Source organism: Bacillus sp. OTU2372, assembly GCF_038440275.1.
Classification (GTDB): domain Bacteria; phylum Bacillota; class Bacilli; order Bacillales; family Cytobacillaceae; genus Neobacillus; species Neobacillus bataviensis_B.
In genome coordinates, this window is sequence record NZ_JASATK010000002.1 from 519,043 (window position 1) to 576,713 (window position 57,671).

The following is a 57,671-nucleotide window of genomic DNA, read 5'->3' on the forward strand; positions in this document are numbered from 1 at the left end:
ACTGCTTTTTCTAAATTAGTCATTATTCCATCCCCCATTTTTAAATTTAAAGTCTATTCTTTTAAAAAATACCGCTAAACCGCATTCCATTCTTTCACTTTGTAAACGGATTCATTTTCATGATTCATTGGGTCATTTTTCACAACCATTCTTGCTTCCTCTAAAGATTTCGCTTGCAACACATATGCTCCTCCGGTTTGGTCTTCAAATCCACCCGCAGTAATTAGTGTTTGAACTTCCCTCAAATTCTGTAAAAATTCACGATGGTCTTGAATGAAATTGCCTGTGAAAGAAGGTTTTCTTTCAATCAATACCAAATATTTCTTCATTCCATCACCTCAGATAAACATTTTCTTTTGATTTATCGAAATAGATAACTCTTTTCTCTATTTATATAATAGATTAAATTTTATAATGTTGTCAATATTATCAAAAAAAAATGTATTCAGAAATCTAGATATTAACTTTGGTAGTGGGATATGGGTAAACTGCTATGCTAAGATAAGAATAAGAGAGGGTTTCTTATAGGAGGTTCACGATGGAAGGCTTAAAAAAAGGAACAACCATTCAATCATTACAAGTAGGAATGGGGATTGTAGATTTAATTGCCAAACAAGGAAAGCCGTTAAAATTTACAGATATTCACGATTTAACAAAGGTTACAAAAAGTAATTTGTATAAATATTTAAATACCTTTACTCAATTAGGGATCCTTTATCGTTACAAAGATTCCGGAGAATATGTTCTGGGAAGCAGGTTGATTGAATACGGAATGTCTGCAGTAGATCAAGAAAATGTTATTGACCGAATTACACCATATCTGCAAGAAATTAATGTGAAATGTTCGAGTACCGTTCTTTTTTCCAGCTGGACTCATAATGGTCCTATGGTCGTTAAAGAAATTAACACAAACCGAGGGTTTAATATTGGAGCTCAGAAAGGAACACTTCTTCCCATTCATTCTTCAACAGGGAAATTGTTTAGGGCCTTTATGGATGAGCAGCTGATTCGTGAATGGAAGGAGAAAGAATTCATCCAGCTTCCTCAAGAAAGGGTCATAGAACTTGAAGAAGAACGCAGATTCATTCTGGAGAGAAAAATTGCCTTTGCAAGGGAACCCCTAGTTTCATCTGTATCCTCCATTTCTTTCCCTGTATTTAACTTCAAAGAGAAACTCCTAGGAGCAGTAACGATTGTAGGCTTTTCCGAGTCAATACCTCAAAATGAAGAAGATGAACTAAGTCATTATTTGATTGAAATTAGCAAAGAGATATCAACTGGATTTGGCTATCGGGCTACTGTAGATTAGAACGATTTTTAGAGACTGCAAACAAAAAAGCGGGGAAAACCTCGCTTTTTTAATTTAATAATTAAATTAATAGAACCAAAACTCCATTCACTTGCTTGCGCTAATTTGCAGAAAACTATTAATATTTAATTTTTTTATATTGAAATTTAGTGATTCTCTGTTTATAATCTCTAAATAGATAACAATATTCACTATTTCTATAGTGTAGGTGATGTTTAATAAGCAAAGTGACAAAAGTAAATGCATTTTCGTAAGCGTTATCATTGATTTTCAGGTAAAAATGAGGGGGAGATTATTTGGCAGCCATTAATACAGCAGAGGTTATTGCTAAAAGTAAATTTAACCGTTTTCATCTAGGCTTACTTTTATGGAGTTTCTTTATTATTTCATTTGATGGATATGATTTGGTGGTATATGGGACCGTAGTACCAACCCTAATTGAAAAATGGCACCTCTCTCCTGTCGAAGCAGGTGCTATTGGAACATATGGATTATTTGGGATGATGTTCGGTGCTATACTCTTCGGAACACTAGCAGATCGTATTGGAAGGAAAAGCGTTATTAGTATTACGTTAATTCTGTTTAGTTTATTTACATTCTTATGCGGCTTTGCAAATACACCTACTGTTTTCTCAACCTTACGCTTTTTTGCAGGATTAGGACTGGGAGGAATTATGCCGAATGTCATCGCATTGTTGACCGATTATGCACCAAAAACAATGAGAAGTATGGTCGTCTCCATTGTGCTGTGCGGCTATTCGGTCGGAGGAATCCTTGCTCCATTATTAGGAATTCTTTTAATGCCTAATTTCGGCTGGCAATCCATCTTTTGGTTTGCAGGTCTGCCTCTATTACTTTTGCCGTTTATCCATAAGCAATTACCGGAAACGGCTAGCTATTTGATCCGAAAAGGGAAAAAGGAAGAATTACTTTCCACTCTCGTAAGGCTAAATCCAGAATTAAGTTATAATCAAAATGACGAATTTGTAGAAATCAAATCAAAAGAGTCTGACTTTCCAGTTATTGGTCTATTTAAAAATAAGAGGGTATTAAGTACCCTTATGTTTTGGACTGCCTTTTTCAGCTGCTTGTTGATGGTTTACGGTTTAAATACTTGGCTTCCAAAGTTAATGATTGAAGCAGGATATGGACTAAATTCAAGTTTAGCCTTCTTAATTGCCCTTCAAGGCGGTGCCATTATAGGAACGCTGATAATCGGACGGCTTTGTGATAAATACGGTTCCAAAAGGATGCTTGTCCCAATGTATGCTTCAGGTGCAGTTGCGTTGACCATCCTGGGATTTGGAGGAAGTTCCTTTTTGATTTACCTCTTAGTAGCGATCGCAGGTGCTGCGACAATTGGTGCACAAAATATTGTACAGGCCTATGTATCCCAGTACTATCCCCCATCCGTCAGATCCACTGCCTTAGGGATGGCATCTGGCATCGGCAGAATTGGCGGTATGCTTGGACCACTATTAGGAGGATTCCTCTTATCGATTTCTTTACCTATACACATGAATTTCATTGCATTTGCCATTCCAGGATTAATAGCGGCATTAGCCCTTGCATTAGTGCCAGCGAAGAATGCCCACATCCATGAAAGCAATACCACTTCAGAATCTGTTATGAAAGTCACCAATCTATAATGAATAAAGCACAGGGACGGTTCTAATGCTTCATTGAGCAGGAGAACCGTCCCTGTGCTTCTTTTATTTTGAATGATTAGATAACACGTGCTGTAACGATTCCTTCGATTTGGCTTATTTTCTCTACCAATCCAGGAATGATTTCGCCGTTTACTTCATCTTCAATGTCAATCATCGTATAGGCAAATCCGTTGCGGCTTCTATTTACCATGTCAGCGATGTTCAGATTATAGCTAGAAATAGCTGAAGTGATCTGCCCAACCATATTTGGAATGTTTTTGTGGAAAGCTGCGACACGACGTTTTCCTGTGTAAGGAAGCTCAGCGTTTGGAAAGTTGACTGAGTTTTTAATGTTTCCTGTTTCTAAAAATTCCTTCACCTGACGAGCTGCCATAATTGCACAGTTTTCCTCTGATTCCGCTGTTGAAGCGCCAAGATGAGGAATGGAAATCGTATTTTTCATTTTTAATACAGTTTCATTCGGGAAGTCTGTAATATACCTGCCAACGGTCCCTTCTTCAAGTGCTACCGCCATATCCACTTCATTTACTAATTCACCACGGGAGAAGTTCAAAATATGAACACCAGGCTTCATAATGCTAAATGTATTTTGATTAAACATCCCTTTTGTATCATTGGTTAAAGGCACGTGAACAGTAATATAATCTGACTCAGCGAACAACTGTTCAATTGTCATAGCCCGCTGTACATTACGAGACAAGTTCCATGCTGTATCAACAGAAATGAACGGGTCAAACCCGATTACATCCATATCTAAATCAAGGGCATCATTTGCTACAAGCGCACCGATTGCACCTAAACCGATAATCCCGAGCGTCTTTCCTTTAATTTCTTTCCCTACGAATTGTTTTTTACCTGCTTCGACAAGCTTTGGTACCTGATCTCCTTCGCCTACTAAGGTCTTTGTCCAAGCCACACCTGCAAAAAGGTTTCGAGAAGAAGAAATCAATGAGGTTAATACCATCTCTTTTACGGCATTCGCATTCGCACCAGGTGTATTAAAAACAACAATTCCTTGGTCCGTACATTTGTCGACGGGAATATTATTGACACCAGCTCCAGCACGTGCAATTGCTTTTAAGTTATCGCTAAAATCAAGTGAATGCATATTAAAACTACGAACAACAATAGCATCAGGATTTTCACTGTCATTATCAATTGAAAAATTCCCCTTATTGAATACCTTTAACCCGCTTTCTGCGATATTATTTAATGTTTTAATTGTTTTCACGTTGTCTATAACTAGTGTGCTCATCTTGTATACCTCGCTTTAGATATGATAGTTTTTAATTTCCTCAATAATCCTACATCAAGCAAAACTACTATAGTTACTTTCTACAAAATTATGGAAGATCGCCTCCTAATATATAGAAAGAGGTAAGGGATCCTTCTTCTTCCCTTACCTCTGCCCAGGCGAACGGCTTCGACACTATGTGCTCCCTCACGGTTATCCGTGTTTCGCCAGTTACACATAGCCTTTTAAATTTATTTGTATTTTAACAAATATTCGAATACTTTTCAATTGAAAAATAATGTCTATTTTGTTTACCAATATGCACCATTTAATATATTGGGCTTGAGTTATTCTATTTATTTTTTAACATATCAAAAACTTGCTCACATCTTTATCTCCAGGGTCCTGATAAATTCACAATCAGCACATCATCTGCTGTTGGAGTTTCCACTGGTTCTACTCCCATAAAGTGGATATCTTTCACTTAACAGTTATTTTTAATTATGCTCCGTTTCTTGATATAATAAATCAGTTAATAATTTTGATGATTATTATTACTGTTTTTCAGATTACTCTTGAGGTGAAGATGAAATAGATATATTACTAAATAAACAAAAATTGGATGTTAACCAAGGACTAACGACTTATATATACACGTACGCCTTTTCTGAAGATGAGCGCTCATTGTGTGCTCTGGAAATGCGATCTTTTTTCGGTGATGTATCTCAATCAAACGTTTTGGAATCCTTCGTAAAAATTGATCCGACGCGAAGTCCGTTTATGAAAGAACGAATTAGTGTGATATATGAAGCGCAAAGCCTTGAGGATCTGTACAAGCAGGTAGAAACTTTACAAATGAACGGGGTAACTTTTAAAGTTATATATGTAAAAAATAGGGATCTGCTAAAAAATAAACAAGACGAATTCGAGAAACGGCGTGAAATTGAACGGAAAATCGGGTTACACATTAAGGGTAAAGCAGATCTTCGTCATCCAGATCGATTATTTGGAGTCATGCATGTAAACGAAAAATGGGTATTCGGTGAGTATGTAAAAAGTGAGTCGGTTTGGTTTAGACACCAACAGAAGCCAAATGGTTATTCCACCGCACTCAACACACGTGTTGCTAGAGCGGTAGTCAATATCGCCATCCCAAATCCAAACGGAATTAAGGCAATCGATCCATGCTGTGGAATTGGCACCGTCCTCGTCGAAGCCCGATCAATGGGAATTGATATGGTGGGAAGCGACCGAAATCAGCTGATTATCCCAGGAGCACGAGAAAATATGATACACTTTGGTCTAACTGGAGAAATAAACCTAGCAGATATGCGTGAAATCACCAACCATTATGATGTAGCCATTATTGATTTGCCTTATAATTTGTGTTCGGTGATAACCCCTGAAGAACAGCTGGAAATGCTTCAGAGTGCACGAAGTTTTGCAAATAAAGTAGTCGTGGTCACCGTTGAACCCGTCGATGGACTCCTAATAAAAGCAGGTTTTTCGATTATTGATCGAGCTGTTGCTAAAAAAGGGGTATTTATTCGAGAAGTGGTTATTTGTAATTGATTGAGCTCTATTTAAAGCTATTCAATTCATTATAAAGCAATTTTTATGTTAAAAGGATGTTTAATGAAAAGAGGGGTACGTAATGAATAAAGAATCCATATATGGATTAACTATAGATCAATTGACAGCATGGCTGATCGAGAACGGCCATAAAAAGTCGAGGGCACAACAAATTTGGGAATATCTTTATCAAAGGCGCGTTACATCTTTCTCTGAAATGACAGATGTTAATCAGGCGTGTGTTCAACTCCTGTCAGACAACTTTGTGATCCAAACCTTACAGGAGCATATTAAGCAAGAATCAGCCGATGGAACGATTAAGTTCTTGTTCAAATTGCAGGATGGCAACTTAATTGAAACGGTTTTAATGCGCCAAAAATATGGCCTTTCGGTTTGTGTAACCACGCAAGTAGGATGTAATATAGGATGCAGTTTTTGCGCGAGCGGTTTATTAGCGAAAAGCCGGGATTTATCCAGCGGAGAAATTGTCGAGCAGATTATGAACGTCCAACTGCATCTGGACAAAAAAGGCCAAGGAGAAAAGGTAAGTCATGTGGTCGTAATGGGAATTGGTGAACCATTTGATAATTTTGAAAATTTATTAGACTTTATCAAGGTGATTAAGGACGATAGAGGGCTTGCAATTGCTTCTAGACGTATCACCGTATCAACCAGCGGTCTTGCGGACAAGATTGTTGAATTTACAGACAAACAATTGCAGGTAAACTTGGCTGTCTCCTTACATGCGCCAAATAATGAGCTTCGCTCTCGTATTATGAAAATAAACCGTGCCATTCCCATTGAAAAACTCATGAAGGCGATGGAGTATTATATAGAAAAAACAAATCGTCGAATTACGATTGAATATATTCTGTTAAGGGATGTAAATGATCATAAGCAAGAAGCCGAGCAGCTTGCCTCACTTCTTCGTCCTCTAGGACAACAGGTCTATGTGAACTTAATACCTTATAATCCAGTGGATGAACATAGTCAATATCAAAGAAGTGAACAGGAGTCGGTTCTCTCGTTTTATGATACGTTGAAAAAAGGCGGGGTTAATTGCAAAATCCGCCAAGAACATGGAACAGACATTGATGCCGCGTGCGGACAGTTACGAAGCAAACAAATTAGAAAAGTATAAGCTCAGTAATCTTAAAAGAAGGTATCTAAAAGATTTTTAGATACCTTCTTTTTTTACCTTTTCCTTCAGAGGACCCATCTATTGTTATTCAGTAAATTTTTTAAAAATCAATGTGGCATTATGTCCGCCAAAACCTAATGAATTTGATAGGACCACTTGTACATCCTTCTTCTTCGCCTTATTTGGTACATAATCTAAGTCAAGTCCCTCATCTGGTGTTTCATAATTAATGGTTGGAGGAATGATGCCTTCCTTGATGGCAAAGAGAGATAGAATAGCCTCAATTGCTCCGGTCGCGCCCAATAGGTGGCCTGTCATTGATTTGGTCGAACTTACCGAAAGCTTATAAGCATGTTCTTTAAACACTTCTTTAATCGCTAGGGTTTCGTATAAATCATTATAATAAGTGGATGTCCCGTGTGCATTGATGTAATCCACTTGCTCCGGTGAAATCCCGGCATCTGCTAATGCGAATTTCATTGCACGCTGGGCGCCCTCTCCATTTGGCGCAGGGGTTGTAATATGATGAGCATCACCTGTAGCCCCATAGCCAATCAGTTCTCCATATATGTGGGCACCACGGGCCAAAGCATGCTCTAATTCTTCTAATACGATAATTCCAGCGCCTTCGCCAATCACAAATCCATCGCGGTTCTTATCAAAAGGCCGGCTTGCTGTGTTGGGATCTGGATTCTTTGAAAGAGCAGTCATATTAGAGAAACCAGCAACAGTCATCTCCGTAATCGTTGCTTCTGTACCGCCTGCTACCATCATATCCACATCACCCTTTTGAATCACACGGAATGCATCACCGATGGAATTGGCCCCAGACGCACATGCGGTCACCGAACAATTGTTCATTCCTTTTGCTCCAAGTTCTATGGAAACTTGACCTGCCGCCATGTCCGGAATAAACATGGGAATAGTAAACGGATTTACCCTTCTTTGGCCTTTTTCAATAAATTTCCGATGCTGTTCCTCGAATTCCCCTAAGCCGCCAATTCCAGACCCAATCCAAACACCGATGCGTTCAGGCTGAATGTCCACACCGATCTCAATGCCTGCATCCTGAACGGCCATTTTACTAGCAGCAACAGCGAACTGACTATAACGTCCCATTCTTCTTGCTTCTTTTTTATCCATAAATGCTTCTGGCTTAAAGTCTTTTACTTCAGCAGCAATTTTGACATCTACTTTATCTACATCAAATATAGTTGCAGGACCAATACCTGAAACCCCTTTTTTAATGTTATCCCATGTTGTAAGAGCATCATTCCCTACAGGAGTAACGGCTCCAATACCTGTAATCACTACTCTATTCATTTTAATGCTCTCCCCCGCCAATTTAATTAAATCGCAAACGAATCATCTGCATTTCCTTATATTTTAACTAATTCAGGGGGTTTAGGGAAGCACGGGGACGTTTCTCATACTTCCGGAGCATGAGGAACGTCCCCGTTCTCCCACATCTTCCCAAAAGAAAAGCCGTTCCTTCTATATAAATGAAGGAACGGTTTTTCAAATTAGGCCAATTTTGGTTTAAATTCACCTGTGATGGTTTGATGGCCTTTATTTTGTTCGTATGCTTGTGTTTGTTCGAGGTCAAATTGTTCCATAATTGGCAGGTCACTGACTGAGAACAGGTACGAATCTTCATCGGCAACATGCTCATGCCATGCCCAGTTTGGAACTACAAAATAATCTCCTACTGACCAATCAAAACGAACACCATTAATGACACTGTAACCAGAACCCTTAAATACATTATAAATCGTCGCATGGGTGTGGCGATGCGCTTTGGAATGATATCCTTTCGGAAGCTTCTGCATCCAGGATGCAATATTTTTATTCGCCGTTTCACCTGTTGATGGGTTAATGTACTCTACAGCATAACCATCATATTGGTCAGGCTCATATCTGCTTAAACCTTTAATGGCATCTTCTGTTTTGTTCCATTTATATGAACCAAGCGGAGCAGACATTGGATAACGGTCAGCGATTGGTCGAACCATTCCTCCCTCATAGCGATGTGAAGAGAAGTTATCAGGGACTTTCGGTTCTTCAAGTTTCTCTGGATAAGGCTCAAAGAAGGTACCACCCATGGAATAAATTACTGGAATATCAAGAACATCCATCCAAATCATTGGTTTATCACCGATATGACCATGACCGTGCCAAAGATTCTTTGGTGTAATTAGGAAATCTCCTTCTTCCATAAAAATCCGCTCACCTTGCACAATTGTATAAGCACCTTCACCATGCGTAATAAAACGAAGTGCCGCTTGTGAATGACGATGTGATGGGGCTTTCTCTCCTGGCAAGATCAATTGTGCTGCTGCATAAAGGGTTTGTGTAGTCGAAGCCCAGCCCCACGGCTGCCGATACGTTAATCCTGGGTTTTGGAAATAAATCGCTCTTCTTTCTCCACCGCGATCAGGAGTAAAGATGGTGGAAGCCTCCATTAATTTTTTATAAATCACTTCGCCTTTCCACAGATAAGCCTGTGCCTGAGGTTCTGGCTGTTTATGCATTAATGCCGGGATTGCCTCCCAAAGCGGTCCTAGATTATATTGTTCAAGATCTTTATTAAAGTCCAACACCAGTTTACTACCCATAAATTCTGTTTTCTCAGCCATTAAAAACCCTCCCCTTATTAATCTAGTTTCGATAGATTTCGTTGGATTTGTCCAAAATGCTTACTCGCATGCTCCACAATTAAGTGGTTCACTATAAACGAGATTGGTTTTGTTCCAAAATTAGGATTACGGCTCGGTGCTTCAGCTGCTAAAGTATCGCTATCTAAGCTGCCGAGTTCTTCTCCCACTTGATCTTTTAATCTAGTAAGTTCGTTAACGATTTCCTCCACACTCCGCTGATCCGCAGCTGCAACTGCATCAAGACGTGCTTGCTGAAGGTGATTCCTTCCCCATTCTGCTCCCGGATTCGCTTTTAAATAGTTGATTTCACCAATCCAATAAGGAACAGCTTCTAATACATGACATAAGATTTCCATGATGGACCATTCTTCTTCACTTGGTTTCCAGCGAATGGTTTCCTCAGAAAGGGCGTTGGTTGTTTTAATCATTTGATCTAACGATTGTTGAACCGATTCGATAGCTAGCTGAATCGTAGTCGATGTCATTATAATTTCACCTCAACAGCCACTTTTTTGACCGTATTTTCTAGTGAACCAATTTGATCAATTTCGATTTTGACGACATCGCCATCTTTAAGGAAGGTCTGCGGGTTCATCGCAAACCCTACTCCGCCTGGGGTACCTGTTAAAATGACATCTCCTGGTTCAAGAGTCATCAAGTTAGATAAAAATTCAACTAAGTATTGAACAGAGAATACAAGATTAGCAGTATTCGTATGTTGTCTTTCTTCACCGTTCACTGTTAAAACAACCTCTAAACCAGATGGGTTTTCTAGTTCATCGGTTGTAATAAGCCATGGACCCATTGGGGCACTTCCCTCAACTGTTTTTCCTTGAAGCCATTGAAGAGTCCGGCGCTGGATGTCACGGTAAGTAACATCATTTACAATCGTGTAACCGGCCACATAGTCTAAGGCATCTTCTTGTGATACATTTCTTGCTCTTTTGCCAATGACAAAGGCAAATTCTGCCTCATAATCAAGCTGCTCTGAAATTGGGAAGAACGGGATATCATCTTCGGGACCAATAACAGTGTTAGCAAACTTTGCAAATACAACCGGATGTTGTGGAATTTCACGTTTCATTTCCAAAATATGTTCCCGATAATTATGACCTACGCAGATCATTTTCCCTGGATTTGGAACAGGCGCTTCTACTTTTACCTCATCTGTGGACAAGACAAGTTTGCGGCCTTTGTCTTCTTTATTCTTTAGGGCAAATTGAATCGCTTCCTCAGCTTTCGCTAAACTTTCCTTGCCTCCTTGTAGAAGACCATTCATGTCTGAAGGAACATATGCTTCAGCAATTTGGCGGTAGCGAAGTTGCCCCTCAGATTCTAGCAATGACTGGTAAGCTAAATTTAAATCAATTACATTATTTCCTTCTACTGCTCCTACACGTGAAACTCCTTCTCTTGAAAACGTTATCAATTTCATCTTCGATTCTCCCCTTTTGTTTTTATGTGTCATTTCATGTTCTTTCATTGCGTAGTAATTTTATATTCATTGTATCCACTAATAGGATACAATGGTCACTATTATGATAAAACAGTATTCTGACTATTGTCAATATTAACATTTAAAAAATAAATTTTGGAGTTAATCTTAAGTCTCTCTCTTTAAAAGTAAGATGGAGTTTGTTATTTTAAAACATATAAACTATCGGTAGATGTATTGGAGGGCAATATGGAAAATGTTAAAAAAGGGGCTACCATTCAATCCTTAGAAATTGGCATGGGGATTATTGATTTAATTGCTAAACATGGAAAGCCAATAAAATTTTCTGAAATTCAAGAGCTTTCACAGACAACAAAGAGTAATCTCTATAAATATCTTAATACCTTTACTCAACTGGGAATTCTCTATCGGGATAAGGGGTCTGGTGCTTACTTACTTGGCAGCAAATTAGTGGAATACGGCATGGCGGCGGTTGACCAGGAAAATGTCCTTGATCGGATTACACCTTACTTAGAACTGCTTAATAGCAAAACTTCCAGTACGGTGTTATTTTCTATTTGGACCAATAATGGCCCGATGGTTATTAAGATGTTTAATGTAAGCCAAGGCTTTAATATTGGGGCAACCATTGGAACGCTGCTGCCGCTGTTTTCTGCTGCCGGTAAAATTTTTACAGCTTTCTCGAATGAGGATATTATTCAGAGCTGGAAAGAAAGTGAAAGTAAAAGGATCCCCCAAGAACAGCTGCAGCAACTGGAAAAAGAGATATTGAACATTAAGGAAAAGGAAATTGCATTTGCAAGAGAACCGCTTGTACCTTCCGTCTCCTCTGTTTCTTTTCCCGTTTTAAATTACAAAAGGGATCTTTTAGGTGCGGTGGCGATTGTTGGTTTCTCCGAGCAAATACCGAAAAGCGAAACCGATCCTCACAGTGAATTTATTTTGGAAGTAAGCCGGCAGATATCAGAGAGCTTTGGCTACCAATCAGTATATTAAAAATCACGAAAATCACGGGGACGGTTCTCTTGCTTCCCCTTTGCTTCCCTCTCAAAAAAAATAAATAAACTTCATTAAACCTACTTGATTAATCGGAATAATTAGATTAAACTTACAGGTAATAGAAGATTTCTAATACTGTAATAGAAATATCCGATTGGTCGACCAAAGGATACGGAAATGATTTTTTCATTCATTTCTGTATCCTTTTTTATTTCTACAATACAGGAGGAGTCTTGTAATAAATTAACTAGTTAAATAGCAAACTTATCCGATTGGTCAACCAAAGGATATAGAAATGATCGTTTCCTATTCATTTCTATATCCTTTTTATTTATTAAACTAAAAAACAAGGAGTGTTAATATGGGTCATCCATCTATTTATCCAACAGGAGCAACCGTTTATAATCCTCAAAAAGCCTGGAGCGGCTATACCATTTTTCAAGCAGCTGATCATGGTGCCTTATTAATTGATATGAATGGAAAGGAAGTTCACTTGTGGAAAGGTCTGCGGGGATTTCCGAATAAGATGCTGCCGGGCGGTTATGTTTTGGGGCATACGAAACAAAGAGATCCTAAATATAGTTTCCAAGATGAAGCAGATTTGGTTCAAGTCGATTGGGACGGAAACATTGTCTGGAAATTTGACCGGATCGAATACATAGAAGACCCAGGTCATGAACCACAATGGATGGCGAGAGCTCATCATGATTACCAGCGTGAAGGCAATCCGGTTGGCTACTATGTTCCAGGATTGGAATCGAAAGTAGACAGTGGAAAGACGCTTATCTTGGCTCATAGAAACGTCCATAAACCTGAAATCTCTGACAAACCACTACTAGATGACATTATTGTCGAGGTCGATTGGGAAGGAAATATCCTTTGGGAATGGGCGGTTAGTGATCATTTCGATGAGCTTGGATTTGATGAAAGTGCCAAGAATGTACTCTTCCGTGATCCGAATTTAAGAGGCTTTGGAAATGATACAGACGGAGATTGGATGCATATTAACTCCATGTCTACGATAGGGCCTAATAAATTTTACGATCAAGGAGATGAGCGCTTCCATCCAGATAATATTATTTGGGATGCTAGAGAATCAAATATTATTGCGATTATTGATAAGAAGACGGGAAAAATCGTTTGGAAACTTGGACCGGATTATTCAACACCAGATGTGAAACATATCGGATGGATTATTGGTCAGCACCATGCCCATATTATTCCGCAAGGCCTGCCGGGTGAAGGCAATCTCCTTGTATTTGATAATGGTGGCTGGGGTGGTTATGGTCTTCCGAACCCTGCATCTCCCTATGGTTCGAAAAATGCTGTTCGTGATCATTCAAGAATCTTAGAAATCAATCCTGTCACGCTTGAAATTGAATGGCAATATACACCTACGGAAGCTGGATTCCAAGCTCCATTAGATTCATACCGGTTTTACAGCCCTTATATCAGTTCCGCCCAAAGGCTGCCAAACGGAAACACGCTGATAACTGAAGGAGCAGACGGCAGAATATTTGAAGTCACACGTGAACATGAACTTGTTTGGGAATATATCTCCCCTTATAAAAACGGTCGAAACTCGAATATGGTCTATCGTGCTTACCGCCTCCCATATGAATGGGTGCCACAGCTTGAAAGGCCAGAAGAAAAAGAGATTGTGCCTCTCGATGTGGCATCATTTAGAGTACCTAATGCGGCAGGTATCGGCACCGATTCAATCGTTGCGGTTGCAGGTACTGAAGAATCCTACGAAGAAGGAGCACTTTGCGTCGCAAGAATAGATGAAACCATTAAACTCCAATCAAATAAGAGCTAAAGGGGATGATGATAATGAAAAAGAAAAAATTAAAATCTTCTATTATCCTATTTTCGTTATTTAGTAGTTTACTAATAGCTGGATGCTCTAACTCCTCGAAAGAAACTTCGGGGCGTACAAAAGCAGCCGGAAGTGAGACAAACCCCATTCGAATGGCCATTGATACCGCGGCAGGCGGATCACTTCAATTTAGGCAGGCAGAAAAACAAGGATTTTTTAAAGATTCAAACGTAGATGCTAAGCTCTCTAATTTTGCAATGGGTGTAGATACGATCAATGCCGTTTTAACAGAACAAGCAGATACGGGGATTGCGGCTGATTATGTTGCCATTAATTCATTAGCAAAAGGAGATTTGGTCATAGTAGCTACCCTTACGAGAGGAAATGATAAGACTTCAAAGGCCAATCAACTGCTTGCGAATGGCAATATTAAAAGCGCAGCTGATTTAAAAGGGAAGAAAATAGGAGTCAATAAAGGGACCGTTAATGAATTCGTTTGGGCACAGTATCTGAAAGCCCATGATTTAAGCGAAAAAGATATCACCTATGTGCCTTACAGCACACCTGATGAAGCCATTGTAGGGGTGAAAAAAAGAGATATTGACGCGGTATGGGTGAGCGGTGCCCTTTTAGAAAAATTTAAAAGTATTGAAGGTGTCCATCAAATTGATGACTTAACTGGAGCAGGCATAACAATTGATAGTTACCTTCTTGCAAAAAAGGCATTGGTTAAAGAAAACCCTAAAGCGGTTGAAAATGCATTAAAAGCTCTAAATGAAGGAGTCCAATATGTCCAAAATCATAAAGAGGAAACAGCAAAGCTGGCCTTTGAACAATTGAAACTGCCAGAAGATGGTGTATTAAAGGATCTTGATAGAAATAATTATGTACTTGGCTTTACCAAGGAAGATGCTAACCATCTAGAGGAAATGAAAAGTTGGATGGAAGAGAAAGGAATATTAAGTAAGTCATTTAGTTTGGATGATAAATTAAGTTTAGAGCCGCTTAAAAAGGCATTACCTGAGTCTGTTAACTATTAAGAAAAGCGCAAGCGCCTTGGTCAACCCCGATATAGGGCGACTTGTCGACTGGCCGGCGAAAGCAGGGTCAAAGACTAGTCGCCCTTAATGCGTACAGAAAGCGATAGCTTTCTGTAGCCAAGCATAAGACGAGCCGGCCGAAAGGTTGCTTTTTAACCTTTTGGACGGATTGTTCTAAATGTGGAGGCGACTGTCCTGGGACTCTAGCCTAAGACGTACCCTGCAAGAAGGCGCTTTTTGCCTTCTTCAGGGGGTGGCTTAGGCTTCGAGTCCCAAGGAGCCGCAACTGGATAAGCTGTAGACCATCGAGGGGCTAGGCGCTGGAGCTAGACAAAGAAAAGGAGGAGGACCTTATGAACACGGCCCTTAAAGAAATTGAAAAATCCTCAGTGATCTCCATTTCTGGGTTATCTCAATCGTTTAATGGTAATTCTACCTATATTTTAGAGAATGTTCATCTAACGATTGAACGCGGTGAATTTTATATCCTGCTAGGTCCCAGCGGCTGCGGGAAGTCAACACTACTTAGCATTATTGCCGGATTTATCAAAAATACAGCTGGAGAGGTATTAGTTGATAATGAAAAAGTCCATAAACCTGGAAGAAACCGAGGCGTTGTCTTCCAGCAAGCTGATTCTGCCCTATTTCCTTGGTTAACCGTTAAAGAAAATGTGGAGTTTGGACTAAAGATGGAGAAGGTTCCAAAAACAATTCGTGAGCAAACGTCCTCTTCCTTCATCGAACTTGTTGGCTTAAAGGGGCATGAAGGGAAATTTCCAAAGGAACTCTCAGGAGGAATGAAACAGCGGGTCCAATTAGCGCGGGTCTTAGCAAATGACCCGGATATATTACTAATGGATGAACCTTTTGGCGCCCTGGATGCAATGACCCGTCGAACGATGCAGCAAGAATTGGTGAGAATTTGGAAAGAGACGAATAAAACGATTATCTTTGTCACCCATGACATTCAAGAAGCCCTTTTACTTGGTCAAAGAGTTGGCGTCATGTCTGTTGGTCCATCATCTAATATTTCTACTATCTATGAAATTCCTTTAGCTTATCCAAGAGATTTTACAGACAAAGAATTTCATCATCTTTATCAACAGATCCAATCACACTTTGATTAAAAGGAGGGAAAAGAAGTGTACGCACAAAGAAATGAAATAAAAGGAAATCAAGCTTCCCTGCCGAAAATTCGATTACAGTTTTCCCTTATGAGAATGGTCTTAAAGAGCGGCGTGCTGGGGTGGTTATTGGTTATTTTAATATGGAGCATTGCCGCGGCGCTTTCCGATCCTCAGTTTTTGCCCAGCCCATTAGTTGTTTGGCAAGGAGCGGTGGATCTTAGTAAGGATGGCTCATTATTCACTTTCATGGGGGCCAGCTTTTTGAGAGTAATTATTGGCTGGGCTCTTGGGAATTTGATTGCCATCCCGACTGGTTTATTAATTGGCCGCTTCTCGGCACTTAGAGTGCTGCTGGATCCAATTATTAACTTTGTCCGCTTTATTCCTCCCCTTGCCTTTATTACCTTATTCATGCTTTGGTTCGGAATTGGCGAGCAATCCAAAATCTTTCTAATCATGTATGCCACCTTTTTTATCGTCATCATCAATACGATTACGGGTGTACTTTTTGTGGAAGAAGATAAAATTCGTTCCGCTAGAAGCATGGGGGCGTCCGAAGTACAAATCATGTTCCATGTCATCATTCCAGCTTCCCTTCCATATATCTTCACTGGAGCTAAGCTCGCAATGGGCTCCTCTTTCATGGCCATCGTCGGAGCTGAAATGGTTGCGGCGAATGAAGGAATTGGCTACATGATTTGGAATGCCAGGTTGTACTTTAAAACTGATTGGATTTTCGTTGGTCTCGTAATACTGGGATTAATGGGGTTTATTATGGATAGGGTCCTTACTCTATTTGGAAAATTTGCTTTAAAACGATATAACGTGGTCAAAAAATAAATGAGCACGAGTTTGCACGGGGACGGTTCTTATGCTTCCGGAAGCATGAGAACCGTCCCCGTGCCTTTCATTTTGCATCACTCTTTATATTTAGATTTAAGAATTCACTTACTCTTTTAACATAGTCATCATTTGGATATGTCCTGTACAAATTACTAGATAATCGAATAGGGTCACCAAAAAAGTATCTTTCATAATGGGTTTGCCTTGTACCAAATGAGCTCATGGTAAGATCCCATGCCAAGCGGAATAATTTGACTCGGTCCTCTGCATTCATACATTGTGCTTGTAGATATTGGTCTAGATCTGCCCTAATTTCAGAATCAAAGGATTTCTCAGTTGGGATTGAAACCATTCCACTGGCCCCCACTAATTGGATGATTTCGCAAAAACGGGGATAAATTTTAGGAAAAGTGTTACAGGCGATTTGTAACGGAACCATACTAGGACGCATAAACCCCCACTCATCTATTTCTGCATCGTTTTCTGCCTTCTCTACTAATGCTTTCATTGTTTCAAGACCAATTATGATTTCAGAAAGTTTTTCTTGTATATGTTGATATTCACTAACATTTATAGCCTTAACAAGAAGTTGAGCTACACCGAGAATAAATTCTGTTTTTATTATTTGTCTTGTCACTACTTGATGGTAAGCAAAGGTGTGAAAGGAGGTTCGACTCATGAAATCAGTAGCTGCTTCCACATTATCGTAATAAAATACTCGATCCCAAGGAACTAAAACATTATCAAAAACAACGATTGAATCCATTTCCTCATACCTTGAGCTAAGCGGATAATCAAAAGAGGATTCTCCACCTACAAAGGATTCTCTGCAAATGAATTTTAATCCCTTCGTATTAGATGGGATAGAAAAAGCGAAGGCTTCATCAGGGTCAAGAAATAGTCTTGGCGCAGTAATAACCAAAACTTCATCCGTTAAACCGCCTTGAGTAGCGAGTAGACGTGCACCTTTTATCACAATCCCTTTTTCATTTCTATCAATAACCTTAGCAGAGATTGGCTGCTCGGAAAGTTCCAAATAGCCCTGGGATCGATTTACCTGGGGAGTTATAAATGTATGGGTAAACGAGAGGTCTTGATCCATTGCTCGTTCATATAGGGATTTAATATTTTCAGGAAAGCAATTTTTTCTATCATTTAAAAGGGAGGCAGAAGAGGCAAAGCTCATTACAGCTGTGTTCATATAGTCAGGACTTCTTCCCATCATTCCATGAGTGATTCGCGCCCAGTGTTCGATCATCTTTCTTCTTTTCTTTAAATCCTCTTTTGTTTTTGGCTGCAAATAGGAGATTCCAATCGGTTCTTCTTTATCTGGTAAAAAGAATGTCATCTCTTCTTTTAACTCGGGTTCATTTTGCAAATCATACAAAGAAGCCTTTGTCTTAAGAATCCCTTTAAAGGCAGGATGTTCAGATATTTTCCCCTTAATTTTTTCACCATCAAACCAAATTTCATTTTCCAACTTATTTAAACGTTCAATAAAATCTTTTCCGTTTATCGCTCCCATTTTCCCCCTGCTCCTTCTGTTGAATACTCCGAACAAATTGTACTAGCTCAGCTAGTTTTATTTTATTGAAGGTATTGGATGCTTGTTCCTATTGGAAAAGCCTTGTTTTAAATTAGAGAAAATACCCAATTGCTTGGAGAACACGATTATGTACTTGAACCAATGTCAAAACCCCTGCTTTTTCCATGGTAAGCAGGGGTTTGGGTATTATTTTTGACAGGTATTCGATATTAGGGTAAACAACGAAAGAGACCAAAACAGGCTCTCAAGGGAGCCAACCCATAATCTGTAAGACCGTTATTACGATTTCAATCACAATAAGAATTACGACAATCCATTCTACGAACAGTCCTCGAATTGAATGGCTAATGGTGGAGAAACCATCAATGATGTTATATAAAATTTCCGTTTTGCTTTTTAAAATTACATGGCGGTCGTTCAATTCAAAAAAATCCATCATTTTGTCGTAAAATTCGTTGGCATTACTGCTCGTCCAAGTGATATCTGGCTTATCCAAAATCATGATATAGGCTAAGGTGTTATAGTCATGACGTAGAATTTTTGCGGTCGTCCTTGCCAATTCTTTGTTGCCTATTCGCAGCTTCCCTTTTTCCAGCCGGTCAATCATGGTTTCGAGCCTGTCGTGAATGCCCTCTAATTGTTCCTCCGTTTTTTCAAGAGCAACCGATTTTGCAAGAACAGTAGAAATTAATTCAGGGTAAAAAGGCTCGTATTCAGGTACAACTACATATTCGTCGGTCAATTCAAGGGCTGCTTTTTCATTGATATGAAGACTATAATCGTCCGAATACCTGCCTATGTTTTTCAGATCCATTTCCGGCTCGAAAGTTTGGAGGTAGTTTAAAAAAACCTTGATCTCATCGTCCGTCGAGTGATTAATAAATACAACACATCCAAACGAAAAAACCAGAACACTTTTCGATTCGTCCACTTCTTTCCCTAGAATGGTTTGGAGGATGCGTCCTCTCAGGATTAAAGGTTCTTCCCAGGTGAACTTCTTTGGAATGCCGCATTGTAAAGCAATTTTGTTTAGATCAATTTCGTTTGTAATTGAAATTGCTTTAAAGGAAATATCCATCATTTTTTCACTCTTTCACAGATTAGTCACTCTTTCATTTAAGTCTATTTTTCTCAACAAATCAAATACGCATGATTCAAAACAACAAAAAAATGCCTTACCCAATAGGGTAAGACACTTTGCGAGCGCGGGGACGGTTCTCTTGCTTCCAGAGCAGGAGAACCGTCCCCATGCTTCCATTCGGCAATTACAAATCTTCACCGTTAGTTTCAATTACATTCTTATACCAATGGAATGATTTTTTCTTCTTTCTTTCTAATGTACCATTACCATAATCATCTTGGTCGACATAGATGAATCCATAACGTTTAGACATTTCTGAGGTGCTTGCGCTGATTAAATCAATACAGCCCCAGCTGGTGTAACCCATCACTTCTACTCCGTCATTGATGGCCTCTCCCATTTGTTCAATATGGGCACGTAGATAATCAATCCGATAATCATCATTGATTGAGCCATCTTCTTCTACCTTATCATAGGCTCCTAATCCATTTTCCACGATGAATAAAGGTACTTGATAGCGGTCGTACATTTTCTTCAAGGTAATCCTTAAGCCCTTAGGGTCGATTTGCCAGCCCCAATCAGATGCTTCTAAATAAGGGTTTTTAATTCCGCTGAAGAAGTTTCCTCTTTCTTTTAATCGATCAGGATTCCCACTTGTCACCATCGTCATATAGTAGCTAAATGATAAGAAGTCTACTGGGTGCTGCAACAAGATTTCCTCATCACCTGGTAACATCTCAATTTGGATATTATTTTTTTCAAAATAACTTAGCATATAGCTTGGATAATAGCCGCGTACTTGAACATCTGTGAAGAATAGATTCTTTTGATCTTCTTCTAATGCCGCTAAAACATCATCTGGACTGCATGTTTCTGGATATACTTCCATACGTGCCAGCATACAGCCGATCATCGCATCTGGGATAATTTCATGACAGGCTTTTACCGCCCGTGCACTTGCCACAAATTGATGGTGCAGAGCTTGATAAACGGCTTGTTCTTTATGCTCGACACGGTCGATAAGAATCCCGCTGCCAATATACGGAGAAATGGTTGATACATTAATTTCATTAAACGTTAACCAGTATTTTACCTTGCCTTTATAGCGATTAAATACAGTTTCTGCATAATGGACAAAGTAATCGACTAAGCGGCGGTCGGTCCAGCCATTATATTTTTGCACCAAGTGAAGCGGCATTTCATAGTGAGATAAAGTCACCAAAGGCTCAATGCCATATTTTAATAGTTCATCAAACACTTTGTCGTAGAATGCCAGGCCTTCTTCATTTGGCTCCAACTCATCCCCATTTGGAAAAATACGCGGCCAAGAAATCGACATCCGAAAAGTTTTAAAGCCCATTTCAGCAAACAAGGCGATATCTTCCTTATAGCGGTGGTAAAAATCAATTCCACGGCGTTTAGGGAAGTTGTCACCCTCATTTCCTGCTAATAGCCCTTCTAATTCTTCTTCACTTCTGACATCCATTTCGATGTCGTTTTTACGCTCTTCTTTCGGGATAAAGGTAACCATATCAAAAATCGATAACCCCTTACCGCCTTCATTATAAGCACCTTCTAATTGGTTAGCGGCGGTTGCGCCACCCCATAAAAAACCTTCAGGAAAACGTCTCTTTTCCATTAGAATACCTCCTATTGTTAAATAATTAGTCTTGTCTTTTTATAAAAAAGTGATTTCATTACTATAAAGGGTTTGCTAATAAGCTAATCATACTATCAACCAACAAAAAAAACTGGTCTATTTAAGACCAGTTGAAGCCAAGTTAGATTTCCAAAAAACGCTGGTAGCGACTGAATAAGACATCGAACAATCGCAATAGGGTATAGCTGCTAACACTACCATTCTCAATTTTGCCACATTGCAAGATTTCATCGAACATTTCCAAGTTACGAAGCTCACTAGAAAAAGTAATCAGCAGTTTCTTACCTTTAGCGTTTTTGATTTTTTCACTAATTGGTAAATGATTAGAAAGGATATTTCCTTGAATGGAAATCGTTATAATCATGTCTTCATCCGATAAATCAGATAGTGCATCAATTTGTTTAAATAGATTTGTATCACATTCGCATAGCTTTCCAAGAAGGAATAGCTTTTTTTGCAATTCCATTGCTTGAACTTGATGTTTTTCAAAACCTAAGATCACAATTCTTCTCGATTTCTTAATTTGATTTGCTATCTGATCAATCTGAGACGTTGGGATATTATCTATCATCTCAATATTTTCATTTAATTGTTTAAAAAACAGCTGTGTATTTAATTCCGAATCCCCGTTTTCGTGAAAAGAGGCTCCCATTGGAACAGCAACACTATTTCTTAGATTTGAAAAATTTTTAAAACCAATCCTTTTGCAAAAACGATTAATTGTCGAAGGAGCCACATTACATGCCTCTGCAACACTTTCTAATGAAAAACTCTCTATCTTATGGATATGTTCCAAAAGACTTTTCGCTATGTAATAATTGATATCCTTATTAAGAGAATTATTTATATAAGCCAAAAGTGTATAAATCAGCTGCTCCACTTTCCCCACCTCACCTAAAAATTCTAACACACTTCACTGAACAACAAAAAATGCCTTCACCCCAAATGGGTAAGGCACTTTTGTGAAGCATGGGGACGTTTCTCGTGCTTCCGGATTCCGAAGCAGCAGAACCGTCCCCACGCTTCCTTTTTAAATTAACCACAAATCGTTAATAATGTTTCCTTCTGTTCGATTGCTTTTTTTGCTGTTGGATTAATTTCTGCGTAATCTCCAGTGTTGGTGATGATAATAGGTGTTGTTACTTCACAACCCGCTGCTTTAATTTTAGCGATGTCAAATTCTACTAATAAATCACCTGCTTTGACGGTATCTCCTTGATTGATGTGAGCGGTAAAGTGTTCACCTTCTAACTTAACAGTATCCATGCCAACATGAATGAGGATTTCCACGCCATTATCGGATGTAATGCCAACTGCATGTTTGGTTTTGAATAGTGTGGTTACCACACCGTTAACTGGAGAAACTACTTTTCCTTCTGATGGTTCAATCGCAACGCCTTTTCCCATAACTTCACTTGAAAATGCTGCGTCTTCTACTTGATTTAATGGAATGACTTTTCCTTTTAACGGACTTGCAACCTCTTGCGTACGGTTTTTATCGATCACTTTTACTGTCTTTGGTTCATTAGTTGCTTTTTCTTTATTTGCTGGATCTTTGAAACCGAATAGATAAGTTAAAACAAACGCTACTACAAAGCCTGCAACTAATGCAATGATTGCTCCGTAGAACGACATATCTAGTGATGAACCTGGTTTGATAAAGGCTGGGAAAACGAAAATACCCATTCCACCAAACATCCATAATTTACCTGCAGTAGCACCAATAATACCACCGCCGACTGCTCCACCAATACAGCTCATAATAAATGGTTTTTTAAGTGGTAACGTTATACCGTAGATAGCTGGTTCAGTAACACCGAAAATACCTGAAATGAAAGCTGGAACACTTAGTGATTTCAATCCCTTGTTTTTTGTCTTTAACATAACCGCTAATACTGCACCAATTTGTGCGAAACATACCATAACGGTTGTTGCTAGCACTGGGTCATAATGTAAAGTTGTTAAGTTGTTAATGGCGATTGGAACGAGTCCCCAGTGAAGTCCAAAGATAACGAATATTTGCCAGAATCCTCCGAGTATTAAACCGGCTACAACAGGGCTTAACTTATAAATCCATAGTGTCGCTGCACCTAGAAGAGTACCTGCCCATGTAGCAACTGGACCAATCACTAAGAAAGTTAATGGAACCATAATGATAATAGTTAAAAATGGAACTACGAAAGTTTTTACAACATCTGGAACAATTTTTTTGAAACCTTTTTCTACTTTTGCTGCAAAAAATGCTGAAAGTAAAATTGGAATAACGGATGAAGCATAACTCATCATGATAACTGGAATACCTAAGAATGTAATGCGAATATCAGACTGGAATAATGAACCTTTAAATAGTGTATAAAGCGGATTTCCTGCTGTTAACGTTGACAATGTCGGATGCACCAAGGCCGCGGCAATTGCCATTCCGATAAAAGGTGTCCCACCGAATTTTTTCATTGCTGTGTATCCTAAGAAAATTGGTAAGAAATTGAATAAACCGTCTCCTGCGATATTTAGTAAGTTATAAGTTCCTGATGTAGCTGTCACCCAGCCTAAAGCAAGGATTAGTGCAGCGAAACCTTTAATCATACCTGTTGCGGCTAAAACGCCTAGTATCGGAGTAAATACTCCAGAAATCATATCTATAAATCTAGCAAGTAATCCTGCTTTGTTTTCTTCTCCCGCATCATTATCAACTGCTCCACTCATATTCGCTACTTGTAAGAACGTTGCATAGACATCAGGTACGTGGTTACCAATAACAACCTGATATTGCCCGCCGCTTTGCATTACGGTCACAACGCCCTCTAAATTTTTGATTTCGTCTGTTTTGGAGATTTTCTCGTCCTTTAATTTAAAACGAAGTCTTGTCACACAATGAAACACACTGTTAATATTTTCTTTCCCGCCGACTAACTCTAAAATGTCCTTTGTTAATCCTGTGTAATCCTTTTTAGCCATAAAAAACACCTCCATAATTTATAAAGCCATTTTTGTATTCGCTTTCAGTCCAAGAAAAACAAAAAACCTAAACTACTCAGAATATAAGAACATAGCATTCTCATACTTTGAGTAATTTAGGTTTTGCCTGCCGGACAGTAACAATCCTAAAAGGGAATGTTTTATTTTGTTTTTGGTTTTGTTTATGCTTTGATTCTATCATGTTTAAATTAATTGTCAACGCTTTCATTTACTTTTTTTCAATAAAATTATACCGGTAATAAATACCTAGATTTACTAACTAAAGAATAGAATTACCGGTTAAACTGTATATAACAAAAAACAGATCATTATGAGGGCTAACCTCTCAATGATCTATCTTTTTAAAATATCTGTAAATCCTTTCTAGCTTCTTCATTTGATTTCCCTTAGGACTTTCCATATTTCCAAATTCAAAGAACTTCACCTTCTTGATGCCAACGAAATTGAATAAGGCTTTTTTCATTAGAATTTTATGAGCATTATGTAACCAAAGTAATGGATAGTGGGCAGGTCCTTTCATGGTTGATACACATACAACAGACTTACCTTTCAAAAGCCCTTCTGGGAAAGGCCCTTTCTTGTCTTTATATGCAAAATTGGCAGCAAATAATTGATCTATATATCCCATAAGCATTGCCGGAGGTCTCCCCCACCAAATTGGATAGATAAAAACAATCTTGTCAGCCCAAATAATTTGTTTTCTATATTTTTCAGTACTAGGCTCCTTATACATATCACGTCTGCGTTTTTGTTCGTTAAAGACCAGGAGTGGATTAAATTTCTCTTCATATAAATCTAAGACCTGCATTTCCTTAATATTAGGATTTTCATTACTACCTTTAATCACCTTTTGTAAAAATGCATAATTTAAACTTTGGTGATTTGGATATGTGTAAATGACCAGCAGCTTCATCTCGCACCCCTTACTTATCATTTGATAACTAAATTGTAGCACCCCTACATTTATTTATCAAATGATAATTGTATTTTGATAACAATTTTGTTATTTTGTTCTTAAGAGGTGAGAAAAATGGACAAAAATGCTCTTTTTTATAAACTTGTGTCGTTCACAGCTTCTGTTCATCGTGTAACAACTGAATTAACTAAAGATGTAAAGTCAGATTTAATCTCGCAAGTTCAATATAATATTCTTGAATATATTGCCGTTAGTCAACCCGTGACACCAAGTGAAGTTAGCGAGTGTCAGAATATGTCTATGCCAAACACAAGTCGTGAGCTTAGAAAATTAATGGAAAAAGGATTAATTGAAAAGGTCACTGATACCGAAGATAGGCGAAAACAATTTATTCGTCTTTCTAATAATGGAAAAAATATGATGAACGAAGCCTTCGCATCGATTGAATCTCGTTTTTTAACCCGAATCCAAAATGCTTCGAATGAGGATTTAGAGGATATTGAACGTGCCCTTGAAATACTTCAGGCTAAAGTATTTTATCAGTAAGATTAATAAGGTAAGAATGATCCCTCAATCCATTATGCTTTTATTAGAGGGAGCCGAGCTCCAAATACATATAAAAGGATTAGATATTTTCTTCATTAAGCACACATATAAATATAAAAGTGTATTTTACTAACCAAGTTAAAGAGGTGGGGTATATGGGCACTGATCCATTTACTAAGACCGTATTCGAAGCTTTTGTAGAGGCAATGATCTCGACTACTCCACCGCTTGTTCAAAAACTTTTTAACGTACAATACTTTGGTGCATCTGAATTACTCATTCATGAATACATCATCTGGACACTAGACCATTCGATTTCCCTCCTAAAAATTACAAACTACTCATTATCAAGACAAACAGCTGAACTGCTTGAATTAGCGGCCCATCAATTAGCATTAAACAGCGGGAATATCCAGACCCTTACCTTTTATAAAATTCCTAATAACATAATTTTCTCAGCCCTAACACCAGAAGACCGTTTACGCTCCGTAACTCTTTTAGAACAACTTACGATTGATCCTGCATTCTTACCATATCCTTTTAACCAGAATCCTCGTTTTGTACTGCCTGTCATTGATGTTATAAACAGGCTTGCTATGTTTAGTTTCTATTCGGAATGGTCTGGATATGGGACAACACGTTTGAACCAACCTAACAATCGGAATTTGGAGATATTCCCCATAAGTTGGATACAAGTCAAATATCCCGGCCCTTCAAAAGGGTATCATGCATTTCGGGGATACCTAGTCGATAGGTTTATAGAATAGGGGGAACCTAAGCATGTATCTTGATGCTGATGTAATTGTTATTGGAGCAGGCGGCGGCGGCGCGGTTATCGCCAAAGAACTTGGTGAAAAGGGAATATCTGTCTTACTATTGGAAGCTGGGCCCTGGTACGGCAATCAAAAATGGCCCGAACCTAACAAGCATCCTGGAGCCCTAACCAGCTCGAGCGTAGCCGATTTGAGTAAAAACATTTTGGACAAATGTTTTACCGATTATGAAGAAGACATGAATGATTTGGTATCCGGAAAATTACGTTGGGGACCTGCTGATAGGCATCAAAAGCCGTGGTTTCGGGGATTACAGCAAAAGGGATTTATCTGGCAGAATTCTGGGATAGGAGGAACAACCCTACAATACCTTGCAAACTCACCACGGGCTTATCCGATTGCAGTCGATCACGTATGGCCTATTTCCTATCGTGAATTGATTCCCTACTATGAAAAAGTCGAAGCTACTCTTCCTGTGAAACCAGCACCTATGACAGCAAAAGAGGAGTTATTTTTTTATGGAGCGAAAAAAGCAGGGTGGCCGCTATTAAAAACCAATAATGTTACAACTCCAGGATACCGTCCGCAGCCAAATGCCATTCTTCAGCCTGACCCGCAGATCAATAATCCTGGATTTGATTTTAATGAGCCACATTTAGGATGTACACTCAGAGGGCATTGTATAAATGGTTGTAAAATGGGGCCTTCCGTTGAAACTGTTGCGAAACGGTCAACATTAGTTAGTTACATACCATTGGCTCTAAAGACAGGAAATGTCGAAATTCAACCAAACACGTTTGTGACCAAGATTTTAACTGATGATGATTCCACTAGAGGACTTTCAGCGATCGGAGTACAGGTTAGAAACACATGGACAGCTGAAACAACTGAATTAAGAGCAAAGGTTATCGTTATGTCAGCTGGTGTGATTGAAACACCTCGACTTTGGCTGAATTCGAAACTACCAGATAACCCTTGGGTTGGAAAGGGCTTAACGAACCATTGGTTTGATTGTATTACAGGTATATTTGATGAGAGGGTCTTAACCAACATCTTGGGAATTTCAGAAGGATTACCGTACATAGGACAAACCTCTGGGGCAAGATTTGACTACCCTGGGCTTGGGATGCTATTAGCTTTTGGAACCAGTCCCGGTGCTTACTCTACTTTATTATATGGATCCAGCCAATCGGGTTATGCCCTCTTCAACACTCCTTCCTCAAAGGAATTAGAAGGAGTAATAACAGGTTCGATGCTAAAAAAAGTCATGTCCGATTATCCAAGGACTTTAAGTATTGCCGTAATTATTGATGATGAGGTAAATCAAAGGAATGGAATCTCGTTAGATCCCGTTCGAATGGATGAGCATGGTCATGTTCCTATCCTTAATTATAACCCTAGTAAAAACGACATTCCTAAAAGAGAATACTTAACTAGAATTGGGGCAGATATTTTAATAAAGGCTGGTGCAAAACAGATCATTCGTACAAACATGCCGCCAGGTGTGTTTATTCATATTCACAGTACCATGCGAATTGGTTATGTCACGGACACAAATTGCGAGGCACATCAGGTAAAAAGGTTATTTATTGCAGATAACAGCGTACTTTACAATAGCCTGGGCGGGCCTAATCCAACTCTTACCACCCAAGCTCTTGCCACACGTACAGCTGAAAAAATTGCAAACAAATATTTTAGTAATTAGTTAGATTAACAAATAAATGTCCTTTACTCGCCTATGATTTGAATATATACTTTCCGCTTCGATTCTGTTCACCATAAATCAAGTTAAAGGTAAAGTATCAGGACATATAATCCTATAAAAATCTTTAAGGGACAGCCCCAACATTGAGGAGGTGTCCCTTTTTGTCTTAATTTATACCTATTACAAAAAATTTTTAATCAGATGTTCCTTATATTTATTAAAATGATGCTGGTAAACAGGTCTTCCGACTGTTCCATAAATGACCTTTACCTCAAGAATCCCAATACCTTTTAAAAAGTTTAAATACTTTCGGACGGATACTCTTGAAATTCCAACTATTTTCACAACATCCTCTGTTGAGAACGGACCGTCTTTCATCTCCTGAATAGCGTCCCAAATTTGTTTCAATGTATCCTTTGTTAACCCTTTGGGCAGCTCTTCTAAAATTGTTTTTTCTTCCCGGCGTAATAGCTGATAATCAAGTTCATCCTGACTGGTGACAGGTTGATTTTTAATAAATTCCCTTTTTTCCAAATAGGCTGTTAATGCTAGTTGAAAACGTTCGAATTCAAATGGTTTGATTAAATAATCGACAGCTCCGTATCTTAATGCTTTTTGTATTCTATCCATATCTGACGCAGCTGAAATGATAATTACATCCGTTTCTTTCTCCTTTTCGCGCAGAAAAATTAGAAGCTCGAGTCCCTGTTTTCCAGGCATAAAAATATCCAATAGTATAAGATCGAAATCTTGATTTTCGATAATTCTTATAGCATCTTCTACTGATCTTGCCATTGCTGTTAACTGAAAACCGTTAACTTTAGCAAGATAGCTTTTATTGAACTCTGCTACCATTGGATCATCTTCTACAATCATCACCCGAATCATCCGATCTCCCCCTCTGCCTTATAGGGTATATAGAGGGAAAATATCGTGCCTTTTTTAGGCTTAGATGCAATAATCAATTCTCCTTCCCATTTTTCTATGGCTTGTGAGACGAGATACAGACCTAAACCTCTGTTTTCCCCTTTAGTTGAGAATCCCTTTTGAACAATTTTATTTTGCATAGCTTCACTCATTCCAATTCCAGTATCTTTTACCTCTATTGTTAAAATGTCATCTCCATAATCGAATTCTACGTCAATCTTTTTGATAGAGCAATCAGCCACAGCCTCGACCGCATTATCAATTAAATTACCTAGTGTTGTAATCAGCTCGTGTGTAAGATGGGAATCATCAGGTGGTGGCAGAGGATGATTACAGGAAACGGATAATTCTACCCCGGATTCCCTAGCATAGCTTAACTTTCCAATAAGAAAACCAGCTAACACAGGGTCTTGAATCTTTTTTGTAATGAACCCTATTTCTGTTTTTCGGTGTTTTACAATATCGTTTATATACTCAGCTAATTTGTCATAATAGCCCATACGCACCATTCCAAGGATGACATGGAGTTTATTCATAAACTCATGCGTCTGCGCACGAAGCGCGTCTGCGTATATACGTACTCCTGTTAGTTGTTCCGCTAGGATTTGCATTTCCGTCTTATCACGAAAGGTAGCAATAGCTCCTACTGTATTATTTCCCACAACCACTGGGACCCGATTGACTAATATCGATAATCCGTTTAAATTTTGTTCTTCATCCAGTTCTGCTCTGCCGGTTTTGAGAACTTTGCTTAAGCGAGTTGCGGGCAAGTATTCCTCTACATCTCTCCCAATAGGCTCTTGGCTCAATCCTGCTTTTTGAAATAGCTTTAAAGCAGCTCGATTGACAAGTGTAATCCTTGATTCTTGATCAACCGCCACTATTCCTTCACGCACAGATTGCAGCATAGCACTTCGCTCCTCTAATAACCTTGCGATGGCAAAAGGCTCGAGCCCTAACAAAATTCTTTTTATATATCTAGCTAGCAAGACTGCTCCAATTACCCCTATTACTATCCCGACCAATGTTCCAATGTAAATACCTGTTCTGCTCTTATTGACTGCCTTTTCTACACTATTGAGAGAAATTCCGACAGCTACTGCCCCTACTTGTTTTCCTCCTTTTTCAAAGATGGGAGTAAAGTAGCGCAAGGATGGGCCCAGGGTTCCTCTTGCAAAAGAAACATGCTCCTTTCCTTTTAGTACAGGACCTTCATCACCACCCATAAATCGTTTTCCTACCTTGTTGACATCGGGGTGGGATTTCCTTATCCCCCTCATATCCATCACAACAACAAACTCTACATTTGTGGCCACTCTTATTTCATTTGCAAACTGCTGAATATCCTTTTCATCCCGTTTTCCACTCATTGCATCAATAACAAGCGGACTATGTGAGATCATTAAAGCAACATTTTTGGCCTTTTCAATCTGACTTTCTTTCGTACCTTCTGCAACCCTATTACTGATAAGTAGGTCCGTTATAAGGAGTGAAACAGTTACTACAACACAGACAAAAATAGTAATAATTGACTGTAAACTCCATCTTCCTTTTTTCATCTTCTTCCTCCATGTAAAAATCACTATGACGACGTTTAATAAAAAAGAAAATCCCGTTTAAAAGGGATTTTCTTCTTTTGATTCGTTTAGACTAGTGCAAGTTTTGTTTCTTCGTTTGCTATTGATAGGCTTGCTTTAATTTGTTCTACACTGATATTCTTTCGGGAAACACCCGTTTCCATTGCAGCTGAAGCAACTGCTGCTGCAACATGTACAGCTACTCTCTGATCAAATGGATTAGGTATGACATAGTCTGCATGAAGTTCTACCTCTGAAATTAAACCAGCAATGGCATGAACTGCAGCAATCTTCATTTCCTCATTGATTTCTCTTGCCTGAACATCTAATGCTCCGCGGAAAATTCCCGGAAACGCCAAAACATTATTGACCTGATTCGAATAGTCCGAACGTCCTGTACCTACAACCAATGCTCCCGCTTGTTTTGCTTCTTCCGGCATAATCTCCGGTACAGGGTTGGCCATGGCAAAAATAATCGGGTCACGTTGCATTGTACGAACCATTTCTTTTGTTACGGCACCTGCTGCTGAAACACCAACGAATACGTCAGCACCAACAAGAGCATCCGCCAACATTCCTTCTTTTTGTTCTTTGTTTGTAACCTCAGCCATTTCCTCTTTGAATTTATTCATTCCAAAAGGGCGCCCCTTATAGATGACTCCTTTGGTATCACAAAGAATAACATCCTTTACCCCCATATGAAGCAAGAGTTTTACAATCGCCACTCCTGCTGCCCCAGCACCGTTTACTACAACACGAATATCTTCTAGCTTTTTGTTTGCCAGTATAAGAGCATTAATTAATCCAGCAGCTGTTACAATGGCTGTACCATGCTGATCATCATGAAAAACAGGGATATCACAAGCTTTTCGCAGCTGATCTTCAATTTCAAAGCATTGGGGTGCAGCAATATCTTCTAAGTTTATTCCTCCAAAGGTAGGTTCTAATAATTTGACCGTACTCACAATTTCTTTTGTGTCAGTGGTATCTAGACAAATAGGGAACGCATCCACATTGGCAAATGACTTAAATAACACGGCCTTTCCTTCCATTACCGGCATTGCAGCTTTTGGACCGATATTTCCAAGACCAAGTACAGCCGTTCCATTTGATACAACTGCAACTAGATTCCCCTTCATTGTGTAATCATATACCTTACTTTCGTCCTCATGAATATCCAGACAAGGTTCTGCCACACCAGGAGAATAAGCTAAACTTAAATCCTTAGCATTATTTACTGGAACCTTAGAAGTTACTGCAAGTTTTCCTTGATGTTCCTTATGCATCTTTAATGCTTCTTCCCTTAAGACTGACATATTCCTATCTCTCCCCTATTTAAAAATTTATGTAAACACTTGGTAGAGTTGCCGTTTACACTTTAAATTTATAATTCCATCATAATACCAAGTAAGCATTTTCATAGATTTTGTAATTAAAAAAAGCAAGCTTTTATAAAATTTTTTCTTTTTTGTCTTTAGTATTCGTTAAAACATAAAACGGATAAAAAAACAGACCAACGGTAATATCCACCATCGGTCTGTTTATTAATTTCATTCTAAATATCAATAGTTTTATTTTTAATCGTGGAGCAAAACCTCAGAAGACCGCCATTTTTTTGAAATCTCCTCAATGTGTTGAGGAGTGGTTCTGCAGCATCCTCCTATTAACCGTGCTCCTGCTTTATACCATTCCTCAGATTGACTATCAAACGCATTACATTGTTCATGGCCATGCCATGTTTTTGTTTCTGCATTATAGGTTTCACCCGAGTTTGGATAAACAAGAATCGGCTTATTGGTGTTTGCGCTCAGCTCCTGAATGGCACCAGTAACAACATTAATTGGTGCACAATTGAGTCCAATCGCAACAATTTGTTCGCTGTTTTCAAACAACCTGGCACAGTCCGCCAGCATAGTACCCTCACTAATCACTTCTTCATTTTTTAAAGAAAAGGATAACCACGCATAGGTGTCTGGAAATTCTCGCAACAATGAATCTAGTACTCTTGCCTCCTGCAAGGACGGGATTGTTTCAAATGCTAACAGGTCGGCACCTGCCTCAACTAAAGCAGAAATTCTTGGCCGATGGAATTCAGCTAACGTTTCATCGGTTACACCATAATTCCCTACATATTCAGAACCATCTGCAAGGTACGCCCCATAAGGTCCAACTGATCCTGCCACCAACGGTTTCGGCCGATTGGTTTCTCTATTTTCCTTCCAAAAATCATCTCGTGCCCTTTTTGCCAGCTGCACTGTTTTCTTAATTAACTCTATAGCCTCCGCTTCTTTTATTCCACGTGCGGCAAATCCATCAATCGTAGCTTGATAGCTTGCCGTAATAGCACAGTCCGCCCCTGCTCGAAAATAATCAGCATGAACTCGATAAATCAATTCCGGGTTTTCAAGTAATACTCGTGCAGACCAAAGGGGATCGTCTAAATTACAGCCATGTGCCTCCAGTTCTGTAGCTAATGCTCCATCAAGAATCATAATAGAATGTTGAGATAAAATGGACTCAATTGGATCGATTTTGCTGGACATACTCTACGCCCCTTTTCTTTAAATTTTGTGTTAAATAATAACTTCCGTAGCAAAGCAAAATAAATGGGATGCCGCAATACAGGGCAATTCGTTGTGTTGGATCAAAGGCAATTCCAATACATGATGCCAAACAAAGGATAAAAGATACAATTGGTACGAATGGGTAAAGTGGTGTTCGATACACTAGGTCCTTTTCAGATTTTCCTTCCTTCAAATATTGTCTCCGAAATAAGAACTGTGACAAGCTAATACTCATCCAAACGACCACCACTGCCAGGCCCGAAATGGACACAAGTACGATATAAACCGTATCTGGTGCAACAATACTGGAGAGTAGTGCCAAAGCCCCTCCCACCATGCTAAAGATGACCGCATTGATTGGGACCCCTTTTGTTGTCATTTTTCCAAAGATCGGTGAGATTGTCTTCTTATCCGCAAGTGACCAAAGCATTCTCGAAGAGGCATAGAGCCCTGAGTTAGCTGCTGATAGAATGGCCGTAAGGATAACAAAGTTCATAATGTCTGCAGCATATGGTACTCCAATTCTTTCTAATACTGCTACAAATGGACTCTCTAATACTCCTGCGTCAGACATAGGCAATAACGCTGATAAAATAACAATTGTTCCCACAAAAAAGATAATTAATCTCCACAAGGTGGTACGAATGGCCTTCGGTATTGTTTTTTCTGGGTTTTCTGTTTCCCCTGCTGCAATACCAATTAATTCCGTTCCTGAGAAAGCAAAATTAACCGCAAGCATGGTCATTAAAATGCCTGTAGCACCATGGGGAAATAAACCTGCGCTTGTAAAATTAGAAAAGAAGGGTTCTGAATTCGAATGAGTCATCGGAAGAATGCCTGCCAAAGCGGCAGCACCTAAAACAATAAATAGGATAATAGCAATTACCTTGATCGAAGAAAACCAAAATTCAGATTCAGCGAAAAACTTGACGGTCAGTACATTTAATACAAAAATCAAAATGGCAAAGAAAGCACTCCAGACCCAAACACCGATGAATGGAAACCACCTCTGCATCAGTAATCCTGCAGCTGTGAATTCAGAACCTAAAGCAACCGTCCAAGTCAGCCAATACAACCAGGCAACTGTATATCCCGTCCCGGGCCCGATATATTTAGCTGCATAGCTATGGAAGGCTCCCGTTTCTGGCATATGTACGGAGAGCTCCCCTAGACATAACATTACAAGGTAAACTACCAGGGCTCCAATCAGATAGGAAAGTATGGTACCAAACGGACCCGCTTGTTGAATGGTGTAACCCGTACTTAAAAATAGTCCAGTACCAATCACCCCTCCAAGCGACAGCATCACTAAATGACGTGTCTGCATTTTTCTTTGAAATACTTGCTTGTTTTTATTCTCCATTCCTACACTCCTTATGCTACTATCCAGAAAAAGCAAAAAACGCACTCGAAAAGAGTGCGCTGCTGACAAATAAAAACGGAAGCTCTCATCTATCAGGGTCTTCACCCGCAGGAATTAGCACAGTATCTTTGTAGACCTGTTGCTGAGGTTTCATCGGGCCAGTCCCTCCACCTCTCTGGATAAGAATATTTTTTTACAACCTTATCAATCTATGGAAATAATGTCAATCAATTTCTATACTTTTAACTAATATATTACGTTTTACTAAATCCTAATTTTGCAGTAATTGAATGATTTCCTCCTTTGTTGGAAGGGAGGAAATCGCCCCTTTTCCTGTGGTGGTAAGAGCTCCACTTGCATTGGCGTACGTAAGGATTTCTTGATGGTATTTATGAAGAACTTCTTCAAGATTTTGTTGTCTAACGTTTGTTTCTAAAAGCTTGTATAAAAAACCGCCAATGAAAGCATCTCCAGCTCCAGTGGTATCCTGCACATCAACTGCAAACCCGCTTGATTGAAATTGTTGGCCTTTTACATATAGTTCTGCACCTTGGGAACCTTTGGTGAAAATAACGGCTTTAACATCCCCAACAAATAACGATTGAATCGCTCGATCTACCTCATCAATTCCAGTAATGAATTCTAGCTCTTCATCTGATATTTTCACAAGGTGTGCATTTGGAATAAATTCTAAAATTGTATTTCTGCAAGCTTCAGGATGTTCCCATAGAGGCAGACGGACATTGGGGTCAAAACTGATTATACTGCCCTTATCCTTTGCTAAACGAATTGCCTTTACATGGGCCTGCTTCATCGGACTTTCCACTAAATCTACTGAACAGAAATGGAGAATATCACCCTCTTCAAACCAATTCTCCTCTATTTCACTTTCATGCAGCAACAGGTCCGCAGAAGGTTTGCGATAAAAAGAAAAGTCCCTCTCTCCATCAGCTCGTAATGATACGAAGGCAAGCCCTGTATTCGCCTCACTTGTTCTTGATATATTATCCGTCATCACCCCTGCCTGCTGAAGCTGCTCTAAAAGAAAATCACCAAACGCATCATTACCTAATTTGGTAATCATCGATGCCCTTCCTCCGTATTTCGCTACTGCGGCTGCGACATTTGCCGGTGCGCCACCAGGAGCCCGCTCAAACTCTACCACATCTTTTAGCGCTTTTCCCTTTTGAAGGGGAATAAAATCGATCAGTACCTCACCAATTGAATACATAGTTCTCATCATCTACACCTCATGCTCCTACTAAATGTCCCATTTGCTTGCTTGAAATAATGCCCTTCCGCCTTCTGCAAAAAAACGTACCTCCTTGCTATCCGCACCCGGGAAAATCCTGCTGGTAAATACCTCTTCACCATCATTTATAAAAATCTCAACAGAAGAGATATCCGCAAAAAGATGAAGCTTTATTTTAGATCCATCCACAGAGCATTTCCTCTCAGTTCCATACTGTTCTCCAACTGGTTCTCCTGAGAAAGTACGGTCTAATATGACCTTTTTCTGGAGCGCATCATATTTAAGAATTGTTTTTTCCTTTGTACCCGCTCTGAATTCAACACCGAATACCTCTGCATCAAAGTTCTCAAATTCACAGATCATCTCAAAAGAAGTCCCATTAAAATGCTCGTAAACCTTCTTCTCATCAAAGAGGACATCTTTTATTTTATGCTGCTGTTTACGAAGCCCCTGAAGCTCTTTAACTGGCTGCTGAATGAGCTTGCTTCCACGGATCGATAATTCTCTAGGCAGCGTCAAACAATGAGCCCAGCCATTTTTGTCTGTCGGGTAGTCCATTTCCGGAAGCCCCATCCAACCTACTAAAATCCTACGGCCATCTGGCTCCAACATCGTTTGTGGTGCATAAAAATCAAAACCTCTATCCAGTTCCTGAAAGGAGCCATGTGTCAGGGTTCGTGTTCTTACATCAAGTGGTTCGCCAAGAACATAACCAGATTGATAAATATTTTGAAACATATCGCCATTAGGGTTCAGCCCTTGAGGAGAAAAAATTAAGACACCTTGGTCCTGCAATTCAAAATAGTCCGGGCATTCCCACATATAGCCGAAACTTGACAGGCTGGTTCGCAATTCCCCTTCGAAATTCCAATTCTGCAAATCTAGAGAACGATACAGCACAACACAGCCTGTTTCATTTTCCCGCTGCGCACCAATGACAGCATAGTATTCATTTCCTGCTTTCCAAACTTTAGGGTCACGGAAGTGGTCTGTATAGCCATATGGTACATGATCTATCACGGGTTGTTCTAACTTATTTATTTTTCCATTCACATCCATAAAGGCTAGGCATTGATAGGGATGTCGCACCCAGTTCTCATCACGAGTATTGCCTGTATAAAGGAAATGCAGTTTCCCCTCATGCTCAATCGCACTTCCGGAATAAGCCCCATGACGATCGAACTTACTTGAGGGTTCAATTCCGATTCCGGCATTTTCCCAATGAACCAGATCCTTTGATTTAGTGTGATACCAATATTTTAGTCCGTGCACGGGTCCTAGCGGAAACCATTGATAAAACAAGTGATATTCTCCATTATAATAAGAAAAACCATTGGGATCATTTAATAAACCTGTTTCTGGCTGTATGTGAAAAGTTTGCCGCCATTGGCATCCCTCAACTTCTGATTGCAATTTCAAGATTTCTTCTTTGCTTGCTTCTTCTATCCGGCGATATCGCTGCTCTTTTGTCCATATCATGTTTGTCTAACTCCTTATGCAAGAAAGGAGAATCACCTGATTCCCCCCTTTGTTATTGATTATGCTGCTTGTTTCTCATTGGCCGAAGTACTTTTTCTAGAATCACGCTTAGCTAGCACAAAAGTAACGGCGAAAGCTACTACAATTGAAATAGCCATTCCAATTACATAAGAAAGAATGGATCCCGGCTTGATTGAAATGATTCCTGGCAGGCCGGCCGCTCCCAATGCAACAGCTTTCACTTTAAAGAAAGTGATAAACCCTGATGCAACACTAGATCCAATAATTGCTCCTATAAATGGATATTTTAGCTTTAAATTAATACCGAACATCGCTGGCTCTGTAATTCCTAATAGTGCGGAAATACCGGAAGCAGAAGCAAGACTCTTCAGCTTTTTATCTTTCGTCACAAGCAACACAGCAAGAGTTGCTGCACCTTGAGCAACGTTTGACATAGCTGCTATTGGGAATAGGAATGAGCCACCCGTTTTTGCAATATCAGAGATTAATTGTGTTTCAACCGCAACAAAGCTTTGATGCATACCTGTTATGACGATTGGGGCATAGAACAATCCTAATAGAGCACCGCCGATAAATCCCGTCGTATCATATAACCAAACAAGGCCGTCTGTGAAAAGGTTACCAGCTGTTCTCATAAACGGACCTACAAGGGTAAACGTTAAAACTCCCGTTACCAAAATCGATAATAGTGGTGTTAACAGATTATCCAAAGCAGATGGAATGACTTTACGTAAACTAATTTCTATTTTTGCTAGAATAAAAGAAGCAGCCAAAACGGGCAGCACCGTTCCTTGATAGCCTACCTTTTCAATATCAAAACCAAGTATGTGCCAAACTGGTACTTTGTGATCGACTAAAGCGGCTCCGTAGCTATAGGCATTTAACAGATCTGGATGAACCAAAATCATCCCAAGGGCTGCACCTAAATAGGCATTTCCTCCGAATCTTTTGGTTGCCGAAAACCCTATTAATACTGGCAAGAATACAAACGCCGCATTTGCAAACGTATTAATCATCGCAGCTAAGTCAGCGATACCCGGATTCGCATCAATCAAGGATTTCCCTTCCATAAATAAATCTTTAGCCGTTAATAAGTTATTCAGTCCCATTAATAAACCGCCCGCAACGATGGCTGGAATAATCGGAACAAAAATATCAGAAAGTAATTTAACTAACTGTAAAAGAGGATTTTGCTTTTTCGCTCCTGCATTTTTCACCTGACTTGTTGACATCTCGTTAATCCCTGCAAGGTTTACAAATGGTTTATATACTTCATTAACAATTCCAGAACCTAAGATGATTTGGAATTGTCCAGCTGTAGAAAATGTTCCTTTTACGGTATCAATTGCATCTAATGCAGCTTGGTCCACCTTTTCTTCGTCATGTAAAACTAAACGCAGCCGGGTAGCACAATGTGCTGCAGCTGAGACATTTTCTTTACCGCCAATTGCATCCAAAATCGCTTGTGCAACTTCCTTGTGGTTCATGATTCATTCTCCTTTTTTATGGTTTCTGGGTATCTTTTAGAATCACCTTGTTGTAGAACCGGTTCCAAACAGAGCTAAAAAAATAAAACGCAGTATTTTTGGAACCGGTTCTATTTTTCCGGTTAGAAAAACGGTTCATTGTGGAACCGATTCCAAACACATTATAATTTACCACTTAATAAATTGTCAACGCTTTCTCGTTCAATTATTTTATATTTTGATAAAATAATTGGGGCTAATTCTTCACTGTTTATTAGTTTAACCATACTTTGGGCAGCCACTTGTCCGGCCTCTTTATAAAAAAACTGAACAGTCGTTAAGCTAGGATGGATGATCTCTGTAACTTCATATCCTCCGAAGCCTGTAATGGATAAGTGATCCGGTACATTAATCCCCTTTAAATGAGCTGCTTTTAAAGCACCAAGGGCTATGTTATCTGTTGCACAAACAAGTATAGAAGGATTGAACTTATCAATTATATCCGGAACCCTTTTGATTGCCTCCGCCATTTTAAAGCTCGTCTCATAATAGTTAACTTCACAGTCTCCCGCCTCTTGAATCGCCTTTGTGAAGCCTTTTTTTCTATTGACGCCGACAGCAATATCTTGTTCCGTAACTCCTAAATAGGCTATTTTCCGGTGCCCTTTGGCGATTACATATTTCCCTATATCATAACCCGCCTCGAAATCATTATGGATGAGACTATACACAGCTTGATGCTGCTGACCAACAAGTAAAATTGGTATTTGCAGCTGCTGGAATGCTTCAATGTGTGTATCAGTAATTTGTGTTGCAAGCAAAATAATTCCCGCTACCTTTTGCCTAGCCATGGTGTAAATATTTTCGATTTCACGGTCTAGATCCTGACTGGTGTTTGATATTAACATTTGGTAATTCAGTTCCCTAAGCTCCTCGTCAATTCCTATTAAAGTTTGTGAAGTAGCATAGGAATCCAGCCGAGGCACGATTGTCCCAATAATATTTGGTTTCTTTGCTTTTAAACTTTGAGCAAAAGTATTAGGAATATAACCCGTTTCTTTTATGACACGCTCAATCTTTTTCTTTGTTAATTCGCCGACAGACCCGCCATTTAAATACCTGGAAACAGTACTCTTGGCAACACCAGATAATCGGGCAATGTCTGCAATAGTTTTCATAGCTTCAACCTCATTTTTCATGTAACCAATTTGTATTTTTCATTCTATCGGTTAATTTTAATATTTTTTCTTCCTTGGTAATCTAGTTTTAGTATAAAATCATTTTTTCCATGAAGAAAGTCGTTTAGAATAAAATCGTTGAATTTTTTTCTGCAGTTCATTAAAATAAAAGATAATTCTATAAATTCATTACCCAAAATTGGAACCGGTTCCTTAGTCCTATTTTGTACAATAAAAGAAATCATAAAGGTGGTTTTTCAAATGTTTAAAGGATTATTTAAAAAGAAATCGGTTGAAAGTGATCCATTTATCTTACAGCCGTTAGAGGGACAATTAGTACCAATCGAAACCGTTCCAGACCCTGTCTTTTCACAAAAAATGATGGGAGATGGCTTTGCAATCCAGCCAACAAATGGAACAGTTGTTTCACCAGTCGATGGAAAAGTAATAAGTGTATTTCCAACAAAGCATGCTGTGAGCCTCCTTGATCATAAAGGAAAAGAGATTCTAATTCATGTAGGAATTGAAACAGTCAACTTAAAAGGTGAAGGGTTCACTTCTTTTGTCAAGGACGGGCAAACCGTTAAAAAGGGACAAAAGCTGCTCGAGGTTGACTTTGAATTCATTAAAGAGAAAGTACCCTCAATTATTACGCCAGTAGTATTTACAAACCTAAGTGAAAATGAAAAAGTCGTTATTGATGAACAGGGTGTAAGAATTATTTAGAATAATATTTTTGCGCAATAATCACGTCTAGCCTCTCTAATTAACAGAGAGGCTTATTCGATAACGATAATAAGTCATTCTCGCTTTGTTTGTCGATGAGATTAACCAAATTTTTTACCAATATTAATTTTCGGATTGAGTGAAGTGCTTCCTTTTCTTTAATAAAATTAAATAATAGAAAATGTAATAAGCAAACATAATGAGCAATAGTCCTGCTGTCCAGGAACTTCCGACGGCTGCGCTAATATTTTGGTAGCCATTTGTTTGCTTTTGTAGTGCTGCATCGGTTAGTATCCCGGATGTATACATCCGATAAAAACGATAGATAAGCCTGGCTAAAAAGATGAAAGTAACCGTGCTCCCTATCCATATATTTGGACGGTAATACCAATGCTTTTCCCTTTTCTCAAAGGTAGTCAAGGCTGCCCCATAATAGCCGAGAAGGATACCTACTAGAATCCCGGCAGCATCTGAGATTAAGCTGATCGGATGGGTAAGCCCTACAGATAAAAAGGCCAGCCCAATAACAAAGAAAATACACGTCCTGATCACCAATTTACGAGGATGAAGCTCCTGCCAGCCAATATTCCGGCGAACCCGCCTGTAGATACCGAAAATAAAAATTGCGATGATGATGATAAGGGTACTCAAGTGCTGAGTCATGGATTTTACCTCCTAAGTATTCACTTTATTTTGATACTATACAACCTCTCAACAATCTCCAACTGTGCTCGTAACTCTTCAATTATGTTTATGACCGTTGATAATTCTCTTTTAATCCTCCATCTGGAGATTATATTTATTTTTCTTCCGTATTTCCCCTTGAATCTCAACAAGTTTTGCATTTATTTCTGAGAACATAAGTCCGCTCCTTTTTTAATGTCCAAAAATAAACCTGGTTCCAAATGAGAATCTACCTTGTACAAGGTGATGAACTTGTTTCTATTGGAATATATTTCTAATAATTTTAACACTAATTAATAAGGTTTACATCACGAAAATCTGATAAAAAACTTAGAAAAAACCGGTATAATGGATGACAAAGGAGTGGTATCGTTGAGTTTGAGTTTACGGGGTCACCATTTATTATGTGTACATGGCTTTCGTGGGATGGGCTACAGTCCCGATTTCGTAAAAAAAATGAGCGAAATCGTCGAGCAAATCAGGGATGAACGATCGGACTTTCCAATCCAAGTGGTTGCAGCACTGGACGATACTTGTTGTACGTGCCCACATAAGGGAAAAAACACCTGTGAAGCAGGCATTGGTTCTAATGAGCATGTCCTAACAATGGACCTTAACGTTATTCGTCAGCTGGGACTAATCGAAGGTGCCATCTACAATAAGTCCTTTTTAGTTCAATTAACGGCTGAAAAAGTGGAACCAGATGATTTGGATTATATTTGTAAGGGATGCTCCTGGCTTTCCTATGGAGTGTGCAAAGAAGGGATTGCCGATTTACGGGAGAAGTATTTAAAAGAGTAAAGTAAGCTTACTAAAAGGTTCGTATGCTGATTTTATTTGAAAATTTAAAGATCGCTAATTCATCCTCATTCTTTAATAATATTTGTCCAAAAACGGCTATATTAACGTTATTTTTCCTTGATACATTTCTACTCTATCTTTTTCAGGATAATTCCTGTTATTTTGGATATCTTCTAAATGGAGAATACAAATAAACAGGGAGGGAAGATGCTTGTGGCCAACTTAACGATTTATGTAAAAGATGCTGTAAATGAACGACCGATTCAGTCATTGGAATCGATCCTATCTCAGATGGATGGCATTGAAAGAGCCTTGGTGGATACTGAGGACGGCGAAGTAAAGATTGAATATAATGAAACCCAGGTTTCTCCAGAAAAAATTAAAGAGACAGTCCTGCAGCATGGACTAAATCTAGAGAATTAAGCATACTTAAACTCCACAAATCCCCCATTAATGATAGGGGGATTTGGTTTTGCTTATAGAGGTTACAAGCCTCCGCAGGATTGGTTCGTACCCTTTGTTTGTTGATTGCTTGCTTCTACAGTTTCTTTTGAAACCGATTCAAGTCCATAACCAGTCGAACTTATTTCTAGGTTCTCTTCTCTGTTCTTTTTAGATGTTGGATTTAAATTTGGATCAAAATTGTTTGTTTCCATTTGCGCCTCCTTAAAATCGTGATAGTTAAATTATCTGCAATATTTAGCTTTTTCATTATGAAAGAAGGATATTATCCATGATTTAGTTGACACTATTTTTTGTCTAGAATAAAAAGAATGAGGGATGAAAGATGGCGAAGACAAACGACCAAAAGGATACATCTGTAAAAATCGGCATGGACGGCGGACCAGTCGGTGAAGGCGTAAACAGCGATAATTCCTTTAGTGATGCTGGTTTAGAGAATGCCCGATTACTTCGAAAGGCAGCGAAGAAGGATAAGTAAGCTCGATTTCTACTAATCAAGTCAGCAAAAATTTTTTTAATAACCATAATACCCTTTTCACATTTTTCGGTCAATGAAAACAACCTTCATTGACCTATATGATTTTCTAGCTCATCTAAAGAGCAATCAAATTCACTTTCATTGACCGTCAGCTTACTCTTTATCCACTGAAGGTTAATGAGTCGCACCTCATTAACTGGTATTAGCTCCACTCTTCATTTTCGGCCAATTTTACCTCCCAAAAAATTGACATTAAATTTACAATCATAAAATCCTCAGTTTACAAACCTTGACTATAATGTAGTTATTAAATAACTGATAAAGGAGTTGCCACATGATTGAATTTCTAGTCCGCCTGGTAATTTTGGTCCCTCTTTGTACGATTCTCTGTCCTTAAACGTTCCCATTTCCCCATCCACTTTCCCCAAAAATATTCCTTCAAAACCAACTACTCAAATCATATTCAAATTTACCCTAGTACTTACTCCAACTAAATTACTTTTTTTCACGCTAATATTATTTAAGTAGACAAGGACAAAAGCTGATAACACACATAAAATGTAAAAACAAAGGCATATTTGAATATTTGTACTCATATACTTGTAAAACATTTTCACTAGAAAGGGGAATCTCGACCTATGGATATTTGCATTTCTTGTGGAAAAGAGTTATCAATTATGGAGAGAAATAGGACTGAATGCTGGGAATGTAGAGATACGACAGTAGAAGCCTATACTGAAGAAGAATAAGTAATCCTTATGTAGATTTGTCCCTCTGGTTTTTAGAAAAAAAGCCCTGTTCCTTAACAGAAAGGACTGGGCTTTTTTGGTTGTAAAAAAATGAGCACATTTAAGGATTATGATAAGGACATCAGTGTTAAACTATGTGGGAGTTTATGGTACGAAGGGCGGTGTTTAGTATGGATTTTGCTCAAGCTCAGGATACACTGACAATATTCGAATGGATTCTTCGGGCGATTGTCGTTTTTTTCTTTTTACTGATAGTGGCCAAAGTCTTAGGTCAGCGTGCCATCTCCCAATTAAGACTGCTTGATTTCGTTATCGCGTTAGTGATTGGAAATATTATTGCCCATCCGTTGTCTGACGACCATCTTGAGTTAAAGGGTTCTATGACCACCACAGTTGTCTTGGTTGTATTATATCTTGGATGTATTTTTCTGAATCTAAAATTACCCTGGTTTAGAAGACTTGTTAACCATGCTCCCATTACGCTCATCCAGGACGGAGAAATTATTTTTAAAGGATTAAAGAAAGCGAGAATTACCATAGATGCCTTATTAGAAGAATTGCGGGAAGAAAAAGTGGTGGATTTGAAAAAAGTAGCCTTAGCGATTTGGGAGGCTGATGGTAAAATATCCGTCTTTTTAGATCCAAAATACGAACCGATTACCCCTGCTTCCTGTCAAATGAAAACAGACCCATTTGAATTACCAAGGACCATTATTAAGGAGGGCAGAATAAATTCAGAGGAGCTGAAACAAATACATAAGGATGAAAGCTGGGTTATTTCCGCTTTAGATCGCTCCTATAAAACTGAGGTTAAAAACGTTCTGCTGGCCACCCTTGATACGAAAGAAAATCTGAAAGTATTTTTATACAAGTGAAAAACTGACTCAAAAATTTTTTTGAGTCAGCCGCTATTTCAGCCTTTTCAAAATTGTTGGATCATTGCATCGGATTGGTGTAGTCATTCACTAGGATCTGCACTTCGTCCGTTTCATGGATAATCCCCGGCCTTTCTACGGCACAAACAATCCCCCGCCTCTTATAGCCTGCCTTGACAAAACGAGTGGCAAGCTTCGCATGGTGCTCATAGTGCTTTTGAATTTCTTCTCCAGGCAATGTACAAGGCATATTTTCCCCCATACAAATTAAGCCCGCTCCACTTGGGAAGAGGATTCTTGAGCCCAGCGTGAGCTTCGTTAATTCAGGATATCCCTTTACCAACAGATTTGCTCCTAACCACTCCGGAAGCACCTTTTCGATTTCTAGCTCTCTAGCAATTTGAGCTAGATCCTCCTCAGACACAATTGTAATCTGCCTTCGGTTAAGGATCTCGGTTCCTCTAGGGTACATGGGCTGTCTTGAATCAGCCTTACTCGTTATCCCAAAATGGCGGTCGCCTTTTATTCCGCCAAACTCAAGTGCAGCTTCCGGAATTCTTCTGGTCACGAATGTCTCTGGAAGATCAGCAAGTAATACTGACTGTATGTTTGCCACTGCTTTTTTCAAAAAAAAACCCTCCCTTTGTCATTAAGGATGTTAATTTAATATTACCATTAATAGTCCCCTAAAACATGCCAATTGATTTTTGCAGCCTGCTGCCAATACAATGAATCTATCATTATTATGAATTTAGTGAAGAGGAGTAAACTATGTACGTTTACCGCGATTATCCCGAATTTTCTTGGTCCAATTCCAGGCACAAGGCCTTTTTAGAGTGTACCCGAAAGTATTATCATCAATACTATGAATCTCATAATGGCTGGGAGTATGAAGCACCGGAAGAAAACAAGGCCGCTTACCGACTTAAAAATATCAAGAATATCCCCATTCTCTTAGGGGATGAAATCCATAAAGTGATTGACCGGCAGCTCAAAAATTTCCTAAATGGTAAAAGCCTCTTTACGGAAGACGATATGATCGCTTTGGTCACGAAAGGCTTGAATAAAGCCTATTTAGATTCAACTAGATTTCGCATGCACTGGCTTCAGAAACCAAAGCGATACCAGATGCTTCATGAAATCTACTATGGTCATGGGCTTAGCCCTGATGAAATTAGCTCGGCGAAAACAAAGCTGCAGTTATGTGTGAATAACTTCTTCAGGAGTAAAACCTATCAAGATATTCTTAACAAGTTAGAGATGCATGTCCTGCACTCAGAGGATTTTCAAACGTTTGAAGTGAATGGTGTCGATGTATTTGTGGTCCTGGACTTTGTTTATAAGGATGTCAGTCAGGGAAAGTGGATTGTAGTCGATTGGAAAACTGGTAAGGAGTCAGAGGAGGACCGGAAACAGCTTGCCCTTTATGCCCTATTCCTTTCACAGAAGCACGATATACCGATTGAAGACATTGTTCTGCGAAATGAATATTTGTTAACAGGCAAAAGCCAAGAATATCAATTAACCCAGTTTGAGATTAACTCAGCTCAAGTATTAATGAATGAAAGCATCTATCATATGCTTGGCTATCTCGAAAATCCAGCAAGGAATAAGCCACTCAGTATAGACCAATTCGAGAAGAACTCTTCAAACAAGTGCCAGCGCTGTAACTTTAAAGAAAAATGTGAAGTTTTAAATAGCTAAATAGTAAAAATGGTGTCAGGCACCACAAAAAGACAGTGTCCACTGGTGGCTGACAACTTACATTTCGTATTCCCATAATCCGAGGTGTCCTTTTGCTGGAATTGGCTGGTCTAGCAGCTTCATGTCTTGTACTTCCCAGGCGTAGTTTCCTTCGTTGAAGTCTCCTAAGAAGTAGTTGTTTTCAGATACGATGACGCCATTTTCTAGGACGGCCCATGTGGATTGATTGTTTGTTACCTTTAAGCAATTAATCAAGTTGCAAACAGCGATAATCTTCCCTGTTGGAAGATTATCCACTGTGTTTCCATGTTTACCGAGTAAAGCTTGAATAGCTTTATGAGAGCATACGGCTTTATCTACTTGTTTACTTGTATGTATTGCCAATGGTCCCCGATAGGTGGTTCTCCATGTCCTTGTTTCATATATGGCTTCTCTCAGCACAAAAAGACTAGCCCATGGCTGCTTCATCGACAAAACCTTCATGATACCAGGCCCTTCCTTAAAGTTATGTACCTTAAAGTATTATCACGTTTTCCTGCTCTCATTCAGTCATTAAAGCTCTATTGACTACCCTCGTGCCTCCTTTTTTTGATCTACGGTCGTCAATAACCTCTATTGGCTGCCCTCGTGCCACGCTTTTTTGATCTACAGTCGTCAATTAGCTCTATTGGCTACCCTCCATCTCAATTATTTATAAAAATATTACATAGATTACATTAGACCTAACTATATTTATATAGTATAGTTTGAATTGTTAGACTACTACTTTTACAGATTGTACCTAAAAATGAAATGTATTGGAGGAAACGGTAAATGCAATATCGACGTTTAGGCAATACGGGATTAAAGGTCAGTGAAATCAGTCTTGGAAGTTGGCTTACATATGGCGGATATGTGGAAGAACAAAATGCCGTTGCTTCGATTGATCAAGCCTATGAATTAGGGATTAATTTTTTCGATACAGCAAACGTTTACATACGTGGTGAGGCCGAGAAGGTTGTTGGAAAGGCATTAAGCAAATATCCAAGAAGCTCTTATGTCCTGGCAACAAAAGTATTTGGAAATATGGGCGATGGTCCAAATGACCATGGTCTATCACGCAAACATATTATGGAGCAATGTGATGCCAGTTTAAAGCGCCTTGGCAAGGATTATATTGATATTTATTATTGTCACCGATTTCACCACGAAACCCCGCTAGAAGAAACGTTACGGGCGCTAGATGACCTTGTCCGCCAGGGAAAAGTTCTTTATCTAGGTGTAAGTGAATGGACAGCTGAACAACTAACGGATGCAGTCCATATTGCAGATAAAAAACTGCTGGACCGTATTGTTGTCAATCAGCCTAACTACAGTATGCTGCAGCGTTATATTGAAAAAGAAGTGATTCCAGTAAGTGAAAAGCATGGAATCGGCCAAGTGGTCTTTTCACCTTTAGCACAAGGTGTGTTAACAGGAAAGTACAAAAAAGGTGAACTGCCGCCAGCAGAAAGCCGTGCCGCACAAAAGGATTTGAATTTATCTCATGTGCTTACAGAGCAAAACCTTGATAAAATAGAGCAGTTAAAGAAAATTGCTGCGGAAGAGGATTTAAGTTTAAGCCAGTTAGCACTTGCCTGGATACTAAGACAGCCAAATGTGGCCAGTGCTCTTATAGGAGCAAGCCGTCCGGAGCAACTATTAGAAAATGTAAAGGCTTCGGGTGTGACCTTATCAACTGATAGCCTTGAACAAATTCATGAAATTTTAAATACATAGGCTTTTAAGGTAAAAAAATTGAAAGAGCACCCGCTACTAGCTTAGCAGATGCTCTTTTTTTCGTTACTTTCTATTCACGATAGAGTCTAATACTCAGGTGTACGAACAACCAAAACATCACAAGTAGCTGAACGAACGATGGATCCAGACACGGAACCAATTAAGTAACGTTCAACAGCATTTAATCCTGTAGCACCACAAATAATTAAATCCGCCTCTACAAAGTCAGCAAACTCCTTCGTGATGATCGTTTTTGGAGAACCGTATTCGACTACTGCCTTTACGTTTGTAACACCTTCAGCTTTAGCTTCTAACTTGTAGGCATTTACAAGTTCCTCTGAAGCGCGCTGTGCACGCTCAACAGTGGAGCGTTCATAGGCTTCGAAAGAACGAGTATTGAAAATGTTTACTATGTTTAAGTATGAGTTTTTGTTACGTTTTGCAACATCGATTGATTTGTGAAATGCGTATTCGGCTTCCTTTGAACCGTCTACAGCTACTACGATACTTTTATAATGATTTGCCATCTGCCATATCTCCTTCTATTTGAAGCTATACTATCTTAAAAAAGATGCTTAATCTTAGACCGAGTGAAATTTCTTTATTTAAGATTGATGAGGCTTTTTGATGAATAACGAAAGGACAACATTAATCACCGCTAATACTAAACTAATAGTAAATACTACTGATGATCCCGCTGCTGCTGCTTGTGGCAGTTCATTGGCAGTGGCTGCTAAAAAACTATTCTCTTTGGCTGAAAAAATGGATACCAATACCGCAATACCGATAGCGCCAGCGACCTGTTGAAGCGTTTGAGTTAACGCAATTCCATCTGGATAGTACTGTTTCGGAAGCGAATTTAACGTGTTAGTTTGGACAGAAGCAAGAACAGCCCCTATCCCCAGCATCATGACAATATGTGTTACCACAACCATCCATATAGCTGTGTCTGCACCAAATTGTGAATAGAAGACATAACCAACCGCTACTAAAATGGTACCAGGCGTAATAACCGCTTTTGGACCATATTTATCAAATAATCGTCCAATGGTTGGGGCTAATACGCAGTTAAGTAAGCTTCCTGGCAGCAGGATAAGCCCTGTTGTAAAAGCAGCAATTAATAGAGCCATCTGCATATACATCGGTAAGATGACGAGCATGGACAACATATTAAAGAAAGTAATAAAAGTCATAATGACTCCAAGAACGAAAAGTGGGTATTTAAATGCGATTAGATTCAACATAGGAGTCTCCATTTTCGTTTGACGAATCGCAAAAATAATCAGTGCGATAAATCCAATAATGATGGATCCAAGAACTGTTGCACTCGTCCAGCCTGCCTCACCAGATACACTGAAACCATAAACAACCCCACCGAATCCAATTGTCGAAAGAATAACCGATACTGCATCAATCGAAACCTTACGAACCTCATTTACATTCGGCAAATAAAGCACCCCGAAAATAAGAGAAAACAGTAAGAAAGGTAATGTGACCAAGAAAATCCAATGCCAGGATAATGTATCTAATATAAGTCCTGCAATGGTTGGACCTAGTGCTGGACCTGCTAACATAACTAAGCCCATCACGCCCATCGCAGCTCCTCGTTTATTTGGAGGAAAGATCGTAAAAATAACATTTTGCGTTAACGGTAAAGCAATGGCTAAGCCTGCTGCTTGAACAACACGTGCCGTCAATAAAAGACTAAATACAGGTGCCACTGCTGCTAAAATAGTCCCGATAAGGGATAGTGATATAGAAGTCAAAAACATTTGTCTTGTTGTGAACTTTTGCATCAAAATACCGGTTACCGGCACTAGAATACCTAATGTTAAGAAATAACCTGTTGCTAGCCATCCAACTGTTGTTGCATTAGCATTAAATATTTGAGCTAAATCTCCTAACGCAATATTTAATGCCGTTTCACTAAATAGTCCCACAAATCCTGCCACAAAAAGAGCAGCCATAATCGGACCTGTTTTAATTTGATTGTTTACCAGCGATCCTGCTTTAGCTTTTTGATTTGTCATTGATTCCGTTACAATTTGTTCACTCATGTATTTTTTTAAACTCCTTTAATAGATTTAGTAATAGTTGCGAAATAACCTTTAATGGATCGCTTGCTTTTTGTGTTAAACAAAGCATAATTCCACCTTCCATAGAGGCCGTCATCATCAGCGCAATGGATTCAGCAGATTCTTTCGGTAATCCATCTGCCGCTAACTTGTTCGAATAAATTCCTTGTATTTTACTGTAAAGGTCCGAGTAAGCCCCTCGTACTGTCTCACTTAGTGAAGCTATTTCGCTGATAATACTGCTAAATGTAAATCCTGTAATCGTTCCTTCTGTTTCAAAATTAACGATTAATTTTTCAATCATTCTATTTGTAGCTTCTTGCGTAGTCGGATAAAGTTCAAAGATCTCTTTGATATCCTTTGTAATCACTTCGTTCAAAGAATGAAGACAAGCGATTAGTAATTCTTCTTTTCCATTTGGAAAGTGGTGATAGAACGAACTTTTTGAAAGGTCACATGCTTTTAAAATTTCGCTTAATCCTACAACTATATATCCTTTTTGTTGGAAAAGTGTTGTCGCGATGTTAATTATCAGCGATTTTGTATCCATTACCGAAGTACACCCCCACAATACCAACCGGTCTGTTTGTAACTATAACAAAAAATTTTTCCCTAAGTCAAAGATTTTTTTCACAAATTAGACACAAACATGGATGGATTCACTCGAAAAAATGTCAACCTATACTTGTTTTCCATCCACATTCATAAAAGTGCCTAAAAGTAACATGCTATAAATAAAACTATTTACTATTGAGGTGTAAGAATGCGAAATAGGTTAATTTTCGGTATTTTCACATTAGGTTTAGGTATTATTCTGTTTGCTACCATGCGTCCCTTTTTTTTAGATAAGGGTGAACAGCGAAACAATTTAAATTCAATCACTCGAACCGAAAACACTGGCAGACCCTTACAGGTACAAAATGTCCAGCATCGGAATGGAAAAATCCAAAGAATTAATATGATCAAGACCAATCATCAGCTAGTGCACAGGCTAAACAACAGCCCCTCTATAAAGGTCATCAACCATAACAAAAAGGACAAAAGCCACTACTATGAAAATGAAATAGTTGTAAATTTTAAGACGATTCCTCCTCAAGAAAAAATAGCTCAATATTTAAAAGATATTGATGGGAGTCTAAGGGAAAAACATGAGACCGTGTATATTTTTAAATCCAACAGTAAAACCGCAAACGAACTCGAAAAATACTTTATCAGAAACCAAACTGTTGAATATGCAGAACCTCATTATATCTTTGTACCGAATGATGTGAATGACACCTACTACCAAAGCTATCAATGGAATTTACCAGCGATTGGGACAGAGCAGGGATGGAATCTTACCCGCGGCTCCAAAAAGATAAAAATTGCAGTAGTTGACACTGGTGTAGACCTGGATCATCCTGACCTTGCGCGGCGCTTAACAACCGGTTATAACGCCATTGATGATAATAACAACCCCGATGACAATAATGGACATGGCTCACACGTGGCCGGAATTATTGCTGCCGATACGAATAATGGTGTAGGCATGGCAGGAATTACGTGGTACAACCCGATTATCCCTGTAAAAGTTATGGGTGCCGATGGGACTGGCGGTTCATTTTATGTTTCAAAGGGAATCCGCTGGGCAGTCGACCACGGGGCAAATGTGATTAATTTAAGCCTTGGAAATTACCAGAGCTGTGATGTATTAGAAAGTGCAATTGATTACGCTCAAGAAAAAAATGTCGTTGTAATCTCTGCGGCGGGTAATGATAATACAAGCCAGCGAAGCTACCCCGCTGCCTATCCAGGTGTCTTGGGGGTAGCGGCAGTAGATTGGGATGGAAAACGGGCAGAGTTCTCGAACTTTGGTGATTATGTAGATGTGGCAGCACCTGGTGTGGAAATTCCGAGTACTTTTTCCAATGGAGAGTATGCCGCCCTTTCCGGAACCTCAATGGCAGCACCACATGTCACCGCATTGGCTGGCCTGATCCGATCCATTAATCCGAAGCTAAAAAATACGGATGTAGTTAAAATCATTACCAGCAGTGCGCGGCCGGTGAATCAAAACAGACAAAGCCCTTACTATGGGAATGGGATTATAAACAATGCTGCGGCACTCCAAATGGCAGCGAAGAAGAACAAATAGTTGTTAATCCATACCGAATGGAACCTTTCATATGAAAAGCGTAAGGCGCCCGCCTATCGGCGACAAGCACAAGACGAGCCGGCTGAAAGGTTGTTCTTTAACCTTTTGGACGGATTGGCTTGTGACCTCGAGCCGATGGCGCCTGGAGCTAGACAATTCTCAAAGTCGAAAACTTTTATACTTGTTTATCTTTAAAAAATGGCTCAGTTCAACCGAACTGAGCCATTTTTCCCCACCAACTAGTTATATTCAGATATTTTCAAGCCATTATTTTCATGCCATTCTGCATACAATACTTCCTTATAATCGCTTATATTTTTATTCGTTAACTGCTCTTTGAGCCATTCTTCTGTTAATCCCGCTTCCATAAGATTGCCACTAATCAATTCCCCATCCATGATAAGCGCAAATGGTAAACTCACTTGTTTTTTTGGTATATTTAGGTCTTTCTTTGTAGGTGCCCCATAATCATGTTTCGGGGAAACGCTGATTTGTCCGTCCCGTTCCAAAATTACATATTCGGCCTCATAGATAGAAAAATAACCTTGCTTTCTCATTTGCTGTTGTAGTTGATTTAAATCAATATGATTCTTCTTTAAGCTGTTATAAAGGATTTGTCCATTTTTAATTAATAGTGCAGGTTCTCCTTCAAACCAGATTCTAAATACTATAAACTTTTGGGTTAATTTTTCAACACAATATATCAGCAGACCCCAAAACACAATAGTAAAAACAATTTCTGTTATATCAATCTTATCATCAAATACAGCATCCCCTACAAAATTCCCCATGACCAATCCGGTGATGAAATCAAAAGGAGTAATCTGTGAAAATTGAATTTTCCCCAAAAATTTTAATACAAGGAGAAGGGTAAAAAAACCGATAGTTAATTCCAGAGCAATATCTAAGTACATACATTTTTCTCTCCTATAAAAGGCCGTATATTATTTGTTCCATCTTTATTGTTACCAATTTCTAGATTTTAATATGTGCTCACTTTCTCTATCTTTTATAGGGTTTTTCAAGGAATACTAAAACAACATCAACTCTCTCATTTATCTGTATTATTTTGCTATTCCGTCTATTATGGAACCGCTTTCTTGTGAATAGAATCACATGTATAATAAGGATATTAGGAATTCAATAACCCAAAATGGGAGGAAAATGATCATGATTAATGATTTTTGGTTTGAACTAAAGAACTGGTTTTTTGGAGAGCCGATCGATGAAGTAGAAGAATTTGAGCGCCTCGAATCACAGCATACCAGAGTTCACCATGATCAAAATATTCACGAGATCATCCGTGTCCATTAAACTTTTACTATTACTATTCAAGTAAGCCTTCTAATTAAGGAGGGCTTCTTTTTTCTTTTATATAAAAATAAATAGTTGGGGGAATATTTCATGATTATAAAAGACTCAGTTCTAATGAACTGAGCCTTTTAATTATGATTACCTTTACTACTCGGCCGGTGCCTCTTCCACTGCTATTTGATAGGCATCCAATATCGCTTGACTTTCCATTGGATTGTTAATACCTACTAAGTATTGGTTTCCTTCCTCTCCTTCAATCTTCATGACAATCGTTTCGTCGTCCGCCGCTAGAAGTGCATAAGATTCCTCTTCCATATCAAACAATGCCTCAACGGCAAACCGTTTTTGAATGCCCTCATTATCTTCAATTGTTATATAATCTCTTGGTACGTCACCCATTCAATTCACCCCTTCCTATACGCTTCCCCTTACGAAGGAACGTTATTAGGGTATTTTAAAAAGCGGACAGTAATAGATTCTGCCCGCCTTCTCTCATGATTCGTTCATTAAATTTTTCCATTCAATTCTATACAAGTCCCGCCGACGATCCTGTAATTGTCGGACCGAACCAGATTTTTGGGAGCGTCTCAGCTTTTGGATATCCACGTCACCAACGACCACTGTATCGATATTGGCATCACATTCCCCAACAATTCCATCCCGGGCAAACTCAAAATCAGACGGGCTGAAAATTCCTGATTGTGCGTATTGGATATCCATGTTCTTCACATGAGTTAAGTTGCCGACCGTTCCGGCAATACAGGTATAAATTTGATTTTCGATCGCCCGTGCCTGCGCACAGTACCGAACTCGCAAATAGCCTTGACGGTCATCCGTACAGAATGGAACGAAGATGATATTTGCCCCCATATCAACGGCCATCCGGCCAAGTTCTGGAAATTCAATATCATAGCAAATGAGGATCGCAATTTTTCCACAATCCGTCTCAAATACATTAAAATCGTTCCCTTCAGAAATGCCCCACCATTTTCGCTCATTCGGTGTGATATGCAGCTTCGACTGCCTCTCAATCGTCCCATCCCGCCGGAAAAGATAGGCGACATTAAACACCTCATCATTTTCTACAACAAAATGGGAACCCCCGATAATATTAACGTTGTATCGAACTGCGAGTTCTGTAAACAGCTCGATATATGGATCAGTATAGGTTGCTAAGAGCCTTACTGCCTGGTCTGGCCTTTTTTCTTCTAAAAAGGACATCAATTGGGTAGTAAAGATCTCAGGGAATACAGCGAAATCAGAACCGAAGTCAGCCGCAACACTGACATAATATTCAACCTGACGCGTAAACTCGTCTAAGCAGTCAATTTTTTTCATCATATATTGAATCGCACATATTCGGACGGGATCTGACGCCCGGTAGACGCGCCGGGACTTAGGATGGTAATCGATATTGTTCCATTCCATCAAGGTCGCGAAAGCCTCCGATGCCTTGTCATCAGGCAGATAGCGGGTATTAATCCGTTTAATCCTAAACCCCTGAAGAAGTTGGAAGGATAATACCGGGTCATAAATACTATGTTTTTCAACAGCATCAACATATTCACGGGCGGTCATTTTATCTTTATATAAATGATAGTTAGGAATTCGTCCGCCAATAATGATGCTTTGCAGGTTTAACTGGCGGGCAAGTTCCTTTCGTGCCTCATAAAGCCGGTGCCCTAGTTTCATCCTGCGGTACTCAGGATCGACCATTACTTCGATTCCATAAAGGTTAAATCCATCAGGATCATGATTGGTGATATACCCGTTGTCCGTAATGGTGTTCCAAGTATGCTGGTCTTTGTATTCATCAAAATTGACGATTAGACTTGAACATGAGCCGACAATTTTGTCCTCATATTCCACACAGAATTGACCCTCAGGGAATATGCGGATATGACTGCGCAGCTGCTCGGGTTTCCATGGTTCCATATTAGGAAAGCAAACCTTGCCCAACGCTATAATCTCATCAATATCTTCCATTCGTATGTTGCGGATAATGATTTTTTTTTCATATTTCGATATATCTGTTTCAGTCACATTCTCACACCCTCTTAATAAGAGTCTTACCCTCATTTTCTTAAAATGAAACTATTTTCTATTTATAGTTCCCAACAAAATACTTAATTACATATTCTTTGTCATTTTTAACAAAGAAGGATATGTCGTAAAGGGTGGAGAATACACTTTAAGATATACTGATTATGAAAGGATGAGTGAAGATGACATTTATCTTGGGAATATTGGCATTACTAATTACGTTACTGGTCATTGCCACCATTTTATCGATAGAAGCACAGTTAAAGAAACTCAATATGACAAATAAGAAAATTCTTGAATTGCTTACTGAACTAAAGAAAGATGATATAAAGTGATTCTTAAAACTTGCGAATTTACCAAAAAGGAGACCCAATCATGATTGAACTACAATATTTTGATCGCTCTGATTTTCAACAACTTATTAGTTGGATTGACTCGCCTCAATTCCTTCTGCAATGGAGCGGTTCTGTATTCGACTATCCCTTGACGGAAGAGCAGCTAGAAAAATACATTGAGAATGCCAATAAAGAAGAATCGGATACTTTGGTTTATAAAGTAATCGATCAAGAAACTGGGGATGTTATTGGACATATCTCATTGGGAAAGATTGATAGAAAAAATAACTCTGCGAGAATTGGCAAAGTGCTTGTCGGTAATCAAGATGTTAGAGGTAAAGGGATCGGTCAGCAAATGATAAAGGCAATTCTTAAGATTGCATTTGATCAATTACATTTGCATCGAGTTAGTCTTGGGGTATTTGACTTTAATACTTCTGCGATTGCCTGCTATGAAAAAGCGGGTTTTATAAAAGACGGTCTACATCGGGATTCAAGTAAGAATGGGGACGAATATTGGAGTTTATGGGAAATGAGTATGTTAGAGGATGAGTGGTTAGCGTAAGAACCAAAAAATGACTTGGTACTCCCAAGCCATTTTTTTATATTGGAATGACTAAAAAAAAAAAGGACCCAGTACTTTATTAAACTGGATCCAGGGCTTTACAATTTCTCTTTGGTTAAGGATAATTCCTTTATTTTATCAATCCAATCCTTGAAACTCCCAAATTCATCAGGATCAAATCCAAAGTGTTCTTTTATAAGCCGGACTATCTCATTCTCCTGGTCTTGCAGGACGCCATCGGAATAAATCAATTGTAATAATTCAGTTAAAACGATATTTTTAGATCGTTCACTTTTGAAGGTTTTTAGAATATCCTCAACAGCCATCCCTGTCGGTACATAATCCTCAAGTTCCAATTCCTTCTGATACTTGTTAAGTATAGTGGTCTCAAATATCGATAAATTCCCATCAATTGATGCAATTAAAACAGCTAGTTCAAGAAAAGCGGTCTTTTCCTCTCGCTGAAGTTCTGCTAAAAACATCGCTACATCTCCTTTTCTTCTTTCTTAATATATACGAAAAAAGTTGGACTAAGTTTCAACTTTTTAAAAGATTGAACAGATTAGTTGTCCGCAGCCTGTATTATAATAAGTTGGTATAACCTTGATTAGTTTATGCAGTTATGATGATAAAAGGAGATTAAAAGATGGATCGAAATAAATTTTCATCTATAGCCCACCGTAATCATGCTTTTGCAAATCCTATCAGTGAAGCTAAACTTATGAAAATGGTAGGGATGGCTGGTCCAAAGGCTAACGATAAAGTGATAGATATTGGAGCCGGAAAATGTGAACTGTTAATCCGCTTGGTGGAAAACTATCAGGTAAAAGGGACGGCCATTGAATTGTATGACGGTGCAATGGAAGAAGCAAAACGAACGGCTGCTGGCCGGATTCCAGACGGAAGCATTGACTATATTGTAGAGGACGCAGGGATTGCAGTCAAAAGATTAGAACTTGGGAGTTTTGATTTAGGTGTTTGCATTGGTTCGTCTCACGCTTTGGGCGGTCTTGAGGTGACCTTAAGGACGCTTAAAGATCTCGTAAAGAAGAATGGCTTTATTCTAGTTGG

Annotated in this window: 58 protein-coding genes and 2 riboswitches (2 of these 60 only partly in view); of the genes, 24 read left to right on the forward strand and 34 right to left on the reverse strand. The window is 39.0% G+C overall.

Features of this window, described 5'->3' with window-relative positions:
* Together AAHB15_RS07395 and AAHB15_RS07400 are read right to left on the reverse strand one after the other, a co-directional pair.
* Positions 1-23 carry the start of an FAD-dependent monooxygenase gene (locus AAHB15_RS07395; RefSeq protein WP_342042094.1) on the reverse strand. Its footprint begins 1,168 nt before the window's first position, so 23 of the gene's 1,191 nt are visible here — the first part of the coding sequence; its start codon is at positions 21-23; its stop codon lies off the left edge, out of view.
* A gap of 51 nt (positions 24-74) precedes the next feature.
* On the reverse strand, positions 75-329 hold the full coding sequence (locus AAHB15_RS07400; RefSeq protein WP_342042095.1) for a YciI family protein: 255 nt from the start codon (positions 327-329) through the stop codon (positions 75-77).
* Between the two features lie 209 nt (positions 330-538).
* Here AAHB15_RS07400 and AAHB15_RS07405 point away from each other — a divergent pair, with 209 nt between their 5' ends.
* Together AAHB15_RS07405 and AAHB15_RS07410 are read left to right on the forward strand one after the other, a co-directional pair.
* Complete coding sequence (locus tag AAHB15_RS07405) at positions 539-1,309, forward strand: IclR family transcriptional regulator (RefSeq protein ID WP_342042096.1); 771 nt, start codon at positions 539-541, stop codon at positions 1,307-1,309.
* Between the two features lie 296 nt (positions 1,310-1,605).
* Complete coding sequence (locus AAHB15_RS07410; RefSeq protein WP_342042097.1) at positions 1,606-2,958, forward strand: MFS transporter; 1,353 nt, start codon at positions 1,606-1,608, stop codon at positions 2,956-2,958.
* A 76-nt stretch (positions 2,959-3,034) separates the two neighbouring features.
* Here the strand turns inward: AAHB15_RS07410 and AAHB15_RS07415 are convergent, their stop codons facing one another.
* Positions 3,035-4,234, reverse strand: a complete 1,200-nt coding sequence (locus AAHB15_RS07415; RefSeq protein WP_335574184.1) for a phosphoglycerate dehydrogenase — start codon at positions 4,232-4,234, stop codon at positions 3,035-3,037.
* Positions 4,235-4,379: 145 nt separating this feature from the next.
* Positions 4,380-4,458: riboswitch (ZMP/ZTP riboswitch) on the reverse strand.
* 535 nt (positions 4,459-4,993) lie between these two features.
* On the opposite strand from AAHB15_RS07415, the gene AAHB15_RS07420 reads away from it, so the two are divergent.
* A complete protein-coding gene (locus AAHB15_RS07420; protein WP_342042098.1) occupies positions 4,994-5,785 on the forward strand; it encodes a TRM11 family SAM-dependent methyltransferase in 792 nt (263 codons plus the stop codon).
* Between the two features lie 82 nt (positions 5,786-5,867).
* Entirely contained in the window at positions 5,868-6,926 is a 1,059-nt protein-coding gene (rlmN, locus tag AAHB15_RS07425; protein ID WP_342042099.1) for a 23S rRNA (adenine(2503)-C(2))-methyltransferase RlmN, read from the forward strand.
* Positions 6,927-7,010: 84 nt separating this feature from the next.
* Here the strand turns inward: rlmN and fabF are convergent, their stop codons facing one another.
* From fabF to AAHB15_RS07445, 4 genes are all read right to left on the reverse strand, one after another.
* Complete coding sequence (gene fabF, locus AAHB15_RS07430; protein ID WP_342042134.1) at positions 7,011-8,255, reverse strand: beta-ketoacyl-ACP synthase II; 1,245 nt, start codon at positions 8,253-8,255, stop codon at positions 7,011-7,013.
* A 194-nt stretch (positions 8,256-8,449) separates the two neighbouring features.
* Positions 8,450-9,562 (reverse strand): cupin domain-containing protein, encoded by a 1,113-nt coding sequence (locus AAHB15_RS07435; protein ID WP_342042100.1) that lies wholly within the window; start codon positions 9,560-9,562, stop codon positions 8,450-8,452.
* 17 nt (positions 9,563-9,579) lie between these two features.
* Positions 9,580-10,068 (reverse strand): DinB family protein, encoded by a 489-nt coding sequence (locus tag AAHB15_RS07440; RefSeq protein WP_335574179.1) that lies wholly within the window; start codon positions 10,066-10,068, stop codon positions 9,580-9,582.
* On the reverse strand, positions 10,068-11,018 hold the full coding sequence (locus tag AAHB15_RS07445; RefSeq protein WP_098532207.1) for a fumarylacetoacetate hydrolase family protein: 951 nt from the start codon (positions 11,016-11,018) through the stop codon (positions 10,068-10,070). Before AAHB15_RS07445 ends, AAHB15_RS07440 begins: the two co-directional genes overlap by 1 nt.
* Before the next feature lie 249 nt (positions 11,019-11,267).
* On the opposite strand from AAHB15_RS07445, the gene AAHB15_RS07450 reads away from it, so the two are divergent.
* From AAHB15_RS07450 to AAHB15_RS07470, 5 genes are all read left to right on the forward strand, one after another.
* Positions 11,268-12,035, forward strand: coding sequence for an IclR family transcriptional regulator (locus AAHB15_RS07450; protein ID WP_335574178.1), 768 nt, complete (start codon positions 11,268-11,270; stop codon positions 12,033-12,035).
* A 364-nt stretch (positions 12,036-12,399) separates the two neighbouring features.
* Complete coding sequence (locus AAHB15_RS07455) at positions 12,400-13,857, forward strand: aryl-sulfate sulfotransferase (RefSeq protein ID WP_335574177.1); 1,458 nt, start codon at positions 12,400-12,402, stop codon at positions 13,855-13,857.
* A gap of 14 nt (positions 13,858-13,871) precedes the next feature.
* Complete coding sequence (locus AAHB15_RS07460; RefSeq protein WP_342042101.1) at positions 13,872-14,897, forward strand: ABC transporter substrate-binding protein; 1,026 nt, start codon at positions 13,872-13,874, stop codon at positions 14,895-14,897.
* Positions 14,898-15,250: 353 nt separating this feature from the next.
* Positions 15,251-16,024, forward strand: coding sequence for an ABC transporter ATP-binding protein (locus tag AAHB15_RS07465; protein WP_335574889.1), 774 nt, complete (start codon positions 15,251-15,253; stop codon positions 16,022-16,024).
* Between the two features lie 87 nt (positions 16,025-16,111).
* Positions 16,112-16,864: an ABC transporter permease gene (locus AAHB15_RS07470; protein WP_335574891.1), complete on the forward strand. Its 753-nt coding sequence runs from the start codon at positions 16,112-16,114 to the stop codon at positions 16,862-16,864.
* Positions 16,865-16,931: 67 nt separating this feature from the next.
* Here AAHB15_RS07470 and hpaB read toward each other — a convergent pair whose 3' ends face one another.
* From hpaB to AAHB15_RS07500, 6 genes are all read right to left on the reverse strand, one after another.
* The gene (gene hpaB, locus AAHB15_RS07475; protein WP_335574888.1) at positions 16,932-18,392 is read right to left on the reverse strand and encodes a 4-hydroxyphenylacetate 3-monooxygenase, oxygenase component; all 1,461 of its coding nucleotides are present in this window, start codon (positions 18,390-18,392) and stop codon (positions 16,932-16,934) included.
* 265 nt (positions 18,393-18,657) lie between these two features.
* Positions 18,658-19,494, reverse strand: a complete 837-nt coding sequence (locus tag AAHB15_RS07480) for an RMD1 family protein (RefSeq protein WP_342042102.1) — start codon at positions 19,492-19,494, stop codon at positions 18,658-18,660.
* Positions 19,495-19,678: 184 nt separating this feature from the next.
* The gene (locus tag AAHB15_RS07485) at positions 19,679-21,133 is read right to left on the reverse strand and encodes a glycoside hydrolase family 1 protein (RefSeq protein WP_342042103.1); all 1,455 of its coding nucleotides are present in this window, start codon (positions 21,131-21,133) and stop codon (positions 19,679-19,681) included.
* Between the two features lie 142 nt (positions 21,134-21,275).
* Positions 21,276-22,034: a MurR/RpiR family transcriptional regulator gene (locus AAHB15_RS07490; RefSeq protein ID WP_342042104.1), complete on the reverse strand. Its 759-nt coding sequence runs from the start codon at positions 22,032-22,034 to the stop codon at positions 21,276-21,278.
* A gap of 155 nt (positions 22,035-22,189) precedes the next feature.
* On the reverse strand, positions 22,190-24,109 hold the full coding sequence (locus AAHB15_RS07495; protein ID WP_342042105.1) for a beta-glucoside-specific PTS transporter subunit IIABC: 1,920 nt from the start codon (positions 24,107-24,109) through the stop codon (positions 22,190-22,192).
* Positions 24,110-24,455: 346 nt separating this feature from the next.
* Positions 24,456-25,043, reverse strand: a complete 588-nt coding sequence (locus AAHB15_RS07500) for an NAD(P)H-dependent oxidoreductase (RefSeq protein WP_335574883.1) — start codon at positions 25,041-25,043, stop codon at positions 24,456-24,458.
* Between the two features lie 117 nt (positions 25,044-25,160).
* Here AAHB15_RS07500 and AAHB15_RS07505 point away from each other — a divergent pair, with 117 nt between their 5' ends.
* The 3 genes from AAHB15_RS07505 (at position 25,161) to AAHB15_RS07515 (ending at position 28,070) form a co-directional block, all read left to right on the forward strand.
* On the forward strand, positions 25,161-25,592 hold the full coding sequence (locus tag AAHB15_RS07505; protein WP_335574882.1) for a MarR family winged helix-turn-helix transcriptional regulator: 432 nt from the start codon (positions 25,161-25,163) through the stop codon (positions 25,590-25,592).
* 155 nt (positions 25,593-25,747) lie between these two features.
* A complete protein-coding gene (locus AAHB15_RS07510; protein ID WP_342042106.1) occupies positions 25,748-26,359 on the forward strand; it encodes a hypothetical protein in 612 nt (203 codons plus the stop codon).
* A gap of 13 nt (positions 26,360-26,372) precedes the next feature.
* The gene (locus AAHB15_RS07515; protein WP_342042107.1) at positions 26,373-28,070 is read left to right on the forward strand and encodes a GMC family oxidoreductase N-terminal domain-containing protein; all 1,698 of its coding nucleotides are present in this window, start codon (positions 26,373-26,375) and stop codon (positions 28,068-28,070) included.
* Positions 28,071-28,250: 180 nt separating this feature from the next.
* On the opposite strand, the gene AAHB15_RS07520 is transcribed toward AAHB15_RS07515, so the two are convergent.
* From AAHB15_RS07520 to AAHB15_RS07560, 9 genes are all read right to left on the reverse strand, one after another.
* Positions 28,251-28,958 (reverse strand): response regulator, encoded by a 708-nt coding sequence (locus AAHB15_RS07520; RefSeq protein ID WP_098532194.1) that lies wholly within the window; start codon positions 28,956-28,958, stop codon positions 28,251-28,253.
* Positions 28,955-30,556: a DcuS/MalK family sensor histidine kinase gene (gene dcuS / locus AAHB15_RS07525; protein ID WP_335574879.1), complete on the reverse strand. Its 1,602-nt coding sequence runs from the start codon at positions 30,554-30,556 to the stop codon at positions 28,955-28,957. Before dcuS ends, AAHB15_RS07520 begins: the two co-directional genes overlap by 4 nt.
* Positions 30,557-30,642: 86 nt before the next feature.
* A complete protein-coding gene (locus AAHB15_RS07530) occupies positions 30,643-31,890 on the reverse strand; it encodes an NAD(P)-dependent malic enzyme (protein WP_335574878.1) in 1,248 nt (415 codons plus the stop codon).
* 261 nt (positions 31,891-32,151) lie between these two features.
* Complete coding sequence (gene mmuM, locus AAHB15_RS07535) at positions 32,152-33,117, reverse strand: homocysteine S-methyltransferase (RefSeq protein ID WP_342042108.1); 966 nt, start codon at positions 33,115-33,117, stop codon at positions 32,152-32,154.
* On the reverse strand, positions 33,092-34,501 hold the full coding sequence (gene mmuP / locus AAHB15_RS07540; RefSeq protein ID WP_335574876.1) for an S-methylmethionine permease: 1,410 nt from the start codon (positions 34,499-34,501) through the stop codon (positions 33,092-33,094). Before mmuP ends, mmuM begins: the two co-directional genes overlap by 26 nt.
* 82 nt (positions 34,502-34,583) lie before the next feature.
* Positions 34,584-34,687: riboswitch (SAM riboswitch) on the reverse strand.
* Between the two features lie 85 nt (positions 34,688-34,772).
* Positions 34,773-35,741 carry a carbohydrate kinase family protein gene (locus AAHB15_RS07545; RefSeq protein ID WP_144563854.1) on the reverse strand — a complete coding sequence of 323 codons (969 nt, stop codon included), beginning with the start codon at positions 35,739-35,741 and terminating at the stop codon, positions 34,773-34,775.
* A 21-nt stretch (positions 35,742-35,762) separates the two neighbouring features.
* Positions 35,763-37,232 carry a glycoside hydrolase family 32 protein gene (locus AAHB15_RS07550; RefSeq protein ID WP_335574875.1) on the reverse strand — a complete coding sequence of 490 codons (1,470 nt, stop codon included), beginning with the start codon at positions 37,230-37,232 and terminating at the stop codon, positions 35,763-35,765.
* 59 nt (positions 37,233-37,291) lie between these two features.
* Positions 37,292-38,740, reverse strand: coding sequence for a sucrose-specific PTS transporter subunit IIBC (locus AAHB15_RS07555; protein ID WP_335574874.1), 1,449 nt, complete (start codon positions 38,738-38,740; stop codon positions 37,292-37,294).
* A 161-nt stretch (positions 38,741-38,901) separates the two neighbouring features.
* Entirely contained in the window at positions 38,902-39,897 is a 996-nt protein-coding gene (locus AAHB15_RS07560; protein WP_335574873.1) for a LacI family DNA-binding transcriptional regulator, read from the reverse strand.
* Between the two features lie 261 nt (positions 39,898-40,158).
* Here AAHB15_RS07560 and AAHB15_RS07565 point away from each other — a divergent pair, with 261 nt between their 5' ends.
* On the forward strand, positions 40,159-40,623 hold the full coding sequence (locus tag AAHB15_RS07565; protein WP_335574872.1) for a PTS sugar transporter subunit IIA: 465 nt from the start codon (positions 40,159-40,161) through the stop codon (positions 40,621-40,623).
* Between the two features lie 123 nt (positions 40,624-40,746).
* Here the strand turns inward: AAHB15_RS07565 and AAHB15_RS07570 are convergent, their stop codons facing one another.
* Positions 40,747-41,286: a hypothetical protein gene (locus AAHB15_RS07570; RefSeq protein ID WP_335574871.1), complete on the reverse strand. Its 540-nt coding sequence runs from the start codon at positions 41,284-41,286 to the stop codon at positions 40,747-40,749.
* A 447-nt stretch (positions 41,287-41,733) separates the two neighbouring features.
* Here AAHB15_RS07570 and AAHB15_RS07575 point away from each other — a divergent pair, with 447 nt between their 5' ends.
* Together AAHB15_RS07575 and AAHB15_RS07580 are read left to right on the forward strand one after the other, a co-directional pair.
* A complete protein-coding gene (locus AAHB15_RS07575; protein ID WP_335574890.1) occupies positions 41,734-42,108 on the forward strand; it encodes a DUF1284 domain-containing protein in 375 nt (124 codons plus the stop codon).
* A 177-nt stretch (positions 42,109-42,285) separates the two neighbouring features.
* Positions 42,286-42,531, forward strand: coding sequence for a heavy-metal-associated domain-containing protein (locus AAHB15_RS07580; protein WP_335574870.1), 246 nt, complete (start codon positions 42,286-42,288; stop codon positions 42,529-42,531).
* 62 nt (positions 42,532-42,593) lie between these two features.
* On the opposite strand, the gene AAHB15_RS07585 is transcribed toward AAHB15_RS07580, so the two are convergent.
* Complete coding sequence (locus AAHB15_RS07585) at positions 42,594-42,764, reverse strand: hypothetical protein (protein ID WP_186446419.1); 171 nt, start codon at positions 42,762-42,764, stop codon at positions 42,594-42,596.
* 131 nt (positions 42,765-42,895) lie between these two features.
* On the opposite strand from AAHB15_RS07585, the gene AAHB15_RS07590 reads away from it, so the two are divergent.
* Positions 42,896-43,048 carry a hypothetical protein gene (locus AAHB15_RS07590; RefSeq protein ID WP_186446420.1) on the forward strand — a complete coding sequence of 51 codons (153 nt, stop codon included), beginning with the start codon at positions 42,896-42,898 and terminating at the stop codon, positions 43,046-43,048.
* Positions 43,049-43,341: 293 nt separating this feature from the next.
* On the opposite strand, the gene AAHB15_RS07595 is transcribed toward AAHB15_RS07590, so the two are convergent.
* Positions 43,342-43,476, reverse strand: a complete 135-nt coding sequence (locus tag AAHB15_RS07595) for a hypothetical protein (protein WP_342042109.1) — start codon at positions 43,474-43,476, stop codon at positions 43,342-43,344.
* 491 nt (positions 43,477-43,967) lie between these two features.
* On the opposite strand from AAHB15_RS07595, the gene AAHB15_RS07600 reads away from it, so the two are divergent.
* Positions 43,968-44,672: a DUF421 domain-containing protein gene (locus tag AAHB15_RS07600; protein WP_335574869.1), complete on the forward strand. Its 705-nt coding sequence runs from the start codon at positions 43,968-43,970 to the stop codon at positions 44,670-44,672.
* 61 nt (positions 44,673-44,733) lie between these two features.
* Here the strand turns inward: AAHB15_RS07600 and AAHB15_RS07605 are convergent, their stop codons facing one another.
* Complete coding sequence (locus AAHB15_RS07605; RefSeq protein ID WP_342042110.1) at positions 44,734-45,300, reverse strand: MOSC domain-containing protein; 567 nt, start codon at positions 45,298-45,300, stop codon at positions 44,734-44,736.
* Between the two features lie 143 nt (positions 45,301-45,443).
* Between AAHB15_RS07605 and AAHB15_RS07610 the strand changes: the two genes are divergently transcribed.
* Positions 45,444-46,376, forward strand: coding sequence for a PD-(D/E)XK nuclease family protein (locus tag AAHB15_RS07610; protein WP_335574867.1), 933 nt, complete (start codon positions 45,444-45,446; stop codon positions 46,374-46,376).
* 57 nt (positions 46,377-46,433) lie between these two features.
* On the opposite strand, the gene AAHB15_RS07615 is transcribed toward AAHB15_RS07610, so the two are convergent.
* Positions 46,434-46,859: an ASCH domain-containing protein gene (locus AAHB15_RS07615; RefSeq protein ID WP_335574866.1), complete on the reverse strand. Its 426-nt coding sequence runs from the start codon at positions 46,857-46,859 to the stop codon at positions 46,434-46,436.
* Positions 46,860-47,189: 330 nt separating this feature from the next.
* Between AAHB15_RS07615 and AAHB15_RS07620 the strand changes: the two genes are divergently transcribed.
* On the forward strand, positions 47,190-48,134 hold the full coding sequence (locus tag AAHB15_RS07620) for an aldo/keto reductase family protein (RefSeq protein WP_335574865.1): 945 nt from the start codon (positions 47,190-47,192) through the stop codon (positions 48,132-48,134).
* A gap of 86 nt (positions 48,135-48,220) precedes the next feature.
* On the opposite strand, the gene AAHB15_RS07625 is transcribed toward AAHB15_RS07620, so the two are convergent.
* The 3 genes from AAHB15_RS07625 to AAHB15_RS07635 all read right to left on the reverse strand — a co-directional run bounded on the left by AAHB15_RS07625 (position 48,221) and on the right by AAHB15_RS07635 (position 50,759).
* Positions 48,221-48,661 carry a universal stress protein gene (locus AAHB15_RS07625; RefSeq protein ID WP_335572702.1) on the reverse strand — a complete coding sequence of 147 codons (441 nt, stop codon included), beginning with the start codon at positions 48,659-48,661 and terminating at the stop codon, positions 48,221-48,223.
* Positions 48,662-48,739: 78 nt separating this feature from the next.
* Positions 48,740-50,164, reverse strand: a complete 1,425-nt coding sequence (locus AAHB15_RS07630; RefSeq protein WP_335572770.1) for a DHA2 family efflux MFS transporter permease subunit — start codon at positions 50,162-50,164, stop codon at positions 48,740-48,742.
* Positions 50,165-50,183: 19 nt separating this feature from the next.
* The gene (locus tag AAHB15_RS07635; protein WP_342042111.1) at positions 50,184-50,759 is read right to left on the reverse strand and encodes a TetR/AcrR family transcriptional regulator; all 576 of its coding nucleotides are present in this window, start codon (positions 50,757-50,759) and stop codon (positions 50,184-50,186) included.
* A gap of 213 nt (positions 50,760-50,972) precedes the next feature.
* Between AAHB15_RS07635 and AAHB15_RS07640 the strand changes: the two genes are divergently transcribed.
* Positions 50,973-52,343 (forward strand): S8 family peptidase, encoded by a 1,371-nt coding sequence (locus AAHB15_RS07640; protein WP_335572704.1) that lies wholly within the window; start codon positions 50,973-50,975, stop codon positions 52,341-52,343.
* Between the two features lie 239 nt (positions 52,344-52,582).
* On the opposite strand, the gene AAHB15_RS07645 is transcribed toward AAHB15_RS07640, so the two are convergent.
* Complete coding sequence (locus AAHB15_RS07645; RefSeq protein WP_335572705.1) at positions 52,583-53,257, reverse strand: DUF421 domain-containing protein; 675 nt, start codon at positions 53,255-53,257, stop codon at positions 52,583-52,585.
* A 256-nt stretch (positions 53,258-53,513) separates the two neighbouring features.
* On the opposite strand from AAHB15_RS07645, the gene AAHB15_RS07650 reads away from it, so the two are divergent.
* On the forward strand, positions 53,514-53,657 hold the full coding sequence (locus tag AAHB15_RS07650) for a hypothetical protein (RefSeq protein WP_176541330.1): 144 nt from the start codon (positions 53,514-53,516) through the stop codon (positions 53,655-53,657).
* Between the two features lie 147 nt (positions 53,658-53,804).
* Here AAHB15_RS07650 and AAHB15_RS07655 read toward each other — a convergent pair whose 3' ends face one another.
* Together AAHB15_RS07655 and AAHB15_RS07660 are read right to left on the reverse strand one after the other, a co-directional pair.
* Entirely contained in the window at positions 53,805-54,056 is a 252-nt protein-coding gene (locus tag AAHB15_RS07655) for a DUF1292 domain-containing protein (RefSeq protein ID WP_098532173.1), read from the reverse strand.
* Between the two features lie 93 nt (positions 54,057-54,149).
* The gene (locus AAHB15_RS07660; protein ID WP_342042112.1) at positions 54,150-55,700 is read right to left on the reverse strand and encodes a bifunctional GNAT family N-acetyltransferase/carbon-nitrogen hydrolase family protein; all 1,551 of its coding nucleotides are present in this window, start codon (positions 55,698-55,700) and stop codon (positions 54,150-54,152) included.
* A 182-nt stretch (positions 55,701-55,882) separates the two neighbouring features.
* Here AAHB15_RS07660 and AAHB15_RS07665 point away from each other — a divergent pair, with 182 nt between their 5' ends.
* Positions 55,883-56,035, forward strand: coding sequence for a hypothetical protein (locus tag AAHB15_RS07665; protein ID WP_186446422.1), 153 nt, complete (start codon positions 55,883-55,885; stop codon positions 56,033-56,035).
* A gap of 40 nt (positions 56,036-56,075) precedes the next feature.
* Complete coding sequence (locus tag AAHB15_RS07670) at positions 56,076-56,600, forward strand: GNAT family N-acetyltransferase (RefSeq protein WP_342042113.1); 525 nt, start codon at positions 56,076-56,078, stop codon at positions 56,598-56,600.
* A gap of 98 nt (positions 56,601-56,698) precedes the next feature.
* Here AAHB15_RS07670 and AAHB15_RS07675 read toward each other — a convergent pair whose 3' ends face one another.
* Positions 56,699-57,082: a hypothetical protein gene (locus AAHB15_RS07675; protein WP_098532170.1), complete on the reverse strand. Its 384-nt coding sequence runs from the start codon at positions 57,080-57,082 to the stop codon at positions 56,699-56,701.
* Positions 57,083-57,246: 164 nt separating this feature from the next.
* Between AAHB15_RS07675 and AAHB15_RS07680 the strand changes: the two genes are divergently transcribed.
* Positions 57,247-57,671: the 5' portion of an SAM-dependent methyltransferase gene (locus AAHB15_RS07680; RefSeq protein WP_335572709.1), read on the forward strand. Its footprint extends 328 nt past the window's final position; the window shows 425 of its 753 coding nt (coding positions 1-425); it begins with the start codon at positions 57,247-57,249; the stop codon falls past the right edge of the window.

What these genes read in the sequence shown, in the direction of transcription:
- AAHB15_RS07445 (WP_098532207.1), bottom strand. Translation starts at nt 11,018, where the DNA reads ATGAAATTGATAACGTTTTCAAGAGAAGGAGTTTCACGTGTAGGAGCA.
- AAHB15_RS07625 (WP_335572702.1), bottom strand. Translation starts at nt 48,661, where the DNA reads ATGGCAAATCATTATAAAAGTATCGTAGTAGCTGTAGACGGTTCAAAG.
- AAHB15_RS07585 (WP_186446419.1), bottom strand. Translation starts at nt 42,764, where the DNA reads ATGGAAACAAACAATTTTGATCCAAATTTAAATCCAACATCTAAAAAG.
- AAHB15_RS07515 (WP_342042107.1), top strand. Translation starts at nt 26,373, where the DNA reads ATGTATCTTGATGCTGATGTAATTGTTATTGGAGCAGGCGGCGGCGGC.
- rlmN (WP_342042099.1), top strand. Translation starts at nt 5,868, where the DNA reads ATGAATAAAGAATCCATATATGGATTAACTATAGATCAATTGACAGCA.
- AAHB15_RS07510 (WP_342042106.1), top strand. Translation starts at nt 25,748, where the DNA reads ATGGGCACTGATCCATTTACTAAGACCGTATTCGAAGCTTTTGTAGAG.
- AAHB15_RS07465 (WP_335574889.1), top strand. Translation starts at nt 15,251, where the DNA reads ATGAACACGGCCCTTAAAGAAATTGAAAAATCCTCAGTGATCTCCATT.
- AAHB15_RS07560 (WP_335574873.1), bottom strand. Translation starts at nt 39,897, where the DNA reads ATGAAAACTATTGCAGACATTGCCCGATTATCTGGTGTTGCCAAGAGT.
- AAHB15_RS07530 (WP_335574878.1), bottom strand. Translation starts at nt 31,890, where the DNA reads ATGTCAGTCTTAAGGGAAGAAGCATTAAAGATGCATAAGGAACATCAA.
- AAHB15_RS07665 (WP_186446422.1), top strand. Translation starts at nt 55,883, where the DNA reads ATGACATTTATCTTGGGAATATTGGCATTACTAATTACGTTACTGGTC.
- dcuS (WP_335574879.1), bottom strand. Translation starts at nt 30,556, where the DNA reads ATGAAAAAAGGAAGATGGAGTTTACAGTCAATTATTACTATTTTTGTC.
- AAHB15_RS07480 (WP_342042102.1), bottom strand. Translation starts at nt 19,494, where the DNA reads ATGATGGATATTTCCTTTAAAGCAATTTCAATTACAAACGAAATTGAT.
- AAHB15_RS07500 (WP_335574883.1), bottom strand. Translation starts at nt 25,043, where the DNA reads ATGAAGCTGCTGGTCATTTACACATATCCAAATCACCAAAGTTTAAAT.
- AAHB15_RS07485 (WP_342042103.1), bottom strand. Translation starts at nt 21,133, where the DNA reads ATGGAAAAGAGACGTTTTCCTGAAGGTTTTTTATGGGGTGGCGCAACC.
- AAHB15_RS07645 (WP_335572705.1), bottom strand. Translation starts at nt 53,257, where the DNA reads ATGTACTTAGATATTGCTCTGGAATTAACTATCGGTTTTTTTACCCTT.
- AAHB15_RS07630 (WP_335572770.1), bottom strand. Translation starts at nt 50,164, where the DNA reads ATGACAAATCAAAAAGCTAAAGCAGGATCGCTGGTAAACAATCAAATT.
- AAHB15_RS07400 (WP_342042095.1), bottom strand. Translation starts at nt 329, where the DNA reads ATGAAGAAATATTTGGTATTGATTGAAAGAAAACCTTCTTTCACAGGC.
- AAHB15_RS07590 (WP_186446420.1), top strand. Translation starts at nt 42,896, where the DNA reads ATGGCGAAGACAAACGACCAAAAGGATACATCTGTAAAAATCGGCATG.
- AAHB15_RS07505 (WP_335574882.1), top strand. Translation starts at nt 25,161, where the DNA reads ATGGACAAAAATGCTCTTTTTTATAAACTTGTGTCGTTCACAGCTTCT.
- mmuM (WP_342042108.1), bottom strand. Translation starts at nt 33,117, where the DNA reads ATGTCCAGCAAAATCGATCCAATTGAGTCCATTTTATCTCAACATTCT.
- hpaB (WP_335574888.1), bottom strand. Translation starts at nt 18,392, where the DNA reads ATGGGAGCGATAAACGGAAAAGATTTTATTGAACGTTTAAATAAGTTG.
- AAHB15_RS07435 (WP_342042100.1), bottom strand. Translation starts at nt 9,562, where the DNA reads ATGGCTGAGAAAACAGAATTTATGGGTAGTAAACTGGTGTTGGACTTT.
- AAHB15_RS07620 (WP_335574865.1), top strand. Translation starts at nt 47,190, where the DNA reads ATGCAATATCGACGTTTAGGCAATACGGGATTAAAGGTCAGTGAAATC.
- AAHB15_RS07450 (WP_335574178.1), top strand. Translation starts at nt 11,268, where the DNA reads ATGGAAAATGTTAAAAAAGGGGCTACCATTCAATCCTTAGAAATTGGC.
- AAHB15_RS07575 (WP_335574890.1), top strand. Translation starts at nt 41,734, where the DNA reads ATGGGCTACAGTCCCGATTTCGTAAAAAAAATGAGCGAAATCGTCGAG.
- AAHB15_RS07415 (WP_335574184.1), bottom strand. Translation starts at nt 4,234, where the DNA reads ATGAGCACACTAGTTATAGACAACGTGAAAACAATTAAAACATTAAAT.
- AAHB15_RS07470 (WP_335574891.1), top strand. Translation starts at nt 16,112, where the DNA reads ATGAGAATGGTCTTAAAGAGCGGCGTGCTGGGGTGGTTATTGGTTATT.
- AAHB15_RS07580 (WP_335574870.1), top strand. Translation starts at nt 42,286, where the DNA reads ATGGAGAATACAAATAAACAGGGAGGGAAGATGCTTGTGGCCAACTTA.
- AAHB15_RS07650 (WP_176541330.1), top strand. Translation starts at nt 53,514, where the DNA reads ATGATTAATGATTTTTGGTTTGAACTAAAGAACTGGTTTTTTGGAGAG.
- AAHB15_RS07600 (WP_335574869.1), top strand. Translation starts at nt 43,968, where the DNA reads ATGGATTTTGCTCAAGCTCAGGATACACTGACAATATTCGAATGGATT.
- AAHB15_RS07495 (WP_342042105.1), bottom strand. Translation starts at nt 24,109, where the DNA reads ATGGCTAAAAAGGATTACACAGGATTAACAAAGGACATTTTAGAGTTA.
- AAHB15_RS07615 (WP_335574866.1), bottom strand. Translation starts at nt 46,859, where the DNA reads ATGAAGGTTTTGTCGATGAAGCAGCCATGGGCTAGTCTTTTTGTGCTG.
- AAHB15_RS07565 (WP_335574872.1), top strand. Translation starts at nt 40,159, where the DNA reads ATGTTTAAAGGATTATTTAAAAAGAAATCGGTTGAAAGTGATCCATTT.
- AAHB15_RS07635 (WP_342042111.1), bottom strand. Translation starts at nt 50,759, where the DNA reads ATGGATACAAAATCGCTGATAATTAACATCGCGACAACACTTTTCCAA.
- AAHB15_RS07520 (WP_098532194.1), bottom strand. Translation starts at nt 28,958, where the DNA reads ATGATTCGGGTGATGATTGTAGAAGATGATCCAATGGTAGCAGAGTTC.
- AAHB15_RS07610 (WP_335574867.1), top strand. Translation starts at nt 45,444, where the DNA reads ATGTACGTTTACCGCGATTATCCCGAATTTTCTTGGTCCAATTCCAGG.
- AAHB15_RS07545 (WP_144563854.1), bottom strand. Translation starts at nt 35,741, where the DNA reads ATGAGAACTATGTATTCAATTGGTGAGGTACTGATCGATTTTATTCCC.
- AAHB15_RS07570 (WP_335574871.1), bottom strand. Translation starts at nt 41,286, where the DNA reads ATGACTCAGCACTTGAGTACCCTTATCATCATCATCGCAATTTTTATT.
- mmuP (WP_335574876.1), bottom strand. Translation starts at nt 34,501, where the DNA reads ATGGAGAATAAAAACAAGCAAGTATTTCAAAGAAAAATGCAGACACGT.
- AAHB15_RS07550 (WP_335574875.1), bottom strand. Translation starts at nt 37,232, where the DNA reads ATGATATGGACAAAAGAGCAGCGATATCGCCGGATAGAAGAAGCAAGC.
- AAHB15_RS07675 (WP_098532170.1), bottom strand. Translation starts at nt 57,082, where the DNA reads ATGTTTTTAGCAGAACTTCAGCGAGAGGAAAAGACCGCTTTTCTTGAA.
- AAHB15_RS07640 (WP_335572704.1), top strand. Translation starts at nt 50,973, where the DNA reads ATGCGAAATAGGTTAATTTTCGGTATTTTCACATTAGGTTTAGGTATT.
- AAHB15_RS07405 (WP_342042096.1), top strand. Translation starts at nt 539, where the DNA reads ATGGAAGGCTTAAAAAAAGGAACAACCATTCAATCATTACAAGTAGGA.
- AAHB15_RS07655 (WP_098532173.1), bottom strand. Translation starts at nt 54,056, where the DNA reads ATGGGTGACGTACCAAGAGATTATATAACAATTGAAGATAATGAGGGC.
- AAHB15_RS07455 (WP_335574177.1), top strand. Translation starts at nt 12,400, where the DNA reads ATGGGTCATCCATCTATTTATCCAACAGGAGCAACCGTTTATAATCCT.
- AAHB15_RS07460 (WP_342042101.1), top strand. Translation starts at nt 13,872, where the DNA reads ATGAAAAAGAAAAAATTAAAATCTTCTATTATCCTATTTTCGTTATTT.
- AAHB15_RS07555 (WP_335574874.1), bottom strand. Translation starts at nt 38,740, where the DNA reads ATGAACCACAAGGAAGTTGCACAAGCGATTTTGGATGCAATTGGCGGT.
- AAHB15_RS07440 (WP_335574179.1), bottom strand. Translation starts at nt 10,068, where the DNA reads ATGACATCGACTACGATTCAGCTAGCTATCGAATCGGTTCAACAATCG.
- AAHB15_RS07670 (WP_342042113.1), top strand. Translation starts at nt 56,076, where the DNA reads ATGATTGAACTACAATATTTTGATCGCTCTGATTTTCAACAACTTATT.
- AAHB15_RS07420 (WP_342042098.1), top strand. Translation starts at nt 4,994, where the DNA reads ATGAAAGAACGAATTAGTGTGATATATGAAGCGCAAAGCCTTGAGGAT.